This window comes from Streptomyces typhae (genome assembly GCF_009755605.1).
Classification (GTDB): domain Bacteria; phylum Actinomycetota; class Actinomycetes; order Streptomycetales; family Streptomycetaceae; genus Streptomyces; species Streptomyces typhae.
In genome coordinates this window covers 168572-226242 of sequence record NZ_WPNZ01000012.1, presented here as the reverse complement: position 1 = coordinate 226242, position 57671 = coordinate 168572, and the positions used below count along the sequence as shown (strand labels likewise).

Annotated in this window: 49 protein-coding genes (2 of these 49 running past the window's edge); 39 read left to right on the top strand and 10 right to left on the bottom strand. The window is 71.8% G+C overall.

Going from position 1 to position 57671, the window contains the following annotated elements; translation table 11 throughout:
• Positions 1 to 2356: the 3' portion of a RelA/SpoT family protein gene (locus GPA10_RS22865; protein WP_157167123.1), read on the top strand. 254 nt of this gene lie to the left of the window's left edge; the window shows 2356 of its 2610 coding nt (coding positions 255-2610); its start codon lies beyond the left edge, outside the window; its stop codon occupies positions 2354 to 2356.
• Between the two features lie 81 nt (positions 2357 to 2437).
• On the opposite strand, the gene GPA10_RS22860 is transcribed toward GPA10_RS22865, so the two are convergent.
• Positions 2438 to 3667 carry a DUF349 domain-containing protein gene (locus tag GPA10_RS22860; RefSeq protein ID WP_058851873.1) on the bottom strand — a complete coding sequence of 410 codons (1230 nt, stop codon included), beginning with the start codon at positions 3665 to 3667 and terminating at the stop codon, positions 2438 to 2440.
• Positions 3668 to 3800: 133 nt separating this feature from the next.
• A complete protein-coding gene (locus GPA10_RS22855) occupies positions 3801 to 4631 on the bottom strand; it encodes a peptidylprolyl isomerase (RefSeq protein ID WP_343041228.1) in 831 nt (276 codons plus the stop codon).
• 165 nt (positions 4632 to 4796) lie between these two features.
• Here GPA10_RS22855 and GPA10_RS22850 point away from each other — a divergent pair, with 165 nt between their 5' ends.
• Both GPA10_RS22850 and hisS read left to right on the top strand, forming a co-directional pair.
• On the top strand, positions 4797 to 5510 hold the full coding sequence (locus GPA10_RS22850) for an MBL fold metallo-hydrolase (protein ID WP_058851875.1): 714 nt from the start codon (positions 4797 to 4799) through the stop codon (positions 5508 to 5510).
• Between the two features lie 14 nt (positions 5511 to 5524).
• Positions 5525 to 6790 (top strand): histidine--tRNA ligase, encoded by a 1266-nt coding sequence (hisS, locus tag GPA10_RS22845; RefSeq protein WP_343041227.1) that lies wholly within the window; start codon positions 5525 to 5527, stop codon positions 6788 to 6790.
• 113 nt (positions 6791 to 6903) lie between these two features.
• On the opposite strand, the gene GPA10_RS22840 is transcribed toward hisS, so the two are convergent.
• From GPA10_RS22840 to GPA10_RS22825, 4 genes are read right to left on the bottom strand one after another with little or no spacing between them, the layout of a single operon-like run.
• On the bottom strand, positions 6904 to 7527 hold the full coding sequence (locus GPA10_RS22840; protein WP_157167120.1) for a response regulator: 624 nt from the start codon (positions 7525 to 7527) through the stop codon (positions 6904 to 6906).
• The gene (locus GPA10_RS22835; protein WP_079086983.1) at positions 7524 to 8903 is read right to left on the bottom strand and encodes a sensor histidine kinase; all 1380 of its coding nucleotides are present in this window, start codon (positions 8901 to 8903) and stop codon (positions 7524 to 7526) included. Before GPA10_RS22835 ends, GPA10_RS22840 begins: the two co-directional genes overlap by 4 nt.
• Positions 8861 to 9709 (bottom strand): ABC transporter permease, encoded by an 849-nt coding sequence (locus tag GPA10_RS22830; RefSeq protein WP_157167119.1) that lies wholly within the window; start codon positions 9707 to 9709, stop codon positions 8861 to 8863. The genes GPA10_RS22835 and GPA10_RS22830 overlap by 43 nt, the downstream gene beginning before the upstream one ends.
• Complete coding sequence (locus tag GPA10_RS22825; RefSeq protein WP_157167118.1) at positions 9706 to 10584, bottom strand: ABC transporter ATP-binding protein; 879 nt, start codon at positions 10582 to 10584, stop codon at positions 9706 to 9708. Before GPA10_RS22825 ends, GPA10_RS22830 begins: the two co-directional genes overlap by 4 nt.
• 150 nt (positions 10585 to 10734) lie before the next feature.
• On the opposite strand from GPA10_RS22825, the gene GPA10_RS22820 reads away from it, so the two are divergent.
• The 3 genes from GPA10_RS22820 to rpsD all read left to right on the top strand — a co-directional run bounded on the left by GPA10_RS22820 (position 10735) and on the right by rpsD (position 13747).
• Positions 10735 to 11364, top strand: coding sequence for a vitamin K epoxide reductase family protein (locus tag GPA10_RS22820; protein WP_246259570.1), 630 nt, complete (start codon positions 10735 to 10737; stop codon positions 11362 to 11364).
• Positions 11365 to 11428: 64 nt separating this feature from the next.
• Positions 11429 to 12784: a replication-associated recombination protein A gene (locus GPA10_RS22815; protein WP_058851881.1), complete on the top strand. Its 1356-nt coding sequence runs from the start codon at positions 11429 to 11431 to the stop codon at positions 12782 to 12784.
• A 348-nt stretch (positions 12785 to 13132) separates the two neighbouring features.
• Positions 13133 to 13747, top strand: coding sequence for a 30S ribosomal protein S4 (gene rpsD, locus GPA10_RS22810; protein WP_058851882.1), 615 nt, complete (start codon positions 13133 to 13135; stop codon positions 13745 to 13747).
• Between the two features lie 22 nt (positions 13748 to 13769).
• On the opposite strand, the gene GPA10_RS22805 is transcribed toward rpsD, so the two are convergent.
• Complete coding sequence (locus GPA10_RS22805) at positions 13770 to 16004, bottom strand: ATP-binding protein (RefSeq protein ID WP_246259568.1); 2235 nt, start codon at positions 16002 to 16004, stop codon at positions 13770 to 13772.
• Between the two features lie 195 nt (positions 16005 to 16199).
• Between GPA10_RS22805 and GPA10_RS22800 the strand changes: the two genes are divergently transcribed.
• From GPA10_RS22800 to nusB, 12 genes are all read left to right on the top strand, one after another.
• Complete coding sequence (locus tag GPA10_RS22800; RefSeq protein ID WP_030560468.1) at positions 16200 to 16628, top strand: DUF948 domain-containing protein; 429 nt, start codon at positions 16200 to 16202, stop codon at positions 16626 to 16628.
• Between the two features lie 7 nt (positions 16629 to 16635).
• Positions 16636 to 17004, top strand: coding sequence for a DUF6167 family protein (locus tag GPA10_RS22795; RefSeq protein ID WP_157167115.1), 369 nt, complete (start codon positions 16636 to 16638; stop codon positions 17002 to 17004).
• On the top strand, positions 17004 to 19673 hold the full coding sequence (alaS, locus tag GPA10_RS22790; protein ID WP_157167114.1) for an alanine--tRNA ligase: 2670 nt from the start codon (positions 17004 to 17006) through the stop codon (positions 19671 to 19673). Before GPA10_RS22795 ends, alaS begins: the two co-directional genes overlap by 1 nt.
• Positions 19674 to 19696: 23 nt before the next feature.
• On the top strand, positions 19697 to 20161 hold the full coding sequence (gene ruvX, locus GPA10_RS22785) for a Holliday junction resolvase RuvX (protein ID WP_058852048.1): 465 nt from the start codon (positions 19697 to 19699) through the stop codon (positions 20159 to 20161).
• A 125-nt stretch (positions 20162 to 20286) separates the two neighbouring features.
• Positions 20287 to 22167 (top strand): endolytic transglycosylase MltG, encoded by a 1881-nt coding sequence (mltG, locus tag GPA10_RS22780; protein WP_157167112.1) that lies wholly within the window; start codon positions 20287 to 20289, stop codon positions 22165 to 22167.
• Positions 22164 to 22994, top strand: coding sequence for a shikimate dehydrogenase (locus GPA10_RS22775; protein WP_157167111.1), 831 nt, complete (start codon positions 22164 to 22166; stop codon positions 22992 to 22994). Before mltG ends, GPA10_RS22775 begins: the two co-directional genes overlap by 4 nt.
• Before the next feature lie 240 nt (positions 22995 to 23234).
• Complete coding sequence (gene aroC / locus GPA10_RS22770; protein WP_058851889.1) at positions 23235 to 24419, top strand: chorismate synthase; 1185 nt, start codon at positions 23235 to 23237, stop codon at positions 24417 to 24419.
• Positions 24420 to 24478: 59 nt separating this feature from the next.
• Positions 24479 to 26089 (top strand): 3-dehydroquinate synthase, encoded by a 1611-nt coding sequence (gene aroB / locus GPA10_RS22765; RefSeq protein WP_157167180.1) that lies wholly within the window; start codon positions 24479 to 24481, stop codon positions 26087 to 26089.
• Positions 26090 to 26260: 171 nt separating this feature from the next.
• Positions 26261 to 27193 carry a Pro-rich N-terminal domain-containing protein gene (locus tag GPA10_RS22760; protein WP_157167110.1) on the top strand — a complete coding sequence of 311 codons (933 nt, stop codon included), beginning with the start codon at positions 26261 to 26263 and terminating at the stop codon, positions 27191 to 27193.
• Between the two features lie 66 nt (positions 27194 to 27259).
• A complete protein-coding gene (locus GPA10_RS22755; protein WP_157167109.1) occupies positions 27260 to 28366 on the top strand; it encodes an aminopeptidase P family protein in 1107 nt (368 codons plus the stop codon).
• A gap of 51 nt (positions 28367 to 28417) precedes the next feature.
• Positions 28418 to 28984, top strand: a complete 567-nt coding sequence (efp, locus tag GPA10_RS22750; protein ID WP_058851893.1) for an elongation factor P — start codon at positions 28418 to 28420, stop codon at positions 28982 to 28984.
• 2 nt (positions 28985 to 28986) lie between these two features.
• Positions 28987 to 29418, top strand: coding sequence for a transcription antitermination factor NusB (gene nusB, locus GPA10_RS22745; protein ID WP_343041226.1), 432 nt, complete (start codon positions 28987 to 28989; stop codon positions 29416 to 29418).
• A 206-nt stretch (positions 29419 to 29624) separates the two neighbouring features.
• On the opposite strand, the gene bldD is transcribed toward nusB, so the two are convergent.
• Positions 29625 to 30125, bottom strand: a complete 501-nt coding sequence (gene bldD, locus GPA10_RS22740; protein ID WP_016638847.1) for a transcriptional regulator BldD — start codon at positions 30123 to 30125, stop codon at positions 29625 to 29627.
• Between the two features lie 232 nt (positions 30126 to 30357).
• Between bldD and pyrR the strand changes: the two genes are divergently transcribed.
• The 14 genes from pyrR (at position 30358) to GPA10_RS22670 (ending at position 47623) form a co-directional block, all read left to right on the top strand.
• Complete coding sequence (pyrR, locus tag GPA10_RS22735) at positions 30358 to 30978, top strand: bifunctional pyr operon transcriptional regulator/uracil phosphoribosyltransferase PyrR (RefSeq protein WP_157167108.1); 621 nt, start codon at positions 30358 to 30360, stop codon at positions 30976 to 30978.
• 133 nt (positions 30979 to 31111) lie between these two features.
• Complete coding sequence (locus GPA10_RS22730) at positions 31112 to 32098, top strand: aspartate carbamoyltransferase catalytic subunit (protein WP_157167107.1); 987 nt, start codon at positions 31112 to 31114, stop codon at positions 32096 to 32098.
• A gap of 4 nt (positions 32099 to 32102) precedes the next feature.
• Complete coding sequence (locus GPA10_RS22725; RefSeq protein WP_157167106.1) at positions 32103 to 33389, top strand: dihydroorotase; 1287 nt, start codon at positions 32103 to 32105, stop codon at positions 33387 to 33389.
• A gap of 5 nt (positions 33390 to 33394) precedes the next feature.
• Positions 33395 to 34039: a PH-like domain-containing protein gene (locus tag GPA10_RS22720; RefSeq protein WP_246259565.1), complete on the top strand. Its 645-nt coding sequence runs from the start codon at positions 33395 to 33397 to the stop codon at positions 34037 to 34039.
• The gene (gene carA / locus GPA10_RS22715; protein ID WP_157167105.1) at positions 34036 to 35220 is read left to right on the top strand and encodes a glutamine-hydrolyzing carbamoyl-phosphate synthase small subunit; all 1185 of its coding nucleotides are present in this window, start codon (positions 34036 to 34038) and stop codon (positions 35218 to 35220) included. Before GPA10_RS22720 ends, carA begins: the two co-directional genes overlap by 4 nt.
• Positions 35213 to 38521 (top strand): carbamoyl-phosphate synthase large subunit, encoded by a 3309-nt coding sequence (gene carB, locus GPA10_RS22710; RefSeq protein WP_343041225.1) that lies wholly within the window; start codon positions 35213 to 35215, stop codon positions 38519 to 38521. Before carA ends, carB begins: the two co-directional genes overlap by 8 nt.
• A gap of 108 nt (positions 38522 to 38629) precedes the next feature.
• Positions 38630 to 39733, top strand: a complete 1104-nt coding sequence (locus GPA10_RS22705; RefSeq protein WP_157167104.1) for a quinone-dependent dihydroorotate dehydrogenase — start codon at positions 38630 to 38632, stop codon at positions 39731 to 39733.
• A 5-nt stretch (positions 39734 to 39738) separates the two neighbouring features.
• On the top strand, positions 39739 to 40584 hold the full coding sequence (gene pyrF / locus GPA10_RS22700) for an orotidine-5'-phosphate decarboxylase (RefSeq protein WP_058851901.1): 846 nt from the start codon (positions 39739 to 39741) through the stop codon (positions 40582 to 40584).
• A 482-nt stretch (positions 40585 to 41066) separates the two neighbouring features.
• Positions 41067 to 41390 (top strand): integration host factor, encoded by a 324-nt coding sequence (locus GPA10_RS22695; RefSeq protein WP_030560492.1) that lies wholly within the window; start codon positions 41067 to 41069, stop codon positions 41388 to 41390.
• A gap of 38 nt (positions 41391 to 41428) precedes the next feature.
• A complete protein-coding gene (gene gmk / locus GPA10_RS22690; protein WP_058851902.1) occupies positions 41429 to 42022 on the top strand; it encodes a guanylate kinase in 594 nt (197 codons plus the stop codon).
• Between the two features lie 26 nt (positions 42023 to 42048).
• Positions 42049 to 42321: a DNA-directed RNA polymerase subunit omega gene (gene rpoZ, locus GPA10_RS22685; protein WP_003982715.1), complete on the top strand. Its 273-nt coding sequence runs from the start codon at positions 42049 to 42051 to the stop codon at positions 42319 to 42321.
• A 210-nt stretch (positions 42322 to 42531) separates the two neighbouring features.
• Positions 42532 to 43737, top strand: a complete 1206-nt coding sequence (gene coaBC / locus GPA10_RS22680; RefSeq protein WP_343041224.1) for a bifunctional phosphopantothenoylcysteine decarboxylase/phosphopantothenate--cysteine ligase CoaBC — start codon at positions 42532 to 42534, stop codon at positions 43735 to 43737.
• A gap of 342 nt (positions 43738 to 44079) precedes the next feature.
• Complete coding sequence (metK, locus tag GPA10_RS22675; RefSeq protein ID WP_058851904.1) at positions 44080 to 45288, top strand: methionine adenosyltransferase; 1209 nt, start codon at positions 44080 to 44082, stop codon at positions 45286 to 45288.
• A gap of 181 nt (positions 45289 to 45469) precedes the next feature.
• Positions 45470 to 47623 (top strand): primosomal protein N', encoded by a 2154-nt coding sequence (locus GPA10_RS22670; protein WP_343041223.1) that lies wholly within the window; start codon positions 45470 to 45472, stop codon positions 47621 to 47623.
• A gap of 207 nt (positions 47624 to 47830) precedes the next feature.
• Here the strand turns inward: GPA10_RS22670 and GPA10_RS22665 are convergent, their stop codons facing one another.
• Positions 47831 to 48373 carry a hypothetical protein gene (locus tag GPA10_RS22665; protein WP_157167101.1) on the bottom strand — a complete coding sequence of 181 codons (543 nt, stop codon included), beginning with the start codon at positions 48371 to 48373 and terminating at the stop codon, positions 47831 to 47833.
• A 463-nt stretch (positions 48374 to 48836) separates the two neighbouring features.
• Here GPA10_RS22665 and fmt point away from each other — a divergent pair, with 463 nt between their 5' ends.
• Positions 48837 to 49769, top strand: a complete 933-nt coding sequence (gene fmt, locus GPA10_RS22660) for a methionyl-tRNA formyltransferase (RefSeq protein ID WP_058851907.1) — start codon at positions 48837 to 48839, stop codon at positions 49767 to 49769.
• Between the two features lie 104 nt (positions 49770 to 49873).
• Positions 49874 to 51427 (top strand): RsmB/NOP family class I SAM-dependent RNA methyltransferase, encoded by a 1554-nt coding sequence (locus tag GPA10_RS22655; protein ID WP_157167100.1) that lies wholly within the window; start codon positions 49874 to 49876, stop codon positions 51425 to 51427.
• 317 nt (positions 51428 to 51744) lie between these two features.
• Here the strand turns inward: GPA10_RS22655 and GPA10_RS22650 are convergent, their stop codons facing one another.
• On the bottom strand, positions 51745 to 53952 hold the full coding sequence (locus GPA10_RS22650) for an MMPL family transporter (RefSeq protein ID WP_157167099.1): 2208 nt from the start codon (positions 53950 to 53952) through the stop codon (positions 51745 to 51747).
• Positions 53953 to 54107: 155 nt separating this feature from the next.
• Between GPA10_RS22650 and rpe the strand changes: the two genes are divergently transcribed.
• The 5 genes from rpe to GPA10_RS22625 all read left to right on the top strand — a co-directional run.
• Positions 54108 to 54794: a ribulose-phosphate 3-epimerase gene (rpe, locus tag GPA10_RS22645; protein WP_157167098.1), complete on the top strand. Its 687-nt coding sequence runs from the start codon at positions 54108 to 54110 to the stop codon at positions 54792 to 54794.
• A 133-nt stretch (positions 54795 to 54927) separates the two neighbouring features.
• Positions 54928 to 55980, top strand: coding sequence for a sugar-binding transcriptional regulator (locus GPA10_RS22640; protein ID WP_058851911.1), 1053 nt, complete (start codon positions 54928 to 54930; stop codon positions 55978 to 55980).
• Positions 55981 to 56043: 63 nt separating this feature from the next.
• The gene (locus GPA10_RS22635) at positions 56044 to 56481 is read left to right on the top strand and encodes a guanyl-specific ribonuclease (protein ID WP_157167096.1); all 438 of its coding nucleotides are present in this window, start codon (positions 56044 to 56046) and stop codon (positions 56479 to 56481) included.
• Between the two features lie 30 nt (positions 56482 to 56511).
• The gene (locus GPA10_RS22630; protein ID WP_157167095.1) at positions 56512 to 56916 is read left to right on the top strand and encodes a barstar family protein; all 405 of its coding nucleotides are present in this window, start codon (positions 56512 to 56514) and stop codon (positions 56914 to 56916) included.
• Between the two features lie 358 nt (positions 56917 to 57274).
• On the top strand, positions 57275 to 57671 hold the 5' portion of the coding sequence (locus GPA10_RS22625; RefSeq protein WP_343041222.1) for a GuaB1 family IMP dehydrogenase-related protein. Its footprint extends 1046 nt past the window's final position; the window shows 397 of its 1443 coding nt (coding positions 1-397); the start codon lies at positions 57275 to 57277; the stop codon falls past the right edge of the window.

Here is a 57671-nt window from a genome sequence, read left to right as displayed (position 1 = left end):
CCAGACGCCACCCGTGCGCCCGGCCCCCGCCAAGGCCCCCGGCACCGGCAAGCCGGAGCGCTCCGGCTCCTCGAACCGGGTGCGGGCCCGCCTCGCCCGCCTCGGCGTCCAGCGCTCCAACCCGTACAACCCGGTCCTGGAGCCGCTCCTTCGCATAGTGCGCAGCAACGACCCGAAGATCGAGACGGCAACCCTCCGCCAGATCGAGCGTGCCTACCAGGTCGCCGAGCGCTGGCACCGCGGCCAGAAGCGCAAGAGCGGCGACCCGTACATCACGCACCCGCTCGCCGTGACCACGATCCTCGCCGAGCTGGGCATGGACCCCGCGACGCTGATGGCGGGCCTGCTGCACGACACCGTCGAGGACACCGAGTACGGATTGGACACCCTGCGCCGCGACTTCGGTGACCAGGTCGCCCTGCTCGTCGACGGCGTCACCAAGCTGGACAAGGTCAAGTTCGGCGAGGCCGCGCAGGCCGAGACCGTGCGCAAGATGGTCGTCGCCATGGCCAAGGACCCCCGCGTCCTGGTCATCAAGCTCGCCGACCGCCTGCACAACATGCGCACGATGCGCTATCTCAAGCGCGAGAAGCAGGAGAAGAAGGCCCGCGAGACCCTGGAGATCTACGCTCCGCTGGCGCACCGCCTGGGCATGAACACCATCAAGTGGGAGCTGGAGGACCTCGCCTTCGCGATCCTCTATCCCAAGATGTACGACGAGATCGTGCGTCTGGTGGCCGAGCGCGCGCCCAAGCGCGACGAGTATCTGGCGATAGTGACCGACGAGGTCCAGGCCGACCTGCGCGCCGCCCGCATCAAGGCCACCGTCACCGGCCGACCGAAGCACTACTACAGCGTCTACCAGAAGATGATCGTCCGCGGCCGTGACTTCGCGGAGATCTACGACCTGGTGGGCATCCGCGTCCTCGTGGACACCGTCCGCGACTGCTACGCGGCCCTCGGCACCGTGCACGCGCGCTGGAACCCGGTCCCCGGCCGGTTCAAGGACTACATCGCGATGCCGAAGTTCAACATGTACCAGTCGCTGCACACGACGGTCATCGGCCCCAACGGCAAGCCCGTCGAACTCCAGATCCGCACGTTCGACATGCACCGCCGTGCCGAGTACGGCATCGCCGCGCACTGGAAGTACAAGCAGGAGGCCGTCGCCGGTGCCTCCAAGGTCCGCACCGACGTGCCGAAGAAGTCCGGCAAGGACGACCACCTCAACGACATGGCGTGGCTGCGCCAGCTCCTGGACTGGCAGAAGGAGACCGAGGACCCCAGCGAGTTCCTGGAGTCCCTGCGCTTCGACCTCTCGCGCAACGAGGTCTTCGTCTTCACCCCGAAGGGCGACGTCATCGCGCTGCCCGCGGGCGCGACCCCGGTCGACTTCTCGTACGCGGTGCACACCGAGGTCGGCCACCGCACCATAGGAGCCCGGGTCAACGGCCGGCTCGTGCCGCTGGAATCCACCCTGGACAACGGCGACCTGGTGGAGGTCTTCACCTCCAAGGCCGCGGGCGCGGGCCCCTCGCGCGACTGGCTGGGCTTCGTCAAGTCGCCGCGGGCCCGCAACAAGATCCGCGCGTGGTTCTCCAAGGAGCGCCGCGAGGAGGCGATCGAGCAGGGCAAGGACGCCATCGCGCGCGCCATGCGCAAGCAGAACCTGCCGATCCAGCGCATCCTCACCGGCGACTCCCTCGTCACCCTGGCGCACGAGATGCGCTACCCCGACATCTCGTCGCTGTACGCGGCGATCGGCGAGGGCCATGTCACCGCGCAGAGCGTCGTGCAGAAGCTCGTGCAGGCCCTCGGCGGCGAGGAGGCCGCCAACGAGGACATCGCCGAGTCCGCACCGCCCTCGCGCAGCCGCTCCAAGCGCCGCTCCAGCGCCGACCCCGGAGTCGTTGTCAAGGGCGTCGAGGACGTGTGGGTCAAGCTCGCCCGCTGCTGTACGCCGGTGCCGGGCGACCCCATCATCGGCTTCGTCACGCGCGGCAGCGGCGTGTCGGTGCACCGCAGCGACTGCGTGAACGTGGACTCGCTCTCCCGTGAGCCGGAGCGCATCCTGGAGGTCGAGTGGGCGCCCACGCAGTCCTCGGTGTTCCTCGTCGCCATCCAGGTGGAGGCCCTGGACCGCTCGCGGCTGCTCTCCGACGTCACGCGCATCCTCTCGGACCAGCACGTGAACATCCTGTCGGCGGCCGTCCAGACCTCCCGCGACCGCGTGGCCACCTCCCGCTTCACCTTCGAGATGGGCGACCCCAAGCACCTGGGGCACGTACTCAAGGCGGTCAGGGGAGTGGAGGGCGTCTACGACGTGTACCGCGTGACGTCGGCGCGCAGGCCGTAGCACCGACGACCGGCGCTCTGCGCAGAGGGGCTCCCGTACATCGTGTACGGGAGCCCCTCTGCGCAGACCACGGAGAACCGCTCAGCCGCCGAACTCCTGAAGGCCCTTGAGCGCCTGGTCGAGCAGCGCCTGACGGCCGTCGAGCTCCTTCTGGAGCTTGTCCGCCTTCGAGTTGTTGCCCGCGGCACGGGCCGTCTCGATCTGGCCCCTGAGCTTGTCGACGGCGGCCTGGAGCTGGCCCGTGAGGCCCTCGGCCCGCGCCCGCGCCTCCGGGTTCGTCCGGCGCCACTCGGCCTCCTCGGAGTCCTGAAGCGCCCGCTCCACCGCGTGCATCCGGCCCTCGACCTTCGGGCGCGCGTCGCGCGGGACGTGGCCGATGGCCTCCCAGCGTTCGTTGAGGGCCCTGAAGGCCGCACGGGCCGCCTTGAGATCCGTCACCGGGACGAGCTTCTCGGCCTCCTCGGCCAGCTCCTCCTTCAGCTTAAGGTTCTCCGACTGCTCGGCGTCGCGCTCCGCGAACACCGCGCTGCGGGCGGCGAAGAAGACGTCCTGGGCGCCGCGGAAGCGGTTCCACAGGTCGTCCTCGTGCTCGCGCTGGGCGCGGCCGGCGGCCTTCCAGTCGGACATCAGCTCGCGGTACCGCGCGGCCGTGGGGCCCCAGTCCGTCGAGCCCGACAGCGCCTCGGCCTCCGCGACCAGCTTCTCCTTGGCCTTGCGGGCGTCCTCGCGCTGCGCGTCCAGCGAGGCGAAGTGGGCCTTGCGGCGCTTGGAGAACGCCGAGCGGGCGTGCGAGAAGCGGTGCCAGAGTTCGTCGTCGGACTTCCGGTCGAGGCGGGGCAGGCCCTTCCAGGTGTCCACCAGGGCCCGCAGCCGCTCGCCGGCCGCGCGCCACTGCTCGCTCTGCGCCAGCTCCTCGGCCTCGGCGACCAGGGCCTCCTTGGAGTGCCGTGCCTCGTCCGACTGCTTGGCCTTCTGCGCCTTGCGCTCCTCACGGCGCGCGTCGACGGTCTCGACCAGCTTGTCGAGCCGCTTGCCGAGGGCGTCCAGGTCGCCGACGGCGTGCGCCTCGTCGACCTGCTGGCGCAGATGGTCGATGGCGGTCGTCGCGTCCTTGGCCGACAGGTCGGTCGTCTTCACCCGGCGCTCGAGAAGTCCGATCTCGACGACCAGACCGTCGTACTTGCGCTCGAAATAGGCCAGGGCCTCGTCGGGAGATCCTGCCTGCCACGAACCGACCACTCGCTCGCCGTCGGCCGTACGCACGTACACGGTCCCCGTCTCGTCGACGCGGCCCCACGGGTCGCTGCTCACAGCGCCTCCTCCACATGATGCCTGCGCAGGGCCACGGGCCCCCGGCATCGTCCACAGTTTCGTCACCGCCAACATAGGCGACCGGCGGGGATGCTGTCCGCATCCAGCGCGAGCGAAATTCACCCGCCGGGGGTCAGGACTTGCGGACGGTGGCCTTGTCGATGACGACCGTCGCGTTCGGGGTGCCGTCGCCCTGCCCACTGCTCTCACCTGCGGCGGCGATCTTCTTGAGCACCTTCATGCCACCCGCGGAGATCGTTCCGAACGGTGTGTAGTCGGGCGGGAGCTGGCTGTCCTGGTAGACGAGGAAGAACTGGCTGCCGCCGGTGTCACGGCCCTGCTTCTTCTGCGCGTTGTACCGGTTGGCCATGGCGACCGTGCCCGCGGGATAGACGTTGCCGCGCAGCCGCTCGTCCTTCAGATTCTCGTCCGGAAGGGAGTACCCGGGATCGCCCTCGCCGGTGCCCTTGGGGTCGCCGCACTGCAGGACGTTGACGGTGCCCGAGGTGAGCCGGTGGCACGCGGTGTGGTCCAGGTAGCCCTTGTTGACCAGGAAGTCGAACGAGTTGACGGTGTGCGGGGCCTTCGCCGCGTCCAGATCGATGCCGATGTCGCCGCACGTGGTGCTCAGCTTCATCGCGTACGAAGCCGACTTGTCGACGGTGAGCGCCGGCTCCTTCTTGAAGCTCAGCGGCTTGACCTCGCCCGGCGCCGCCTTGCGGCAGGGGTCGTCGGGCTTCTTGCTGGGCGTCGCCTCGGGAGCCGCGTCGTCCTTCTTCGAGCCGCCGTCGTCGAAGGCGCCGGCGGCGTACGAGACCGCACCGCCCGCCACGACCACCGCGAGCGCGCCCGCGACCACCGCGTTGCGCATCCGCCGCCGGCGCTGCGCGGCCTCCCGCCGCTCCTGCTGCCGCAAGAACTTCTCCCGCGCGAGCTGCTTGCGCCGCTGTTCCTGGCTGACCACCGGGGCACTCCTTGTACGTCTCGGTACGGCTGGGTTAGCCCCGTACCGTATACGGGTTGGCTGTGGAATCGGCAGCGCCGGTAGGCTCTGATCTGCCGCAATCTCCGCTGCCACCTCCGCCGGACGACACAGCCACCTCCACCGGACGACAAACGAAGGACGATCGTGCTCATTGCCGGGTTTCCCGCCGGGGCCTGGGGCACCAACTGCTACCTGGTCGCCCCCGCCGCAGGCGAGGAGTGCGTGATCATCGACCCGGGGCATCAGGCCACCGAGGGAGTCGAGGAAGCGCTCAGGAAGCATCGGCTCAAGCCCGTCGCCGTGATCCTCACGCACGGCCACATCGACCACGTCGCCTCGGTCGTGCCGGTCTGCGGGGCGCACGACGTCCCCGCCTGGATCCACCCCGAGGACCGGTACATGATGAGCGACCCGGAGAAGGCCCTCGGCCGCTCCATCGGGATGCCGCTCATGGGCGAGCTGACCATCGGGGAGCCCGACGACGTGCAGGAACTCACCGACGGCTGCCGCCTGGAGCTGGCCGGACTCGACTTCTCCGTCGCGCACGCGCCGGGGCATACGAAGGGGTCGGTGACGTTCAGGATGCCCGAGGCCGCCGACATCCCGTCGGTCTTCTTCTCGGGCGACCTGCTGTTCGCCGGCTCCATCGGACGCACCGATCTGCCCGGCGGATCGCACCCCGAGATCCTCGAGTCGCTCGGCCGCGTGTGCCTGCCGCTCGACGACTCGACCGTGGTGCTGTCGGGCCACGGCCCCCAGACGACCATCGGCCAGGAGCGCGCCACCAACCCGTATCTGCGGCAGGTGGCCGCCGGCCTGGGCGCGGACGGCACGTCCGCCCCTCGACGAGGAATGTGACGAGAGAACCCCCAGTGAGCACCTTCAAGGCCCCCAAGGGCACCTACGACCTGCTGCCGCCGGACTCCGCGACCTATCTCGCGGTGCGCGACGCCATCGCGGCGCCGCTGCGCAACTCCGGCTACGGCTACGTCGAGACGCCGGGCTTCGAGAACGTCGAGCTGTTCGCGCGCGGTGTCGGCGAGTCGACGGACATCGTGACCAAGGAGATGTACGCCTTCGAGACCAAGGGCGGCGACAGGCTCGCCCTGCGCCCCGAAGGCACCGCCTCCGTGCTGCGCGCCGCTCTGGAGGGCAGCCTGCACAAGGCAGGCAACCTCCCGGTCAAGCTCTGGTACTCGGGCTCGTACTACCGCTACGAGCGCCCGCAGAAGGGGCGCTACCGCCACTTCTCGCAGGTCGGCGCGGAGGCGATCGGCGCCGAGGACCCGGCGCTCGACGCCGAGCTGATCATCCTCGCCGACCAGGCGTACCGCTCCCTCGGCCTGAAGGAGTTCCGCATCCTGCTGAACTCCCTCGGCGACAAGGAGTGCCGTCCCGTCTACCGCGCCGCCCTCCAGGACTTCCTGCGCGGCCTCGACCTGGACGAGGACACCCGACGGCGGATCGACATCAACCCGCTGCGCGTCCTGGACGACAAGCGCGCCGAGGTGCAGAAGCAGCTCGTGGGCGCGCCCATGCTGCGCGACTACCTGTGCGACGCCTGCAAGGAGTACCACGAGCAGGTGCGTGCGATCCTGACCGCGGCGGGCGTCGCCTACGAGGACGACCCGAAGCTGGTCCGCGGCCTCGACTACTACACGCGCACCACCTTCGAGTTCGTCCACGACGGCCTCGGCTCGCAGTCCGCGGTCGGCGGCGGCGGACGCTACGACGGCCTCTCCGAGATGATCGGCGGCCCCGCGCTGCCGTCCGTGGGGTGGGCGCTCGGCGTCGACCGCACGGTGCTCGCCCTGGAGGCGGAAGGCATCACGCTCGACCTGCCCGCGGCCACCAGCGTCTTCGCGGTGCCGCTCGGCGAGGAGGCGCGACGGGTCCTGTTCGCCAAGGTGACGGAGTTGCGCCGGGCCGGGATCGCCGCGGACTTCTCCTACGGCGGCAAGGGGCTCAAGGGAGCCATGAAGAACGCGAACCGCAGCGGCGCGCGGTACACCGTCGTCGCCGGTGAGCGGGACCTCGCCGAGGGTGTCGTCCAGCTCAAGGACATGGAGTCCGGGGAGCAGGAGGCGCTGGCGGTGGACGAGGTCGTGACTGTTCTGAAGGGCAGGCTCGCCGAGTAGGGCTGCGGCTGGTTACCGCAACGTGGGGGCGGGCCCCGGTGCCCCGCCCCCACGGCGTGTGTGTCCCGCCCTACGGCGTGTGCGTTGTGCGTCCCGCCCCTCGCCGTGTGCGCTCAGTCCAGGACGCCCAGGCGCAGCGCATGCGTCACCGCCGCCGTTCTGTCGGTGACCTCCAGCTTCGCGAAGGCGCGCAGCAGATGTGTCTTCACCGTCGACTCCCCGATGTGCAGCCGGCGGCCGATCTCGGCGTTCGTGCAGCCTTCCGCGACGAGCCGCAGCACGGCCGTCTCCCGTTCCGAGAGGCGCGGTCGCTCCGGCCTGGCGCGCAGTTGGTCCACCAGGCGGGCCGCCACCGACGGGGCGAGGACGGTCTCGCCGCGGGCCGCCGCGCGCACCGCATCGGCCAGCTCGCCGCGGGCCAAGTCCTTGAGGAGATAGCCCGCCGCGCCCGCCTCCACCGCCCGCAGGATGTCGCGGTCCGTCTCGTACGTGGTCAGGACGATGATCCGGCACGGCAGCCCCGCCGCCGTCATCCTGACGATCGCGTCCGCTCCGTCGCCGCCGGGCATCCGCAGGTCCATCAGGACGATGTCGGGACGCAGTCGGGCGGCGAGCGCCTCGGCCTGCGGCCCGTTCGCGGCCTCGGCGACGACGTCCAGGTCGGCTTCTGCACTGAGCATGGCGCGCAGGCCTTCCCTGACGACGGGGTGGTCGTCGGCGAGCAGGACACGGATCATGACGCGGTCCTTTCGGGGGCCGGGGGAGGGGCGGGCGCTCCGCGGGGGTGCGGGGGCCGCGGGGCGTGGCCCGGGTCCGGGTGATGGTCCGGGTGGTGCGGCAGCGGCAGCCGTACGGTGACCGTCGTGCCGTCCGGGCCGCTGGTCACGTCGGCCGTGCCGCCGACCTCGGCGGCGCGTGTGCGCAGGCCCGGCAGCCCGAACCCGGCGTGGCGCGCCCCGGCGTCGAAGCCGTGGCCGGAGTCGTGGACCGCCAGTGTGAGGGCGCCGGGACGGAAACCGAGGGCGACCCGCACCCCGGCGCCGGGGCCCGCGTGCTTCGCCGCGTTGGCCAGCGCTTCCTGGCAGGCACGCAAGGCCACGACCTCCAGGGCGGGAGGGAGCGGCCGCACCGTTCCGGTGAGCGTGACGGCTGCTCCGTGGCGCGCGGCCACCCGGCGCAGGGCGTCCGGGAGCGAGCCGCCGTCCAGGTCGGCAGGGGCGCGCCCGGCGACCAGGGAGCGGGCCTCCGCGAGGTTCTGGCGGGCGGTGGCCCGCATCAGCTCAAGGTGACCGCGGGCGGCGCCCACGTCGTGCTCCAGCTCGGCCTCCACGGCCTGGCCCAGCATGAGCAGGCTGGTGAAGCCCTGGGCGAGGGTGTCGTGGATCTCGCGGGACATGCGCTCCCGCTCGGCGAGGGCGCCGCGCTCTGCGGACAGCCGGGCCACCTCCTCCCGGCGCGCGTCGAGCTCCGCGATCAGATCGGCCCGCTCCTGGCTCTGCGCGATGATCCGGATGATCCAGGAGCCTAGGGCCCAGCCGAAGACCAGGGACACCGCGGCGCCCACGGAGTTCAGGAAGACGTCCTGGGCGTCCGGCCGCCACAGCAGGGCCCAGCCGGCCACCGGCGTCGCGTTGATCACAGCGATCGCCACGACGGCGCGCCGCAGCCGCAGCGCGATGAAACACTGCGGCACCAGCGCGAACGTCAGCAGGCGTGTCTCGGTGACGAGCGTGCCCGCCGCCACGAACAGGGTCGTGGCAAGGGCCAGACGGCGAACGGCCCGGCGCTCGTCGGCGCCCTCGGAGACCAGGACCTGGCGGCCGCCGCCCACGTACCAGACGAGGAGCAGGACGATCAGCGTCGCGGACGCCGAGCGCGTCGCCGTGCCGGGGCCCGCGACGGTGAGCGCCAGGACGAGGGTGCCGACCCACACCACGGCGAAGTAGCAGTCCCAGAACAGAAAACCGCGGTCCCACAGGTTCTGACCACGCGGTCCGGACGCGGGGTCGGTTTGTCCGCGCGGTTCGGACTTGGTGCCGGTCCGCGCATGTCCCTCGCGCTCCCCGTTGCTCACCCGTCGCGCCGGCTCTTCCAGCGAAAGGTCCCCAGACATAGCACCAATCCTCCGACGCACCAGGCGGCGAGCACCAGGGCGACACGTCCGTACTCCCAGCTCCCCGCCTGTTCCAGAGCCTGGGCCGACTCGGGCAGGAACACCCCGCGAAAGCCCTGGCACATCCACTTCAGCGGGAACAGGGCACCGAGCGTCAGCATCCAGTCCGGCACCGTGTCGATGGCTATATAGACACCGGAGACGAACTGCAGCACCAGGAAGGGCAGGACCACGACGGACGAGGCGCTGCGGCCGGACCTCGGCACGCTGCTGATCGCGACGCCGAGCAGCGCGCAGCCGGTCAGACCGAGTACGAAGACCCAGGCGAAGGTGAGCCACTTCCCCGGGGACGTCGGCAGCTCCAGGTCGAACACCGTCGCGCCCACGGCGAGCAGCACCGCGGTCTCCAGGAGGCCGGTGACCAGGACCAGCCAGACCTTTCCGAGGAAGTACGCGCTCGGCGGCATCGGGGTGCCCCGCAGCCGCCGCAGCACGTGCTCGTCGCGCTCCATGGCGATGGCGATGCCGAGCGACTGGAAGCTGACGGACATGATGCCCGCGCCGATCATCGCGGCGACATACAGCTGGGAGGCGGTGATGCCCGCACCCTCCACGTCGTCCTTGAAGATCGACGCGAACAGGAAGAGCAGCACCACCGGGAACGCGAACGTGAACACGCCCTGCTCGCGCTGCCGGAAGAACTGCTTCACCTCGAGGGCGCCCTGCCGCCACCCCACCGACCAGGCCCCGGGCAGCCGCTCGGCTGGGGGAGCGGACCGGCGGGTGCCGCCCGTCGTCGTGGTCATCGCTCGTCCTCCTGTCCGGTCAGGCGGAGGTAGACATCCTCCAGGCTGGGGCGGCCGACCTTGAGGCCGGGGATCTCACTGCCGGAACGGCTGCCGAAGCGGCTCATGAGTTCCGCGACCGTCCGCGTCGGGGCCGTCGTCCGGACCGTGCGCCGTGTGCCGTCGGGGTCGGTCCACTCCACCGTCGCCTCGGAACCGTAGCGCTGCCGCAGTTCCGCCGGGTCGCCCTCCGCCACCACCCGGCCCGCGGCGATCACCACCAGGCGGTCGGCGAGCGCCTCGGCCTCCTGGAGGTAGTGCGTGGTGAGGACGACCGTGGTGCCCTCGTCCGCGAGGCGCCGGACCACGCTCCAGAACTGGCGCCGTGCGGCCGGGTCGAAGCCTGTCGTCGGCTCGTCGAGCAGCAGCAGACGCGGCCCGCCGACGATGCCGAGCGCCACGTCCAAGCGGCGCCGCTGCCCACCGGAGAGCGCCTTGATCCGGCTGTCCGCCTTCTCCTGGAGACCGACGAGGCCGATCACTTCCCGCACCGGGCGCGGCCGTGGGTAGAAGCGTGCGAAGTGGCTCACCGTCTCGCGGACGGTGAGCTCGGCGGGCGCCGACTCGTCCTGCCAGACGATGCCGACACGGGCCCGCCAGGCGCGGTCCGCCGTCGCCGGGTCGGCGCCCAGGACGGACACCTCGCCCTCGTCCCGGGTGCGGTGGCCCTGGAGGATCTCCACGGTCGTGGACTTGCCCGCGCCGTTCGGCCCGAGGATGCCGAAGACCTCGCCGTGCCGCACCGCCAGATCTATGCCGTCCACCGCCGGTACGCGCCCATACCTCTTGCGCAGCCCCCGGACGTCGACGGCGAGTCCGCTCGCCTGTGTCGTCATGGCATCGAGCGTCCCGCCCCGGCGAACACCTCGGTACCTCCGTCCGTACCTTCTTCTGTCCACCGAACGGTGGACACACAGGTACGTGCGGCACAATGACCCTGCCCACAGGCCACCCACGAGCCCCGGAACGGCGTGATGACCAAAACGATGTCAGTGAAGGACGGCGCCGCGGCGGACACGGACCGGGCCGACGCGCCGGGAGCCGTCGGCGGCAGCCGGGGACTCGCGCTGCTTCTCGTGATCACCGGCGCGGCCGGTCTTCTCGCCTCCTGGATCATCACGCTCGACAAGTTCGAGCTCCTGAAGGACCCGAACTTCCAGCCGGGATGCAGCATCAACCCGGTCGTCGCCTGCGGCAGCATCATGAAGAGCGACCAGGCGGAGGCGTTCGGCTTCCCGAACCCGATGCTGGGCCTCGCGGCCTACGCCGTCGTCATCGGCGTCGGCATGAGCCTGCTCGGCCGGGCCCGCTTCTCGCGCTGGTACTGGCTGACGCTCAACGCGGGCACGCTGTTCGGCGTGGGTTTCTGCACCTGGCTCCAGTTCCAGTCGCTGTACCGCATCAACGCCCTGTGCCTGTGGTGCTGCCTGGCGTGGGTCGCCACGATCCTGATGTTCTGGTACGTCACGTCGTTCAATGTCCGCCACGGCTTCCTGCCCGCGCCGGGCTGGCTGAAGACCTTCTTCGAGGACTTCACGTGGGCCCTCCCGGTCATGCACGTCGGTGTCATCGCTGTGCTGATCTTCACGCGCTGGGGCTCCGACCTCTGGATCTGAGGCGGCGCCGCCCGTCCCCACCGCCCGGAGCCGGTTGTCAGTGGGGTGGCATAGGGTTTTCGACGTGGAGCCCGACCTGTTCACCGCCGCAGCAGAGGACCGCCAGGAGAAGGACCCGTCCGCGAGTCCGCTGGCCGTCCGGATGCGTCCGCGCACGCTCGAAGAAGTAGTCGGCCAGCAGCATCTGCTGCGGCCGGGATCACCGCTGCGCCGCCTCGTCGGCGAGGGCGGCGGGGGCCCCGCCGGGCCGTCGTCGGTGTTCCTGTGGGGCCCGCCCGGCATCGGCAAGACCACGTTGGCGTACGTCGTCTCCAAGGCGACGAACAAGCGCTTCGTGGAGCTCTCCGCGATCACCGCGGGCGTCAAGGAGGTCCGCGCGGTCATCGACGGCGCCCGCCGCGCCATGGGCGGCCACGGCAAGGAGACCGTCCTCTTCCTCGACGAGATCCACCGCTTCAGCAAGGCCCAGCAGGACTCCCTGCTGCCCGCCGTCGAGAACCGCTGGGTGACCCTGATCGCGGCGACCACGGAGAACCCGTACTTCTCGGTGATCTCCCCGCTCCTGTCCCGCTCCCTGCTGCTCACGCTCGAACCGCTGACGGACGACGACCTGCGGGGCCTCCTGGAGCGCGCCCTCACCGAGGAGCGCGGCCTCGGCGGCGCGGTCACGCTGCCCGACGAGTCGCGGGAGCACCTCCTGCGGATCGCGGGCGGCGACGCCCGCCGCGCGCTCACCGCCCTGGAGGCGGGCGCGGGCTCCGCCCTCGCCAAGGGCGAGAAGGAGATCACCCTCCAGACCCTGGAGGAGTCGGTCGACCGGGCCGCCGTGAAGTACGACCGCGCAGGGGACCAGCACTACGACGTCGCGAGCGCCCTGATCAAGTCCATCCGCGGCTCGGACGTCGACGCGGCCCTGCACTATCTGGCCCGCATGATCGAGGCGGGCGAGGACCCCCGGTTCATCGCCCGCCGCCTGATGATCTCCGCGAGCGAGGACATCGGCCTCGCCGACCCCACGGCCCTGCCCACCGCCGTCGCCGCCGCCCAGGCCGTCGCCATGATCGGCTTCCCCGAGGCCGCCCTGACCCTCAGCCACGCCACGATCGCCCTCGCCCTGGCCCCGAAGTCGAACGCGGCGACGACGGCCATCGGCGCCGCCCTCGAAGACGTCCGCAAGGGCCACGCGGGCCCCGTCCCGCCCCACCTGCGCGACGGCCACTACAAGGGCGCGGCCAAGCTGGGCCACGCCCAGGGCTATGTGTACCCGCACGACCTGCCCGAGGGCATCGCCGCCCAGGAGTACGCCCCGGAGGCACTCAAGGACCGCGAGTACTACACCCCCACCCGGCACGGCGCCGAAGCGCGGTACGCCGACGCCGTCGAGTGGACCAGGAAGCACCTCGGTCGCAAGCGGTCCTGAGCGCCCTGTAGAATCCATCGGAGCGCTGCGTCCCGTGTCCGGTCCCGTACCGGCACCACCAGAACGGGACATCCAGCCGGAGCCCCGGCCCCCGGGCGGGGAACTCCAGGAGCGTCGCGCACCGTCGAAGGTGTCGCGGGCAGCCCACCACCCTTCCGGATCCTGGGAAACCTCCTGGATCGCGGGAAACGGTCGGTGGGCCACTCGCGTGCTGCACATAGTGCCCAGACCAGGGAGCGGCTGCCGGACCCGTCCGCAGGGACGAGTCGGGTTTCCCAGGCTGCGGATGCGACCTCCCCTAACCCTGGTGAAGCCGATTTCGTACAGAGAAGCAGAGGTGTTTGGTTCATGCCGAACCAGTCCCGCCCCAAGGTCAAGAAGTCGCGTGCGCTCGGCATCGCGCTGACCCCGAAGGCCGTCAAGTACTTCGAGGCCCGCCCCTACCCGCCGGGCGAGCACGGCCGCGGCCGCAAGCAGAGCTCGGACTACAAGGTCCGTCTGCTCGAGAAGCAGCGGCTGCGCGCGCAGTACGACGTGTCCGAGCGTCAGCTCGTCCGCGCCTACGAGCGTGCCGCCAAGACCCAGGGCAAGACCGGTGAGGCCCTGGTGATCGAGCTGGAGCGTCGTCTCGACGCCCTGGTCCTGCGTTCGGGCATCGCCCGCACCATCTACCAGGCCCGCCAGATGGTCGTCCACGGCCACATCGAGGTCAACGGCCAGAAGGTCGACAAGCCGTCCTTCCGCGTCAAGCCGGACGACGTCGTCATGGTCCGCGAGCGCAGCCGCCAGAAGCCGCTGTTCGAGGTCGCCCGCGAGGGTGGCTTCGCCGCCGACGGCGAGACCCCGCGCTACCTCCAGGTGAACCTCAAGGCCCTGGCCTTCCGCCTGGACCGCGAGCCGAACCGCAAGGAGATCCCCGTGATCTGCGACGAGCAGCTCGTCGTCGAGTACTACGCCCGCTGATCCGGACGTAGCCTCACCTGCTTCAGCCCGCCGTCTCCCCGCCCCGCGTGGTCGGGGAGACGGCGGGTTCGCGCGTTTCCGGGGCCTCGGCGGTCTCCGGAGCCCCGGCGGGGGCGGACGCCTCGCCGCGGCCGGGACGGCGCCCGCCCGGCGTCCGCCCGTGCCGGTGCCGCAGCGCCCGCGCCACCCCCGCGCCGGGGGCCAGCTCGGCGCCGACCCGCACCTGCGACTCGTACCGCTCGTCGCCGAGCCGCTCCCGGGCCTGCGCCTCGCACAGCGCGTGCGGCCCGCCGAAGTACTCCGAACCGAACAGCGGAAGCCCCACCGACGCCCACAGCCGCGCCGCCACCCCCTGGAGCACCGCCGCCTCCGCCGCGTCGCCCTCCGCCACCGTGAACAGGGCGAGCAACTCCACGGCGAGGACCGCGCCGAGGAGGTCGTGGAAGGTGTGGTCCAGGTCCAGGCAGCGCACGACCAGATCCCGGGCCAGGGCACGCTCGCCCCGCGTCCAGGCCGCGTACCCGAGGACGTACAGCGCATAGGCGAGCGTCCAGCGCTCCCCGTGGTCCTCGCAGACCCGGCGCACGTCCTCGCACAGCTCCACCGCGGCCCCCAGCGAGCCCTGGAAGGCGAGCGCCATCGCCAGCTCGACCTGCCCCATCAGGACGTTGCTGTTCAGCTCCCCGATCCGCCGGTACTCGTCGAGCGCCGTCCGCAGCAGCCGCTCCGCGCGCGGCATGTCGTCCGTGACCAGGGCCAGGCAGCCCAGACGGTGCACCGCGTACGCGGCGGCGACGGCGCTGCCCGTGCGCTCCGCCTCGTCCTGGCACTCCTGGAGCGCGCACAGCGCGGGCACCGTGTCGCCCTGAAGGATCGCCACATAGCCGAGCACGTACAGCGCCTTCAGGCGCGCGTCCCCGTGCGCGCCGTCCAGTTCGACGGCCCGGTCCAGCCAGTGCCTGCCCTCCGCGAGGCGCCCGCAGCCGACCCAGCAGAACCACAGCGTGCCCGCCAGATACTGGCCGAGGTGCGTCTCGTCCGGATCGGTCAGACAGAACTCGAGCGCCGCCCGCAGATTGGGCAGCTCGCACTCGACGAGCGTGGCGACCTCCGCCTGCCGGGGCGAGAACCAGTCCAGCTCGCACCAGGTCGCGAGGCCCATGTACCAGTCGCGGTGCCGGCGCCGCATCCGCGCCGCGTCACCGGCGCCCTCCAGCCACTCCGCGCCATAGGCCCGCACCGTGTCGAGCATGCGGTAGCGCACCCCCGTCGGGCTCTCCTCACGGGCCACCACGGACTGCGCGAGCAACTCCTCCAGGACGTCCAGGACGTCGTCGGCGTGCAGTCCGTCGCCGCTGCACACGTACTCGACGGCCTCCAGGTCGAAGGGCCCCGAGAAGACCGAGAGCCGCGCCCAGAGCAGCCGCTCCCGGGGGCTGCACAGCTCATGGCTCCAGCCGATCGCCGTACGCAGCGTCTGATGGCGCGGCAGGACGTCCCGGCGCGCCCCCGAGAGCAGCCGGAAGCGGTCGTCGAGGCGGGCGAGGAGCTGGCCGGGGGACAGGGCGCGCAGCCGGCCCGCCGCCAGTTCGAGGGCCAGGGGGATCCCGTCGAGCCGCCGGCACAGCTCCAGGACGGCGGCACGGTCGTGGCCGCTGGGCGCGAAGCCGGGCAGACAGGCCGCCGCGCGGTCGGTGAACAGCGCGGCGGCGTCCGCCTCCGGCATCGGCGCCAGCGGGAGCACCCGCTCACCCGCGGTGCCGAGCGGTCTGCGCCCGGCGGCGAGCACCCGCAGCCCGGGGCAGCGCCGCAGCAGTTCGTGCACCAGCGAGGCGGTCGTGTCCACGAGGTGCTCGAAGCCGTCGACGACGAGCAGCAGCTCCCGCCCACCGAGCCGGTCCAGGAGCACCTGCCGGGGCGCGCGGCTCGTGTGGTCCGTCAGGTCGAGCGCGCTCGCCACCGCGTGCTCCACGAGATCCGGATCCCGCACCGGTGCCAGCTCCACCAGCCAGGCACCGTCCCGCGGCGCGATCGCCGCGGCCGCCCGCACGGCGAGCCGCGACTTGCCCACGCCGCCGACGCCCGTCACGGTGACCAGGCGGGCGGTCGCCAGCGCCGAGGCCAGCGCCGCCTGTTCGCTGTGGCGCCCGAAGAAGGCGGTCAGCTCCGCGGGGAGGTTCCCGGACACGGGCGGGCAGCCGGGGGAGCGGGTGGTGGCATCGTTCCGACGGTCGTCGGGCCGCTGAGGATGTCGCATGGGGTACGGAGCGTACTCAAGCGTAAGCATTCCGTACAATCACTCCGTGCGCGGGCGGGAACGCCCTCGCGTCCCCTGGTGCGCGTGCGGTAATGCGGTACGGAGCCGGGGCCCCGGCGCGATAGGGTCGGAGGACGACTTTTCGACGTCCGGCGACCCTGGAACCCAGGGCGATGTCTCAGGGAGCGGTGCGCAGTGTCCGGTGGAGAGGTGGCCGGGATCCTGGTGGCCGTCTTCTGGGCGATTCTGGTTTCCTTCCTGGCCGTGGCGCTGGCGAGGCTGGCACAGACGCTCAGGGCGACCACCAAGCTCGTGGCGGACGTGACCGAACAGGCGGTGCCGTTGCTCGCCGACGCCTCCACGGCCGTGCGCTCCGCCCAGACCCAGATCGACCGCGTGGACGCCATCGCGACGGACGTCCAGGAGGTCACGTCGAACGCGTCGGCGCTGTCCACGACCGTGGCGTCCACCTTCGGCGGCCCGCTGGTCAAGGTCGCGGCCTTCGGCTACGGCGTGCGCCGGGCCCTCGGTCGCAAGGAAGAGCCCGCCAAGCCGTCCCGTCGGACGGTGGTCGTGGGCCGCACCCTCCCGTCCGCACGGCGGGGCAAGCGGAAGAAGGACTGACGCAGCGATGTTCCGCCGTACGTTCTGGTTCACCGCGGGCGCAGCCGCCGGCGTATGGGCCACCACCAAGGTCAACCGCAAGCTGAAGCAGCTGACCCCCGAGAGTCTCGCCGCGCGGGCCACCGACAGGGCGATCGAGGCCGGCCACCGGCTCAAGGACTTCGCGCTCGACGTCCGCGACGGCATGGCGCAGCGGGAGGCGGAGCTCGGCGACGCCCTCGGCCTGAACGCCCCGGTCGAGCCCGAACTGCCCGGCCGCCGCTTCGCCGTGGTAGAGCACCACACCGAGAAGAAACCGAAGTACCTGGAGAGCGCGACCTACCCGAGGGACGCCGCGAACCCGACGTACTCGAACAACCGGAATGAGGACCACTGATGGAGTCGGCTGAAATCCGCCGCCGCTGGCTGAGCTTCTTCGAGGAGCGCGGGCACACCGTCGTCCCTTCGGCGTCGCTCATCGCGGACGACCCGACTCTGCTTCTGGTCCCCGCGGGCATGGTCCCCTTCAAGCCCTACTTCCTGGGTGAGGTCAGGCCGCCCGCCCCGCGCGTCACCAGCGTGCAGAAGTGCGTGCGCACGCCCGACATCGAAGAGGTCGGCAAGACCACGCGCCACGGCACGTTCTTTCAGATGTGCGGCAACTTCTCCTTCGGGGACTACTTCAAGGAAGGCGCCATCAAGCTGGCCTGGGAGCTGCTCACCAGCTCCGTGGCCGACGGCGGCTACGGGCTCGACCCGGAGCGCCTCTGGATCACCGTCTACCTCGACGACGACGAGGCCGAGCGGATCTGGCACGAGATCGTCGGCGTCCCCAAGGAGCGCATCCAGCGCCTGGGCAAGAAGGACAACTTCTGGTCCATGGGCGTCCCCGGCCCCTGCGGCCCGTGCTCCGAGATCAACTACGACCGCGGTCCGGAGTTCGGCGCCGAGGGCGGCCCGGCCGTCAACGACGAGCGCTACGTGGAGATCTGGAACCTGGTCTTCATGCAGTACGAGCGCGGCGCGGGCGACGGCAAGGAGGACTTCCCGATCCTCGGCGAGCTGCCGTCGAAGAACATCGACACCGGCCTGGGTCTCGAGCGTCTCGCCATGATCCTGCAGGACGTGCGGAACATGTACGAGACCGACACCCTGCGCGTCGTCATGGACAAGGCCACCGAGCTGACCGGCGTGCGCTACGGCGCCGACCACGGCTCGGACGTCTCCCTGCGCGTGGTCGCCGACCACATCCGCACGTCCACCATGCTCATCGGCGACGGCGTCACGCCCGGCAACGAGGGCCGCGGGTACGTCCTGCGCCGCATCATGCGCCGCGCCATCCGCAACATGCGTCTGCTCGGCGCCACGGGCCCGGTCGTCAAGGACCTCATCGGCGTCGTCGTCGACACGATGGGTTTGCAGTACCCGGAGCTCCTCACCGAGAGCAAGCGCATCGAGACCGTCGCGCTCGCCGAGGAGGCCGCCTTCCTGAAGGCCCTCAAGGGCGGCACGAACATCCTCGACACCGCCGTCACGGAGACCAAGGCCGCGGGCGGCAAGGTCCTCTCCGGCGACCAGGCGTTCCTGCTGCACGACACGTGGGGCTTCCCCATCGACCTCACCCTGGAGATGGCCGCCGAGCAGGGCCTTTCCGTGGACGAGGACGGCTTCCGGCGCCTGATGAAGGAGCAGCGGGAGCGCGCCAAGGCCGACGCCCGCGCCAAGAAGACCGGCCACGCCGACCTCGGCGCCTACCGGGAGATCGCCGACAGCGCCGGAGCCACCGACTTCACGGGCTACTCGGCCACCGAGAACGAGGCCGTGATCGTCGGCCTGCTCGTCGACGGCGTGTCCTCCCCGGCCGCCACCGAGGGCGACGAGGTCGAGATCGTCCTGGACCGCACACCCTTCTACGCCGAGGGCGGCGGCCAGATCGGCGACACCGGCCGCATCCGTCTCGACAGCGGCGCCGTCGTCGAGATCCGCGACGTCCAGAAGCCGGTGCCCGGTGTGCACGTCCACAAGGGCGTCGTGCAGGTCGGTGAGATCACCGTCGGCGCCCCGGTGTGGGCCTCGATCGATGCCCACCGCCGCCGCGCCATCGCCCGCGCCCACTCCGCCACGCACCTCACGCACCAGGCGCTGCGCGACGCGCTCGGCCCGACGGCCGCCCAGGCCGGTTCCGAGAACCAGCCCGGCCGCTTCCGGTTCGACTTCGGCTCGCCGTCGGCCGTGCCCACGGCCGTCATGACGGACGTCGAGCAGAAGATCAACGACGTGCTCACCCGGGAGCTGGACGTCCAGGCCGAGGTCATGTCGATCGACGAGGCCAAGAAGCAGGGCGCCATCGCCGAGTTCGGCGAGAAGTACGGCGAGCGCGTGCGCGTCGTGACCATCGGCGACTTCTCCAAGGAGCTGTGCGGCGGCACGCATGTGCACAACACCTCCCAGCTCGGCCTGGTGAAGCTCCTCGGCGAGTCCTCCATCGGCTCCGGCGTGCGGCGCATCGAGGCCCTGGTCGGCGTCGACGCGTACAACTTCCTGGCCAAGGAGCACACGGTCGTCGCCCAGCTCCAGGAGCTGGTCAAGGGCCGCCCGGAGGAGCTGCCCGAGAAGATCTCCGGCATGCTCGCCAAGCTGAAGGACGCCGAGAAGGAGATCGAGAAGTTCCGCGCGGAGAAGGTCCTGCAGGCCGCCGCCGGTCTCGCCCAGGGCGCCAAGGACGTGCGCGGCGTCGCGCTCGCCACCGGCCAGGTCCCGGACGGCACCGGCGCCGACGACCTGCGCAAGCTGGTCCTCGACGTGCGCGGGCGGATCCAGGGGGACCGGCCGGTGGTCGTGGCCCTGTTCAGCTCCGCGAACGGCCGTCCGCTCACGGTCATCGCCACCAACGAGAGCGCCCGCGAGCGCGGTCTGAAGGCCGGCGACCTGGTCCGCACCGCCGCCAAGACCCTCGGTGGCGGTGGCGGCGGCAAGCCGGACGTCGCCCAGGGCGGCGGTCAGAACGTGGCCGCCATCGGTGACGCCATCGCCGCCGTCGAGCGTCTCGTCGCCGAGACGGCCTGAGGCACGCACCGATGACCGAAGGCATCCGGCGCGGGCGCAGGCTCGCGATCGACGTCGGGGACGCCCGGATCGGGGTCGCCTCGTGCGACCCCGACGGGATCCTCGCCACGCCGGTGGAGACCGTGCCGGGACGCGACGTCCCGGCCGCCCATCGGCGGCTGCGGCAACTCGTCGAGGAGTACGAGCCGATCGAGGTCGTCGTCGGGCTCCCGCGCTCCCTCAAGGGGGGCGAGGGCCCGGCCGCCGTCAAGGTCCGTGGCTTCGCGGGGGAGCTCGCCGCGGGCATTGCGCCCGTTCCGGTGAGGCTCGTGGACGAGAGGATGACCACAGTGACGGCCAGTCAAGGCCTGCGCGCCTCCGGCGTGAAGTCCAAAAAGGGCAGGTCTGTCATCGATCAAGCGGCCGCCGTGGTGATCCTGCAGCAGGCACTGGAGTCCGAACGGGCGTCAGGCAGGGCCCCTGGCGAGGGCGTCGAAGTGGTCATCTGATCGCGATACGGTAACGTTCCGCGCGATGCGGCGGCGTTCGAACAGCTGCCGCACAGCATCAAGAGGCGGAACGGTTGCCCTGACCTCCGGCAGGCGGCCCCCGCCTCGCGGCTCGTAGGGGATCGATGACTGAGTATGGCCGGGGCCCAGGCTCCGAACCGTGGCATCCCGAGGACCCGTTGTACGGGGACGGCGGATGGGGAGGACAGCAGGCCGCAGGCCAGTCCCCCTACGGCGGCCAGGGGCAGTACGACCCGCAGCACCCTCAGCATCCGCAGCACGCGCAGCACCCGCACCAGCCCCACCCCCAGCAGCCGCACCAGGACCAGCCCCACCCCCAGCAGCCGCACCAGGACCAGCCCCACCCCCAGCAGCAAGCACAGCAGCACCAGCCCCACCAGCAGCAGACACAGCACCAGCAGCAGGCTCCGTACGCTGATTGGGCCACCGGACAGCAGCCGGGGCAGAGCCAGGGCTACGCTCAGCAGGGTTACGACCAGCAGCAGTACAACGAATCGCCGTACGAATCGGGCGCCCACGCACAGGCGCAGGCCGCCCAGTACGGCGGAGGCGGCCAGGCGCAGGACGGCGGTTGGGACGGTGGACAGCCCGGGCAGGTCCCCTACGGCGGTGACCCGGCCGACCCCTACGGCGGGCAGCCCTCGGGCGGCTACTCCGAAGAGCGCCCCGACTACTACGGCACCTCGGACGCCTACCCGCCGCCTGAGCCTCCGGGCCGCCGCCGTCCCACGCCCGAGCCGGATCCGGAGACCGACTGGGACCCCGGGCCCGATCAGGGGGAGCACGCCTTCTTCAGCGGCGACGACGATGACGACGCCGACGACCCCGACGAGCCGGGGCGCGGCGGTGGCCGCGGTGACCGGCGCGGGCGCGGCGGCAAGAAACAGAGGAAGCAGCGCAACGGCTGCGCCTGCCTGGTGGTGGCGGTGGTCTTCGCCGGTGGACTCGGCGGCATCGGCTATTTCGGCTACCAGTTCTACCAGGATCGTTTTGGCACGGCGCCGGACTTCTCCGGTGACGGCAGCGGCACGGCCACGGTGGCCATCGACAAGGGCTCCGGCGGCTATGTCATCGGCCAGAAACTCAAGGAGGCCGGGGTCGTCAAGAGCGTCGACGCCTTCGTCTCCGCGCAGGGCAAGAACCCGGACGGACAGAAGATCCAGGCGGGCGTCTACACCCTGAAGAAAGAGATGTCCGCGGCCTCCGCACTCGAATTGATGCTCAGCCCGAAGAGCCGTAACAACCTCATCATTCCGGAAGGCAAACGGAATATCTGGGTGTACGAGCAGATCGACGAGCGGCTGAAACTCAAAAAGGGCGCCACCAAGGACATCGCGCACAAGCAGTGGCGGAACCTGGGGCTGCCCAAGTGGGCATCGGACAACATCAGCAGCGAGGCCAAGGACCCCCTCGAGGGCTTCCTCTACCCCTCCAGCTACCCCGTCGCCAAGGGCCAGAAGCCCGAGGAAGTCCTGCGCAAGATGGTGGCCGAGGCCACCACCAGGTACGACGCGATGGGCGTCGAGGAGCAGGCCGCGCAGCTGAACCTGAAGAACCCGCTCCAGGTCGTCACGGTCGCCAGCCTCGTGCAGGCCGAAGGCAAGTACAAGCACGACTTCGAGAAGGTCGCGACGGTCGTCTACAACCGTCTCAAGCCCGGCAACACCGAGACCTACGGCCTCCTGGACTTCGACTCGACGGTCAACTACCTGAAGGGCCAGTCCAAGCTCGCCATCGGCTCCGTCGACCAGCTCCGCCAGCTCAAGGACCCGTACAACACGTACAAGATCAAGGGGCTGCCGCCCGGACCGATCGGCAATCCGGGCGCGGTCGCGATCAAGTCCGCCCTGAATCCGGAGAAGGGCAACTGGTACTACTTCGTGTCGGTCAGCGAGGACGAGACGCTCTTCGCGGAGACGAACGAGGAACAGAACCGGAACCGCAAGAAGTACGAGGAAAACCTCCAGGAACAGAAGGGCCAATGAGCGCGCAGCAGCGCCGAGCGGCCGTGCTCGGCTCTCCCATCGCCCACTCCCTCTCGCCGGTCCTGCACCGCGCCGCGTACGAGGCACTGGGCCTTGCCGATTGGTCGTACGACCGATTCGAGATCGACGAGGCGGGGCTGCCCGAATTCTTCGGGCGGCTCGGTCCCGAATGGGCCGGTCTCTCCCTGACCATGCCGCTCAAGCGGGCGGTGATTCCACTCCTCGACGAGATCAGCGAGACCGCGGCTGCCGTCGAGGCCGTGAATACCGTCGTGTGCACGGCGGACGGCCGACGCGTCGGCGACAACACCGATATTCCCGGCATGGTCGCGGCCCTGCGGGAACGCGGAATCGAACAGGTCGAGTCCGCGGCGATCCTCGGGGCGGGCGCCACGGCGTCCTCCGCACTCGCCGCGCTCGCCCGGATCTGCACCGGCGAGGTCGTCGCCTACGTCCGCAGCGAGGCCCGCGCCGCCGAGATGCGGCAGTGGGGCGAGCGGCTCGACATCGAGGTGCGCGTCGCCGACTGGGCGGACGCCGCGCGGGCACTGCACGCCCCGCTGGTCGTCGCCACCACCCCGGCAGGCGCCACGGACGCCCTGTCCCACGTGGTGCCGGAGCGTCCCGCCACCCTCTTCGACGTCCTCTACGACCCGTGGCCCACCGAACTCGCCGCCCGCTGGTCGGCGTACGGCGGCGCCGTCGTCAGCGGGCTCGATCTGCTCGTCCACCAGGCCGTGCTGCAAGTCGAGCAGATGACGGGCCGGGAGCCGGGCCCGCTCGACGCGATGCGGAAGGCCGGGGAGCGGGCGCTGGCGGAGCGCTGAGCAGGCGGCACGGTCGGCACCGGAGCGCACGGCGGAATGTCCCGGGCGGTTTCGGGCGGCCGGTCCCGGTCCGCGCCGGGCCCGCCGCAACCCGTGCCGTCTGCGCTTTTGCCCGTCCGTCAGGTGGACCGGGCTCCTGACCGGGCCCCCGGGCATGGGAGGATCAGAGGGCGGCCGGCCGGGGCCACACCTCCCGGTTGCGCCGAAAGCAGTCCCAGGCGCGAGCATCGAGGAGCACCGTTGAGCAGGTTGCGTTGGCTGACCGCGGGGGAGTCGCACGGACCCGCACTGGTGGCGACGCTGGAGGGCCTTCCGGCCGGCGTCCCGATCACCACGGACATGGTGGCGGACCACCTCGCCCGCCGCAGGCTCGGCTACGGGCGCGGCGCCCGGATGAAGTTCGAGCGCGACGAGGTCACCTTCCTCGGCGGCGTGCGCCACGGCCTCACCATGGGCTCGCCCGTCGCGGTCATGGTGGGCAACACCGAGTGGCCCAAGTGGGAACAGGTCATGGCCGCCGACCCGGTCGACCCCGACGAGCTCGCCGCGCAGGCGCGCAACGCGCCGCTGACCCGCCCCCGGCCCGGCCACGCCGACCTCGCCGGCATGCAGAAGTACGGCTTCGAGGAGGCCCGGCCCGTCCTGGAGCGCGCCTCCGCACGCGAGACCGCGGCCCGGGTCGCGCTCGGCGCGGTGGCCCGCTCCTACCTGAAGGAGACGGCCGGGATCGAGATCGTCTCGCACGTGGTGGAGCTGGCCGCGGCCAAGGCCCCCTACGGCGTGTACCCGACCCCCGCCGACGTCGAGAAGCTGGACGCGGACCCGGTGCGCTGCCTGGACGCCGACGCCTCGAAGGCGATGGTCGCGGAGATCGACCAGGCCCACAAGGACGGCGACACCCTCGGCGGCGTCGTCGAGGTGCTCGCGTACGGCGTCCCGGTGGGCCTCGGCTCGCACGTGCACTGGGACCGCCGCCTGGACGCGCGGCTCGCCGCCGCCCTCATGGGCATCCAGGCGATCAAGGGGGTCGAGCTCGGCGACGGCTTCGAACTCGCCCGCGTGCCCGGCTCCAAGGCGCACGACGAGATCGTCGCCACCGACGACGGCGTCCGCCGCGCCACCGGCCGCTCCGGTGGCACCGAGGGCGGCCTGACCACCGGTGAGCTGCTGCGCGTACGGGCCGCGATGAAGCCCATCGCGACGGTGCCGCGCGCCCTCGCCACCATCGACGTGACCACCGGCGAAGCGGCCAAGGCGCACCACCAGCGCTCCGACGTGTGCGCCGTCCCGGCGGCCGGGATCGTGGCCGAGGCCATGACGGCGCTGGTGCTCGCGGACGCGGTGGCGGAGAAGTTCGGCGGCGACAGCGTGCCGGAGACCCGCCGCAACGTGCGGTCGTACCTCGACAACCTGCAGATCCGGTGACCGGCGGCCCGACGGGGCCGGTCGTCGCGGGCGGGCCGAAGGTCGTGCTCGTCGGTCCGATGGGCTCGGGCAAGTCCACGGTGGGCGCGCTGCTCGCCGAGCGGCTCGGCGTGGCCTACCGGGACACCGACGCGGACATCGTGGCGGCCGAGGGTCGCGAGATCGCCGACATCTTCGTCGACGAGGGCGAGCCCTACTTCCGGGAGCGGGAGCGGGCCGCCGTGCGCGCCGCCGTCGCCGCCCACCCCGGAGTGCTCGCCCTCGGTGGCGGCGCGATCCTCGACGAGGGCACCCGGGCGCTGCTGCGGGACCTGCCCGTCGTCTATCTGTCGATGGACGTCGAGGAGGCCGTGCGGCGGGTCGGCCTGAACACCGCCCGCCCGCTGCTCGCCGTCAACCCGCGCAAGCAGTGGCGCGAGCTGATGGAGGCGCGCCGCCATCTGTACGAAGAAGTCGCCCGTGCCGTCGTCGCCACGGACGACCGCACCCCCGAAGAGGTCGCGGAAGCGATCCTCGACGCCCTGGAGTTGGCTGCGATTCCCGGGGGACGACCCCTGGGCGCCCGGCCGGAGGACCCGATGTCAAGCCAAGTAACAAGAATCCACGTCGGCGGCACGGCGGGCACCGAGCCGTACGAGGTGCTCGTCGGGCGGCAACTGCTCGGTGAGCTCGGCGGACTGATCGGCGACGCGGCCAAGCGGGTCGCCGTCATCCACCCCGAGGCGCTCGCCGAGACCGGTGAGGCGCTGCGCCAGGACCTGGCCGACCAGGGGTACGAGGCCGTGGCCGTACAGGTGCCCAACGCGGAGGAGGCCAAGACCGCCGAGGTCGCCGCGTACTGCTGGAAGGCGCTCGGCCAGTCCGGTTTCACCCGCACCGACGTGATCGTGGGAGTGGGGGGCGGCGCCACCACCGACCTGGCCGGATTCGTCGCGGCGAGCTGGCTGCGCGGGGTGCGCTGGGTCGCCGTGCCGACGACGGTGCTCGGCATGGTGGACGCGGCGGTCGGCGGCAAGACCGGCATCAACACCGCCGAGGGCAAGAACCTGGTGGGCGCCTTCCACCCGCCCGCGGGCGTCCTGTGCGACCTGGCAGCCCTGGACTCGCTGCCGGTGCACGACTACGTCTCCGGGCTCGCGGAGATCATCAAGGCGGGGTTCATCGCCGATCCGGCCATCCTCGACCTGATCGAGGCCGACCCGGAGGCGGCGCGCACGCCCGCAGGACCGCACACTGCCGAGCTGGTAGAACGCTCTATCAAGGTGAAGGCGGAGGTCGTCTCCGGTGACTTGAAGGAGTCCGGTCTCCGGGAGATCCTCAACTACGGGCACACGCTGGCGCACGCCATCGAGAAGAACGAGCGCTACAAGTGGCGGCACGGCGCGGCCGTCGCCGTGGGCATGCACTTCGCGGCCGAACTCGGCCGCCTGGCCGGCCGGTTGGACGACGCGACCGCCGACCGGCACCGCGCCGTCCTGGAGTCCGTCGGACTGCCGCTGAGCTACCGCTACGACCAGTGGCCCAAGCTCCTGGAGACCATGAAGGTCGACAAGAAGTCCCGCGGTGACCTGCTGCGCTTCATCGTCCTGGACGGTCTGGCCAAGCCGACCGTCCTGGAGGGCCCGGACCCGGCGGTGCTGCTCGCCGCGTACGGGGAAGTCGCCGACTGACCGTCCGGTCCGCCCCGTTACGGGCGGACTCGGGTGCGGAACGAACAAGCCACGGGCACTCCGTGACCGCCCCGGCCGTTCACACAACGTCGGCCGGGGACGGTACCGTTCGGTAAGGGTGGCCCCGGCTGCCGCCCCCACCAGCAGTCGTACGAGACGGAGTGGCACCGGATGCAGCACGCAGTGGGGTCTCCGCTGCCGCCGCCCCCTCAGCCGGGGCACGGACCGGCCACCGGCTGGTCCCAGGCCGCACATCACCCGGGCGCCCCAGCGACCCCGCCCGCACCGGGCGTCCCCCAGGGCCGCGCGGCGCCGCATGCCCCCGCGGCACAGCACGCTCCTGCGGCGGCACCCCACTCTCCCGCGGCGGCACCGCACGCTCCTGCGGCACAGCACGCCCAGGCGGGTCCGCACGGCCATCCGGTGGCGCCACCCGCCCCGCCGGTTCCCCCGGTCCGCGAGACCACGGGCCACATCCAGCTTCCGCCCGGCGGCCCCGTGGCCATGCCGAGCCCGCCGCCCGGCGCCGCCCCTGCCGACACCGGCTCCACGACGCTCGCCGTGCTCCTGATCGGACCCGCGGGCGCGGGCAAGACCAGCGTGGCGAAGTTCTGGGCCGAGCACCGGCGCGTGCCGACGGCCCACATCAGCCTCGACGACGTGCGCGAGTGGGTCCGCTCGGGCTTCGCCGACCCCCAGTCGGGCTGGAACGACCACTCCGAGGCGCAGTACCGCCTGGCCCGCCGCACCTGCGGCTTCGCCGCGCGCAACTTCCTGGCCAACGGCATCTCCTGCGTCCTCGACGACGCCGTCTTCCCGGACCGCCCGGTCGTCGGCCTCGGCGGCTGGAAACGGCACGTGGGCCCGGGTCTGCTGCCGGTGGTCCTGCTCCCGGGCCTGGAAGTCGTCCTGGAGCGCAACTCCCAGCGCAGCGGCAACCGCCGCCTCACCGACGAGGAGGTGGCCCGCATCCACGGCCGCATGGCCGGCTGGTACGGCTCGGGCCTCCCGATCATCGACAACTCCCAACTCGACGTGCCCGCCACGGCCCGAGTCCTGGACGACGTCCTGGCCCGCGCCATCACGAGCCCGCCGAAGTGGTGACGGCCGACCACCCCGTCCGGACGCGCTGAAACGGCCGGTCCGTCCGCGCGCTCATAGGCTCGCCCCATGTCAGAGGTGTACGCCGCGCGCAGGGAGCGGCTCAGGGAGCGCTGTGCGGGGAGCGGGAGTGCCGCGGCGGTGGTGTCGCGGCCCGCGAACGTGCGGTATCTCGCGGGGGCCGCGCCCAGTGGTGCGGTGCTGCTGCTCGGCAGGACCGAGGACGTGCTGGTGTGCGGGCGCCCGCCGGGGGAGGAACCCGGTGCGGAGCGGCCGGACGCGGGCTTGCGGACGCATGTCCTGGAGTCGCGCGGCGGTGACCCGGTCGTCGCCGCGGCCGGGCAGGCGGCGGCGCAGGGCGCCGAGACGCTGGCCGTGGAGGAGCACCATCTGACCGTGGCCCGCCACCACGCGCTGACGTCGGTGGCACCGGCCCTGCGCCTGGCCGACCTGGCGTGCGGCGTGGAGCAGCTCCGCCTCGTCAAGGACGAGGAGGAGATCTCCTGTCTGCGGATCGCCGCCGAGATCGCCGACCAGGCCCTGGGAGAGCTTCTCGAATCGATCCTGGTCGGGCGTACGGAACGGCATCTCGCCCTGGAGCTGGAGCGCCGCCTCGTGGACCACGGCGCCGACGGCCCCGCCTTCCCGACCTCCGTGGCCACCGGGCCGAACTCGGGGCGCGGCGGCCACCGCCCCACCGACCGCAGGGTCGAGGAGGGCGACTTCCTCTCCGTCTGCCTGGGCTCGTGCTACCGCGGCTACCGCAGCGAGATCGGCCGCACCTTCGTCATCGGCACCTCGCCCGCGGACTGGCAGATCGAGCTGTACGACCTCGTCTTCGCCGCTCAGCGAGCCGGCCGGGAGGCCCTCGTGCCCGGTGCCGCGTACCGTGACGTGGACCGCGCGGCCCGCCATGTGCTGGACGCCGCGGGGCATGCGGACGGACTTCCTCCACGCACCGGGCACGGGGTCGGACTCGAAATCGACGAGGACCCGCAGTTGGCCCCCGCGGCCATGGGTAAACTGGACGCTTGCGTGCCGGTCACCGTCGAACCGGGGGTCCATCTCCCGGGCCGGGGCGGGGTCCGGATCGATGACACGCTCGTCGTCCGCTGCGAAGCGGACGGCGGACCCGAGCTACTCACCATCACGACCAAGGAGCTGCTCGCGCTCTAGCGCGTGCACGTGCCCGGGGTCGTCCACGTCAGTCCAGGAGATTCCGCAACCGTGGCTTCCACGAACGACCTCAAGAACGGCATGGTGCTCAAGCTCGAAGGCGGCCAGCTCTGGTCCGTCGTCGAGTTCCAGCACGTCAAGCCCGGCAAGGGCCCGGCCTTCGTGCGCACCAAGCTCAAGAACGTGCTCTCCGGCAAGGTCGTCGACAAGACCTTCAACGCCGGCGTCAAGGTCGAAACGGCCACTGTCGACAAGCGCGACATGCAGTTCTCGTACATGGACGGCGAGTACTTCGTCTTCATGGACATGGAGACGTACGACCAGCTGCACATCGACAAGAAGGCCGTCGGCGACGCCGCGAACTTCCTGATCGAGGGCTTCGAGGCCACCGTCGCGCAGCACGAGGGCGAGGTCCTCTTCGTCGAGCTGCCCGCCGCCGTCGAGCTCGTCATCCAGGAGACCGAGCCGGGCGTCCAGGGCGACCGCTCCACCGGTGGCACCAAGCCCGCCATCCTGGAGACCGGCCACCAGATCAACGTGCCGCTCTTCATCACCACCGGCGAGAAGATCAAGGTCGACACCCGCGACAGCAGCTACCTCGGCCGGGTGAACAGCTAACCGTGGCCGCCCGTAACACGGCCCGCAAGCGCGCCTTCCAGATCCTCTTCGAGGCCGACCAGCGCGGCGTCGACGTCCTGACCGTCCTGGCGGACTGGGTGCGGCACTCGCGGACCGACACCAGGCAGCCCCCGGTGAGCGAGTACACGATGGAGCTGGTCGAGGGGTACGAGAAGCACGCTTCCCGTATCGACGAGCTGATCTCGCAGTACGCCGTCGGGTGGACGCTCGACCGGATGCCGGTCGTCGACCGCAACATCCTGCGGCTCGGCGCCTATGAGCTCGTCTGGGTCGACGGTACGCCCGACGCGGTGGTCCTGGACGAAGCCGTCCAGCTAGCCAAGGAATTCTCCACGGACGAGTCGCCGGCCTTCATCAACGGCCTGCTCGGCCGGTTCAAGGACCTGAAGCCGAGCCTTCGCCGCGGCGAGTAGGCGAGAAGGCGAGAAGGCGTACAAGCGTGTAGGCATCCGCCGCTTTCCCGGTTCCTGGAGGGCCCGCAGCCATTCGGCCGCGGGCCCTCCAGGTTTTGCCGCGGCGCCCCTCAAGAGGCCGCGAAAAAGCCGCCGGGGTGGCCGGAAACCAATGGTTTCCGGCCACCCCGGCGGCACGTTTCTGCTCAATGCTCCCTTGGGAGAATTCAGACCTCTTCGTGGGCCACGGCGCGGCGCGCGTCCGCGTCGAGCACGCCCCAGCTGATCAGCTGCTCGGTGAGCACCGAGGGCGACTGGTCGTAGATCACGGCGAGGGTGCGCAGATCGTCCTGGCGGATGGAGAGCACCTTGCCGTTGTAGTCGCCACGCTGGGACTGGATCGTGGCGGCATAACGCTGAAGCGGGCCCGCCTTCTCGGCCGGGACGTGGGCGAGCCGCTCCAGGTCCAGGACCAGCTTGGGCGGGGGCTCGGCGGCACCGCCGGGCGGGGTGCCCGGAAGGAGTTCCTGCACCGGAACGCCGTAGAAGTCCGCCAGCTCGGCAAGGCGCTGCACGGTCACGGCACGGTCGCCGCGCTCGTACGACCCGACCACGACCGCCTTCCAGCGACCCTGGGACTTCTCCTCGACGCCGTGGAGGGAAAGGCCCTGCTGGGTGCGGATGGCGCGGAGCTTGGCCCCGAGCTGTTTGGCGTATTCGCTGGACATATAGCTCCCCGGACGCTGTGACAACGTGCGGCTCCGCCGCGCGGCTTGGTAACTCACTGTGAGGTTACGCAGCGTTACCTGCTTGCGTCAAGCCGAAAGAGTCCTGGGGCCCCTTCCGAGGGGGTGGTGACGGCGCGGGTTGCCGTTGCTGGTACCGTTGACCACGCAGTTGGCGCAATTTAGACGTCCTTTAAGGTCCGTCCCGTGAGGCGGAGAAGGAGGTCCGTTTTCCATGGACACGCATGATTCCGGTGTCGCCCGGCCCGTTCTCGAAGGCCCCGACATCGCGCGGGTGTTGACCCGTATCGCACACGAAATCGTCGAACGCGCCAAGGGCGCGGAGGACGTGGTCCTCCTCGGCATTCCGACCCGCGGCGTCTTCCTCGCCCAGCGGCTCGCCGCGAAGCTGGAAGAGATCGTCGACGCCGTTGGCGGCTCCGGCCGCAAGATCCCGGCCGGCGGCCCCGGCCGCAAGATCCCGGTCGGCTCCCTCGACATCACGATGTACCGCGACGACCTGCGCATGCACCCCCCGCGCGCGCTCGCCCGCACCGACATCCCCTCCGAGGGCATCGACGGCCGCCTGGTCGTCCTCGTCGACGACGTGCTCTTCTCGGGCCGCACCATCCGTGCCGCCCTCGACGCCCTGAACGACATCGGCCGCCCGCGCGCCGTGCAGCTCGCCGTCCTCGTGGACCGCGGCCACCGAGAACTGCCCATCCGCGCCGACTACGTCGGCAAGAACCTCCCGACGTCGTTGCGGGAGACGGTCAAGGTCCAGCTCGCCGAGGAGGACGGCCGCGACGCCGTGCTGCTCGGTGCCAAGCCGACTGCTCCGGCAGGCGAGCGCTAGCTCCTTCCCGTACGGCCGGACGCTCGGGCCCTCCTGGTCCGTGCCCGGGCCGACGCGCCCGCATGCCCGCCGTGCCCCGGGGACACCCCGTCCGGGCCCCCGCACACCTGAATTTTCCTACGGAGCCCACCAGATGATGCGACACCTCATCTCGGCCGCCGACCTCACCCGCGACGACGCCGTGCTCATCCTCGACACCGCGGAGGAGATGGCCCGCGTCGCGGACCGGCCGATCAAGAAGCTGCCCGCGCTGCGCGGCCGCACGGTCTGCAACCTCTTCTTCGAGGACTCCACCCGCACCCGGATCTCCTTCGAAGCCGCCGAGAAGCGACTCTCCGCGGACGTCATCAACTTCGCCGCCAAGGGGTCGAGCGTCTCCAAGGGCGAGTCCCTGAAGGACACCGCCCAGACCCTGGAGGCGATGGGCGTGGACGCCGTCGTCATCCGGCACAGCGCCTCCGGCGCCCCGTACCGCCTCGCCACCTCCGGCTGGATCGACGCCCCCGTGATCAACGCGGGCGACGGCACCCACCAGCACCCCACCCAGGCGCTCCTGGACGCGTTCACCATGCGCCGCCGCCTGACCGGCCCGGACGCCGGGCTCGGCCAGGGCCTCGACGGCAAGCGGATCACGCTCGTCGGCGACGTCCTGCACAGCCGTGTCGCCCGCTCCAACGTCGACCTGCTGCACACCCTGGGCGCCGAGGTCACGCTGGTCGCGCCGCCCACCCTGATCCCCGTCGGCGTCGAGACCTGGCCGTGCGAGGTCAGCTACGACCTCGACTCCACGCTCCCCAAGTCCGACGCCGTGATGATGCTGCGCGTCCAGCGCGAGCGGATGAACGCCGCGTTCTTCCCGACCGAGCGCGAGTACTCCCGCCGCTACGGCCTGGACGGCGACCGCATGGCCCGGATGCCGGGACACGCCATCGTGATGCACCCGGGCCCGATGGTCCGCGGCATGGAGATCACCGCCGAGGTCGCCGACTCCGACCGCTGCACGGTGATCGAGCAGGTCGCCAACGGCGTCTCCATCCGCATGGCCGTCCTGTACCTGCTGCTCGGCGGCAACGAACCCGCCGTCACCCACACCCGCCCCACCGCCTCCGAGGAGAAGTAGAACGATGAGCAAGATCCTGATCCGCGGTGCGCAGGTGCTCGGCGGCGAACCGCAGGACGTCCTGATCGACGGCTCCGAGATCGCCGGGGTCGGCCAGGGGCTCTCCGCCGAGGGCGCCGACGTCGTCGAGGCCGACGGCAAGATCCTGCTGCCGGGCCTGGTCGACCTGCACACCCATCTGCGCGAGCCCGGCCGTGAGGACTCCGAGACGGTCCTGACCGGTACGCGCGCCGCCGCCAGCGGCGGCTACACCTCCGTGTTCGCCATGGCCAACACCTTCCCCGTCGCCGACACCGCGGGCGTCGTCGAGCAGGTCTACCGGCTCGGCAAGGAGTCCGGCTACTGCGACGTGCAGCCCATCGGTGCCGTCACCGTCGGCCTGGAGGGCAGGAAGCTCGCCGAGCTGGGTGCCATGCACGAGTCCGCGGCCGGTGTCACCGTCTTCTCCGACGACGGCAAGTGCGTCGACGACGCTGTGATCATGCGGCGCGCCCTGGAGTACGTGAAGGCGTTCGGCGGCGTCGTCGCGCAGCACGCGCAGGAGCCGCGGCTCACCGAGGGCGCCCAGATGAACGAGGGCGTCGTCTCGGCGGAGCTCGGTCTCGGCGGCTGGCCCGCCGTCGCCGAGGAGTCGATCATCGCCCGCGACGTGCTGCTGGCCGAGCACGTCGGTTCGCGCGTGCACATCTGCCACCTGTCGACCGCGGGCTCCGTGGAGATCGTGCGCTGGGCCAAGTCGCGCGGCATCGACGTCACGGCCGAGGTCACCCCGCACCACCTGCTCCTCACCGACGAGCTCGTGCGGTCCTACAACCCGGTCTACAAGGTCAACCCGCCGCTGCGCACCGAGCGCGACGTCATGGCGCTGCGCGAGGCCCTCGCCGACGGCACCATCGACATCGTCGCCACCGACCACGCCCCGCACCCGCACGAGGACAAGGACTGCGAGTGGGCCGCGGCCGCCATGGGCATGGTCGGCCTGGAGACCGCGCTTTCGGTCGTGCAGCACACCATGGTCGACACCGGCCTGCTCACCTGGGAAGGCGTCGCGGAGCGGATGTCGTGGGCGCCCGCGCGGATCGGCCGGGCCGCGGGACACGGCCGCCCCGTCTCAGCGGGCGAGCCCGCGAACCTCACGCTGCTCGATCCGGCATACCGTGGATCCGTGGACCCCGCGGGATTCGCCTCCCGCAGCCGCAACACCCCTTACGAGGGCCGTGAGCTGCCGGGACGCGTCACACACACGTGGCTGCGGGGCCGGGCCACGCTCGTCGACGGGAAGCTCCAGTGACCGCCATGCACCTTCTTGCCAGCCCGCACCTGACCTCCCTGGCCGCCGAGGAGAAGTCGGCCGAGGTCACCGACTGGGCCGCCCGCCTCGGCTGGGTCGTCGGCCTGCTGCTCTTCGTCGCCCTCGTCTACTGGCTGATGCGCGAGGGCTGGAAGTGGCGCGGCACCCTCCAGTCCGACCTGCCGGACCTCCCCGGCGCGCCGTCCGACCCCGGACCGGTGAGACTTGAGCTGACCGGCCGCTACCACGGCTCGACCACCGCGGGGCAGTGGCTCGACCGCATCGTGGCGCACGGCCTGGGCACCCGCAGCCGGGTGGAGCTGTCCCTCACCGACGCGGGGCTCGACGTCGTACGCCCCGGGGCCAGGGACTTCTTCATCCCGAGGGCGGCGCTGCGCGAGGCCCGGCTCGACAAGGGCATCGCGGGCAAGGTCCTCGCCGAGGGCGGCCTGCTGATCGTCACCTGGGCGCACGGCGACAAGCTCCTCGACTCCGGGTTCCGCTCCGACCGCGCCGCCGAGCAGGCGGACTGGGTCGAGGCCCTCAACAACATGATCGACAACACCGGTACAACGACCAGCACCGGTCCCAGCGGCGCCGAGCCCGGCACCGGGGCCGACAGCACGACGGAAACGGAAGGCGCACGATGACGACCTCCACTCGGGGAGCCGTGAAGACTCCCGCCGTACTCGTCCTGGAGGACGGCCGCATCTTCCGCGGGCGTGCCTACGGGGCGGTGGGGGAGACCTTCGGCGAGGCCGTGTTCTCCACCGGCATGACCGGCTACCAGGAGACCCTCACCGACCCGTCGTACCACCGCCAGGTCGTCGTGATGACCGCCCCGCACGTCGGCAACACCGGCGTGAACGACGAGGACCCCGAGTCCCAGCGGATCTGGGTCTCCGGCTACGTCGTGCGCGACCCCGCGCGCGTGCCCTCGAACTGGCGCTCCCGGCGCTCCCTGGACGAGGAGCTGGAGCGCCAGGGCGTCGTCGGCATCAGCGGCGTCGACACCCGCGCGCTCACCCGCCACCTGCGCGAGCGCGGCGCCATGCGCGTCGGCATCTTCTCCGGGGACGCCGTCGCCGCGGACGCCGAACTGCTCGCCAAGGTGCAGGACGCCCCGCAGATGAAGGGCGCGAACCTGTCCGCGGAGGTCGCCACCAAGGAGACGTACGTCGTCCCCGCGATCGGGCCCGACGGCGAAGCCCTTCCCCTGGGCACCGCGCGGTTCACGGTCGCCGCGGTCGACCTCGGCATCAAGGGCATGACCCCGCGGCGCATGGCCGAGCGCGGCATCGAGGTGCACGTCCTGCCGGCCACCGCGACCGCCGAGGACGTCTACGCCGTCAACCCCGACGGCGTGTTCTTCTCCAACGGCCCCGGCGACCCCGCCACCGCCGACGGCCCCGTCGCCCTCATGCAGGCCGTCCTGGAGCGCGGCACGCCGCTGTTCGGCATCTGCTTCGGCAACCAGATCCTCGGCCGCGCCCTCGGCTTCGGCACGTACAAGCTGAAGTACGGCCACCGCGGCATCAACCAGCCCGTGCAGGACCGCACCACGGGCAAGGTCGAGGTCACCGCGCACAACCACGGCTTCGCCGTGGACGCGCCGCTCGACCGGGTCTCCGACACCCCCTACGGCCGCGCGGAGGTCTCCCACGTGTGCCTCAACGACCAGGTCGTCGAGGGGCTCCAGCTCCTCGACCGGCCCGCGTTCAGCGTCCAGTACCACCCCGAGGCGGCCGCGGGCCCGCACGACGCGGCGTACCTCTTCGACCGCTTCACGTCTTTGATGAACACCGTTTCGATGGAGGGCCAGCGTGCCTAAGCGCACCGATATCCAGTCCGTCCTGGTCATCGGCTCCGGCCCGATCGTCATCGGTCAGGCCGCGGAGTTCGACTACTCCGGGACCCAGGCGTGCCGCGTCCTGAAGGCCGAGGGCCTGCGCGTCATCCTCGTCAACTCCAACCCCGCGACGATCATGACCGACCCGGAGATCGCCGACGCCACGTACGTCGAGCCGATCACCCCGGAGTTCGTCGAGAAGATCATCGCCAAGGAGCGCCCCGACGCGCTCCTGCCCACCCTCGGCGGCCAGACCGCGCTCAACACCGCGATCTCCCTGCACGGCAACGGCGTCCTGGAGAAGTACGGCGTCGAGCTGATCGGCGCGAACGTCGAGGCCATCAACAAGGGCGAGGACCGCGACCTCTTCAAGGAGGTCGTCGAGGCCGTCCGCGCGAAGATCGGCCACGGCGAGTCCGCGCGCTCGGTGATCTGCCACTCCATGGACGACGTCCTCAAGGGTGTCGACGAGCTCGGCGGCTACCCCGTGGTCGTGCGCCCCTCCTTCACCATGGGCGGCGCGGGCTCCGGCTTCGCGCACAACGAGGACGAGCTGCGCCGCATCGCGGGCCAGGGCCTCACGCTCTCGCCGACCACCGAGGTGCTCCTGGAGGAGTCCATCCTCGGCTGGAAGGAGTACGAGCTGGAGCTGATGCGCGACAAGAACGACAACGTCGTGGTCGTCTGCTCCATCGAGAACTTCGACCCGATGGGCGTGCACACCGGCGACTCGATCACGGTGGCGCCCGCGATGACGCTCACCGACCGCGAGTACCAGATCCTGCGGGACGTCGGCATCGCGATCATCCGCGAGGTCGGCGTCGACACCGGCGGCTGCAACATCCAGTTCGCCGTCGACCCCGAGGACGGCCGGGTCATCGTCATCGAGATGAACCCGCGCGTCTCCCGGTCCTCGGCACTCGCGTCGAAGGCCACCGGCTTCCCCATCGCGAAGATCGCCGCGAAGCTGGCCGTCGGCTACACCCTCGACGAGATCCCCAACGACATCACCGAGAAGACCCCGGCCTCCTTCGAGCCGACCCTCGACTACGTCGTCGTCAAGGCCCCCCGCTTCGCCTTCGAGAAGTTCCCGCAGGCCGACTCCACGCTGACCACGACCATGAAGTCCGTCGGCGAGGCCATGGCCATCGGCCGCAACTTCACCGAGGCTCTGCAGAAGGCGCTGCGCTCCCTGGAGAAGAAGGGCAGCCAGTTCACCTTCACCGGGAAGCCCGGCGACAAGTACACGCTGCTGCGCGCCGCCGTGCGCCCCACCGACGGCCGCATCAACACCGTCATGCAGGCCATCCGCGCGGGCGCCACGCCCCAGGAGGTCTTCGACGCCACGAAGATCGACCCCTGGTTCGTCGACCAGCTCTTCCTCATCAAGGAGATCGCCGACGAGCTGACGGCCGCCGAGAAGCTGGAGCCCGAGCTGCTCGCCGAGGCCAAGCGGCACGGCTTCTCCGACGCCCAGATCGCCGGGATCCGCGGCCTGCGCGAGGACGTCGTCCGCGAGGTCCGGCACGCCCTCGGCGTCCGTCCCGTCTACAAGACGGTCGACACCTGCGCCGCCGAGTTCGCCGCGAAGACGCCGTACTTCTACTCCTCCTACGACGAGGAGACCGAGGTCGCGCCGCGCGAGAAGCCCGCCGTGATCATCCTCGGCTCCGGCCCGAACCGCATCGGCCAGGGCATCGAGTTCGACTACTCCTGCGTGCACGCCTCCTTCGCGCTGAGCGACGCGGGCTACGAGACCGTCATGGTCAACTGCAACCCGGAGACCGTCTCCACCGACTACGACACCTCCGACCGGCTCTACTTCGAGCCGCTCACCCTGGAGGACGTCCTGGAGATCGTGCACGCGGAGTCCCTCGCGGGCCCGATCGCGGGCGTCGTCGTCCAGCTCGGCGGCCAGACCCCGCTCGGCCTCTCCCAGGCCCTGAAGGACAACGGCGTCCCGGTCGTCGGCACCTCGCCCGAGGCCATCCACGCCGCCGAGGACCGCGGCGCCTTCGGCCGCGTCCTCGCCGAGGCGGGCCTGCCCGCCCCCAAGCACGGCACCGCGACCACCTTCGCCGAGGCCAAGGCCATCGCCGACGAGATCGGCTACCCCGTCCTCGTCCGCCCCTCCTACGTGCTCGGCGGGCGCGGCATGGAGATCGTGTACGACGAGATCCGGCTCTCCGCGTACATCGAGGAGTCCACGGAGATCAGCCCGTCCCGGCCGGTCCTCGTCGACCGCTTCCTGGACGACGCCATCGAGATCGACGTGGACGCCCTCTACGACGGCCACGAGCTGTACCTCGGCGGCGTCATGGAGCACATCGAGGAGGCCGGCATCCACTCCGGCGACTCGGCGTGCGCCCTGCCCCCCATCACGCTCGGCGGCCACGACATCAAGCGCCTGCGCGCCTCCACGGAGGGCATCGCCAAGGGCGTCGGCGTACGCGGTCTGATCAACATCCAGTTCGCGATGGCCGGGGACATCCTGTACGTCCTGGAGGCCAACCCGCGCGCCTCGCGCACCGTCCCCTTCACCTCCAAGGCGACCGCGGTGCCGCTGGCCAAGGCCGCCGCCCGCATCTCGCTCGGCGCGACCATCGCCGAGCTGCGCGCCGAGGGCCTGCTCCCGGCGGTCGGTGACGGTGGCGAGCTGCCGCTCGACGCGCCGATCTCCGTCAAGGAGGCCGTGATGCCCTGGTCGCGCTTCCGCGACATCCAGGGCCGCGGCGTCGACACCGTCCTCGGCCCGGAGATGCGCTCCACCGGCGAGGTCATGGGCATCGACTCCGTCTTCGGCACGGCGTACGCCAAGTCGCAGGCCGGAGCGTACGGCCCGCTGCCCACCAAGGGCCGCGCCTTCATCTCCGTCGCCAACCGCGACAAGCGCTCGATGATCTTCCCTGCGCGGGAGCTGGTCGCCCACGGCTTCGAGCTGCTCGCCACCTCCGGCACGGCCGAGGTACTCAAGCGCAACGGCATCAACGCCACCGTCGTGCGCAAGCAGTCCGAGGGCGAGGGCCCGAACGGCGAGCGGACCATCGTCCAGCTCATCCACGACGGCGAGGTCGACCTCATCGTCAACACCCCGTACGGCACCGGCGGCCGCCTCGACGGGTACGACATCCGCACCGCCGCGGTGGCACGCTCCGTGCCGTGCCTGACGACCGTCCAGGGCCTGGCCGCGGCGGTCCAGGGGATCGACGCCCTCCACCACGGAGGAGTGGGCGTGCGCTCGCTCCAGGAGCACGCGGAACATCTGACCGCGGCCCGCGACTAGCAGCCCACGAGGGGGACACCGGATGCGGTGTCCCCCTCCTCATGAGGCCCTGGTCCCAGGGCCGTACAAGGACGCCTGGCACCCAGGGGCCCCTACAAGGACACCGACATGTACCCGTTCTTCTTCCGGCTCGTCTTCCGGCGCATGGACCCCGAACGCGCCCACCACCTCGCCTTCCGCTGGATCCGGCTCGCCGCCCGCGTCCCCGTCCTGCGCACGTTCGCCGCCGCCGCCCTCGCCCCGCGCCACAAGGAGCTGCGCACCGAGGCCTTCGGGCTGCGCATGCACGGCCCGTTCGGGCTCGCCGCCGGGTTCGACAAGAACGCCGTCGCCATCGACGGCATGGCGATGCTCGGCTTCGACCACGTCGAGATCGGCACGGTCACGGGCGAGCCGCAGCCCGGCAACCCCAAGAAGCGTCTGTTCCGCCTCGTGGCGGACCGCGCGCTGATCAACCGCATGGGCTTCAACAACGAGGGCTCCGCGGCCGTCGCCGCCCGCCTGGCGGCCCGGACGCCGGTCCTCAAGACCGTCGTCGGGGTCAACATCGGCAAGACGAAGGTCGTGCCCGAGGCCGACGCCGCCGCCGACTACGTGAAGTCCACCGAGCGCCTCGCCCGCCACGCCGACTACCTGGTCGTCAACGTCTCCTCGCCGAACACGCCGGGACTGCGCAACCTCCAGGCCACCGAGTCGCTGCGCCCGCTGCTCGGCGCCGTGCGCGAGGCCGCCGACCGCAGTGTCGACGGCCGCCGCGTCCCGCTGCTCGTGAAGATCGCGCCGGACCTCGCCGACGAGGACGTCGACGCCGTCGCCGACCTCGCCGTGGAGCTCGGCCTGGACGGCATCATCGCCACCAACACCACCATCGCGCGCGAGAGCCTCGGGCTCGCCTCCGACCCCGACCTCGTCGCGGAGACCGGCGGCCTCTCCGGCGCGCCCCTGAAGGAGCGCTCCCTGGAGGTCCTGCGGCGCCTCTACGCGCGCGTGGGCGACCGGATCACCCTCGTGGGCGTCGGCGGCATCGAGAACGCCGAGGACGCCTGGCAGCGCATCCTCGCCGGCGCCACGCTGGTGCAGGGCTACAGCGCCTTCATCTACGAAGGCCCCTTCTGGCAGCGCGCCGTCCACAAGGGCCTCGCCGCCCGCCTCGCCGCGTCCCCGTACGCCACCCTCGCCGAAGCCGTCGGCGCCGACACCCGAAAGGCCTGAGCCGCATGAGCACCCCGGAACCCTTCGGCGCCCGGCTGCGCCACGCCATGGACACCCGCGGCCCGCTGTGCGTGGGCATCGACCCGCACGCCTCGCTGCTCGGCGCCTGGGGCCTCGGCGACGACGTCCAGGGCCTGGAGACGTTCACCCGCACCGTCGTCGAGGCCCTGGCCGAGCAGGTCGCCGTCTTCAAGCCGCAGTCGGCGTTCTTCGAGCGCTTCGGCTCGCGGGGCGTCGCGGTCCTGGAGCGGGCGGTCGCCGACCTGCGGGCGGCGGGCGGCCTGGTCGTCATGGACGCCAAGCGCGGCGACATCGGCTCCACCATGGCCGCGTACGCGGAGACCTACCTGCGCAAGGACGCCCCGCTGTTCTCGGACGCGCTGACCGTCTCGCCGTACCTGGGCTACGGCTCCCTGGCCCCCGCGGTCGAGCTGGCCCGGGAGAACGGCGCCGGTCTGTTCGTGCTTGCCCTCACCTCCAACCCGGAGGGCGCCGAGGTGCAGCGCGCCGTGCGCGAGGACGGCCGGAGCGTCGGCGCGACCATGCTGGCCCACCTGGCCGCGGAGAACGCCTCGGCGGCGCCCATGGGGTCCTGCGGAGCCGTCGTCGGGGCCACGCTCGGCGATCTGTCGACGTTCGACCTCGACATCAACGGGCCGCTCCTCGCCCCCGGCATCGGGGCGCAGGGCGCGACGCCCGCCGACCTTCCCCGCGTCTTCGGCGCGGCGGTGCGCGACGTCGTGCCGAACGTCAGCAGGGGCGTCCTCAGGGCGGGACCGGACGCGGGTGCGCTGCGCGGCGCCGCGGCACGGTTCGCGGACGAGGTGCGGGCGGCCGTGGCCGCCGCGTAGCCCTTCGGACTTCTTCCGGCGGGGGCGCATGTCCGGTTGCCACGGTTGCCACGGGAGCGAACGGCCGGTTCCTGCGGGAGCGAATGTCCGTTGCCGGCCGGAGCCCGAGTCAGGTTTCGACGAGAGCGCACGTCGGGGGGACAGAAAGGCGTTTCCGGATGCGGATTCCGTGTTTCGGGCGGACGTCCGCGGCGACGCACACGAGCCGTTCTGACGCGTTGCTTACGCGACACCCGGCCAAAACCGGGGTGAAATGACCGATATGCCGGGCTCGGCGCAGGCTGACCAGGACTTTTCGTCTGTTCTCGCTGACTCCGGCGGCCATGGCCGCTAGTCTCCGACGAGTGGGGGACACCCCCACACCCTTTCAAGGTAGTGGGGGGACGACGGGCAAGCGCGTTGCGCGTTGCTCCCCTGGTGTGGGGCGACTAGGTTCCTCACCGGTCCGTATCCGACAGTTCGACATCCGAGGTGACGTAGGCGTGGCTCTTCCGCCCCTTACCCCTGAACAGCGCGCAGCCGCGCTCGAAAAGGCCGCCGCGGCTCGCCGGGAGCGGGCCGAGGTCAAGAATCGACTCAAGCACTCCGGCGCCTCCCTTCACGAGGTCATCAAGCAGGGCCAGGAGAACGACGTCATCGGCAAGATGAAGGTCTCCGCCCTGCTGGAGTCGCTGCCGGGCGTGGGCAAGGTCCGCGCCAAGCAGATCATGGAGCGTCTTGGCATCTCCGAAAGCCGCCGCGTGCGCGGGCTCGGCTCCAATCAGATCGCGTCGCTCGAGCGTGAGTTCGGCAGCGCCGCTGGCTGATGTTCTCAGGCACTCCTGAGAACCTGGATAATCGCTGCATGGCTGCAACACCCCGGGGGACGTCCCCCGTACCCCCGGACGTACGTCCGCGGCTGACCGTGCTCTCCGGCCCCTCCGGGGTCGGCAAGAGCACGGTCGTCGCCCATATGCGCAAGGAACACCCCGAGGTCTGGCTCTCGGTGTCGGCGACGACCCGCAAGCCGCGCCCCGGTGAGCGGCACGGTGTCCACTACTTCTTCGTCTCCGACGACGAAATGGACAAGCTGATCGCCAACGGCGAGCTCCTGGAGTGGGCCGAATTCGCCGGCAACCGCTACGGCACACCGCGCCAGGCGGTCATGGAGCACCTGGAGTCGGGCGTACCCGTCCTGCTCGAGATCGACCTCCAGGGCGCCCGCCTGGTGCGCGAGTCGATGCCCGAGGCCCAGCTGGTCTTCCTCGCCCCGCCGAGCTGGGAGGAGCTGGTCCGCCGGCTCACCGGCCGGGGGACCGAGCAGCCCGAGGTCATCGAGCGCCGCCTCGCCGCCGCCCGCGTCGAACTGGCCGCCGAGGCCGAGTTCGACACCACCCTGGTCAACACCTCCGTCGAGGATGTAGCGCGCGAGCTGCTAGCCTTGATGAAAGTTGTTTGATCTTCACCCCCTTCGGAAGGCAGAGAGTGTCCTCTTCCATCACCGCGCCCGAGGGCATCATCAACCCGCCGATTGATGAGCTGCTTGAGGCCACCGACTCGAAGTACAGCCTCGTGATCTACGCCGCCAAGCGCGCGCGCCAGATCAACGCGTACTACTCGCAGCTCGGCGAGGGCCTTCTCGAGTACGTCGGCCCCCTGGTGGACACCCACGTCCACGAGAAGCCCCTCTCGATCGCGCTCCGCGAGATCAACGCGGGCCTGCTGACGTCCGAGGCCGTAGAGGGCCCGGCGCAGTAACGAGCCGTAGCAAGCAGTAACGAGCTGCGTCGACCTGCATCGACGCAGCAGCAGCAGTACGTACGTACACCACGGGCCCGGCAGCGGGTGCCTCCCAGGTTCGGTTCAGCCAGGGGGAGCACCTCCCGGGCCTTTGGTGTGTCATGTGGGTCATGGGCGCCAGCAGGCGTCAGTGGGCGTCGACAGGCGCCACGGAGTCGGGGAGGCACGGTGGACAAGCCGAAGGTCGTTCTGGGGGTCAGCGGCGGTATCGCCGCCTACAAGGCGTGCGAGCTGCTGCGCAGGCTCACCGAGTCCGGCCACGACGTGCGCGTCGTCCCCACCGAGTCCGCGCTGCACTTCGTCGGCGCCGCCACCTGGTCGGCCCTGTCCGGGCACCCGGTCTCCACGGGGGTCTGGTCGGACGTCCACGAGGTCCCGCACGTCCGCATCGGCCAGGGCGCCGACCTCGTGATCGTCGCGCCCGCCACCGCCGACATGCTGGCCAAGGCCGCCCACGGCCTGGCCGACGACCTGCTCACGAACACGCTCCTCACCGCCCGCTGCCCGGTCGTCTTCGCCCCGGCCATGCACACGGAGATGTGGGAGCACCCCGCCACCCAGGAGAACGTGGCCACCCTGCGGCGCCGCGGCGCCCTCGTCGTCGAGCCCGCGGTCGGCCGCCTGACCGGTGTCGACACCGGCAAGGGCCGCTTCCCCGACCCCGCCGAGCTCTTCGAGGTCGCACGCCGGGTCCTGGCCCGCGGCGACCGGCCCGCCCAGGACCTCGCGGGACGCCATGTCGTGGTCAGCGCGGGCGGCACCCGCGAGCCCCTGGACCCCGTGCGCTTCCTCGGCAACCGCTCCTCCGGGAAGCAGGGCTACGCCCTCGCCCGCAGCGCCGCGGCCCGCGGCGCCCGCGTCACCCTGCTGGCCGCGAACACCGCGCTGCCCGACCCCGCGGGCGTCGACATCGTGCCCGTCGGCACCGCCGTGCAGCTGCGCGAGGCCGTCCTCAAGGCCGCCGCCGACGCCGACGCGGTGGTGATGGCCGCCGCCGTGGCCGACTTCCGCCCCGGGACGTACGCCACCGGCAAGATCAAGAAGAGGGACGGCGAGGAGCCCGCCCCGATCGCCCTCGTCCGCAACCCGGACATCCTGGTCGAGATCGCGGGCGACCGCCCCCGCGCGGGCCAGGTCGTCGTCGGCTTCGCCGCCGAGACGGACGACGTCCTGGCCAACGGACGCGCGAAGCTCGCCCGCAAGGGCTGCGACCTCCTCGTCGTGAACGAGGTCGGCGAGCGCAAGACGTTCGGCTCCGAGGAGAACGAGGCAGTGGTGCTCGGCGCCGACGGCAGCGAGACGCCCGTGCCGTACGGGCCGAAGGAAGACCTCGCGGACACGGTCTGGGATCTGGTCGTGCAGCGACTGGTGTGACGCGGGAGGACACCGGGGCCGCGCCCCGGACCCCGGAGTGTTGCGGGAGTGTGTCGGGATGCGCGCCCGTTCGTGTGCCCGCCGGTCTGCCGGAAGTGCGGTGAAGATCACCTTCCTCCTTTCGGCAGGCTCAAAGCCGACGAAACAGGGCGAGAGGCCCTCTGGTGGAGACGGATCCCCGTGTCGCACAATGCAGTGCCGCAGGTCACAGGGCTCAGCTGACGAGACAAGTGACCACACGGCGGAGTGTGACCGATAAACTGGTCGTGGACGACGTCGAGCGCAGCTCTCGGCCCGTCCACCAATGATCAGCCAGCAGCCGCTGCAACCACAGGGAGCGATGTGTCCCGCCGTCTCTTCACCTCGGAGTCTGTGACCGAAGGTCACCCCGACAAGATCGCTGACCAGATCAGCGACACGATCCTCGACGCGCTCCTGCGCGAGGACCCGACCTCCAGGGTCGCCGTCGAAACGCTCATCACCACCGGCCTCGTGCACGTCGCCGGCGAGGTCACCACCAAGGCGTACGCGCCGATCGCGCAGCTGGTGCGCGACAAGATCCTCGAGATCGGTTACGACTCGTCGAAGAAGGGCTTCGACGGCGCCTCCTGCGGCGTCTCGGTGTCCATCGGCGCCCAGTCGCCCGACATCGCCCAGGGCGTCGACACGGCGTACGAGAAGCGTGTCGAGGGCGATGAGGACGAGCTCGACAAGCAGGGCGCGGGCGACCAGGGCCTGATGTTCGGCTACGCCTGCGACGAGACCCCGGAGCTCATGCCGCTCCCGATCCACCTCGCGCACCGCCTCTCCCGGCGGCTGTCCGAGGTCCGCAAGAACGGGACCATCCCGTATCTGCGCCCCGACGGAAAGACCCAGGTCACCATCGAGTACGACGGCGACAAGGCCGTCCGCCTCGACACCGTCGTCGTCTCCTCGCAGCACGCGAGCGACATCGACCTGGACTCGCTGCTCGCCCCCGACGTCCGCGAGTTCGTCGTCGAGGCCGAGCTGAAGGCGCTCCTCGACGACGGCATCAAGCTGGAGACCGAGGGCTACCGCCTCCTGGTGAACCCCACCGGCCGCTTCGAGATCGGCGGCCCGATGGGTGACGCCGGCCTCACCGGCCGCAAGATCATCATCGACACGTACGGCGGCATGGCCCGCCACGGCGGCGGCGCCTTCTCCGGCAAGGACCCGTCCAAGGTCGACCGCTCCGCCGCCTACGCCATGCGCTGGGTCGCCAAGAACGTCGTCGCGGCGGGCCTCGCCTCCCGCTGCGAGGTCCAGGTCGCGTACGCGATCGGCAAGGCCGAGCCGGTCGGCCTCTTCGTCGAGACCTTCGGCACCGCCAAGGTCGACACGGACCGTATCGAGACCGCCATCAGCGAGGTCTTCGACCTCCGCCCGGCCGCGATCATCCGCGACCTCGACCTGCTGCGCCCCATCTACTCCCAGACCGCCGCGTACGGCCACTTCGGCCGCTCGGCGCCGGAGTTCACGTGGGAGCGCACGGATCGCGTGGAGGCGCTGCGGAAGGCTGTCGGCCTCTAGGCGCGACACGCACGGCCAAGGGTCCGAGGCCCGGCACTCCTTCGACAGAGGGAGGGCCGGGCCTCGGCCTTTTCCGGCGCCGAGCGGGAGTCGGACGCTCACGCGTGTCCTGGCCGACCGGACGAAGGGCCGGGGGCGGCCCCGGTCGGCTGTGTCAGTGCCGTCTGGTAGGAATTTGGCTGTGAGCAGCGAGAACGGTCGGTCGGGTGGTGCGGAGGGTGCCGTGCCCGAGCAGCTTGCGCTCATTCGGGAGACGGTGCGGCAGGCCAGGACGCCCAAGGCCAAGCCGCGTACGTGGCGGGGGGCCGCGCTCGCCGAGGGGCTGCCGGTGGCGCGGGTCGTCGTCGACAAGGGCGTGCTGCATCTCGACCGGTACTTCGACTACGCCGTGCCGAAGGAGCTGGACGAGGCCGCGCAGCCCGGTGTGCGGGTGCGCGTGCGCTTCGGGGCCGGGGCGCGGAACGTGCGCGGGGGACGCCGCGAGGGCGGCGGGCTCATCGACGGGTTCATCGTGGAGCGGTGCGCCGAGTCGGACTACGCCGGGCCGCTCGCCGCCCTCGCCCAGGTCGTCTCGCCCGAGCCCGTCCTCGACGAGGAGCTGCTCGGTCTCGCCCGTGCCGTCGCCGACCGGTATGCCGGGAGCCTCGCCGACGTGCTGCAACTCGCCGTCCCGCCCCGGCACGCCCGCGCCGAGTCCCGGCCCTCGCCCGACCCCGCCCCGCCGCCGCCCGCCCCCGACCCCGCCACGTGGCAGCGGTACCGACGCGGTGCGGAGTTCGTGGCGTCCCTCGCCGCGGGCGGCGCCCCCCGCGCCGTCTGGACCGCGCTGCCCGGACCGCAGTGGGCCGACGAGATCGCCCTCGCCGTGCAGGCCACCCTCGCCTCGGGCCGCGGCGCCCTCGTCGTCGTCCCCGCCGGGAGGCCGGCCGCGCGTGTGGACGCCGCCCTGCGCGAGCGGCTCGGGGCGGGGCGGCACGCCCTCCTCACGGCCGACGCCGGACAGGAGCGGCGCTACCGCGAGTGGCTCGCCGTGCGGCGCGGCGCCGTGCACGCGGTCGTCGGCACCCGCGCGGCCATGTTCGCCCCGGTGCGCGACCTCGGCCTCGTCGTCGTCTGGGACGACGGCGACTCGAGCCATGCGGACGACAATGCTCCGTTTCCGCAGGTGCGCGAGGTGCTCGAACTGCGCGCCGCGCGCGACAAGTGCGCCTTCCTGCTGGGCAGTTGGAGCTGCACCGTCGAGGCCGCCCAGTTGGTGGAGAGCGGGTGGGCGGCCCCCTTGGTCGCCGATCGCGAGCAGGTGCGGGGTGCCGCTCCGCTCGTACGGACCGTCGGCGACGGCGATCTCGCGCGCGACGGTGCCGCGCGCGCGGCCCGGCTGCCCACGCTCGCCTGGCAGGCCGCCCGCGAGGGCCTCAAGCACGGTCCCGTCCTGGTGCAGGTGCCCCGGCGGGGGTACGTACCGCGGCTCGCCTGCGAGCGCTGCCGGGAGCCCGCGCGGTGCCGCCACTGCGCCGGGCCGCTGGAAGCCCGCGACGACGGCGGGCTGAGCTGCGCCTGGTGCGGGCGGGGCGAGGCGTCCTGGCACTGCCAGGAGTGCGGCGGCTTCCGGCTGCGCGCCCAGGTCGTGGGGGCCCGGCGCACCGCCGAGGAGCTGGGCCGGGCCTTTCCCGCGGTGCCGGTGCGCACGTCCGGGCGTGAGCAGGTCCTCGACACGGTGGGTGCCGCGCCCGCCCTGGTGGTGAGCACGCCCGGCGCGGAGCCGGTGGCCGAGGGCGGGTACGCGGCGGCGCTGCTGCTCGACGGCTGGGCGATGCTCGGCCGCCCCGATCTGCGCGCGGGCGAGGACGCGCTGCGGCGCTGGATCGGCGCTGCCGCGCTGGTGCGGGACCAGGGCGCGGGCGGCACGGTCGTGGTCGTCGCCGAGCCGACGCTGCGGCCCGTCCAGGCCCTCGTACGGTGGGATCCGGTGGGGCACGCGGTCCGGGAACTCGCCGAGCGGGCGGAGCTTGGGTTCCCGCCGGTCTCCCGGATGGCCGCGGTGACCGGGCCCCGGGACGCCCTGACGGAGTTCCTGCGCGGTGTCGAACTGCCCCCGGACGCCGAGATCCTCGGCCCGGTCCCGACCGCCGTCACCGAGCCGGGCAGGCCCCGCAGACCCGGGGACGCGCCGCCCGGGGGCGAGCACGCCGAGCGGGCTCTGGTGCGGGTGCCGCCGGGCAGTGGCGCGGCCCTGGCCCGCGCCCTGAAGACGGCGCAGGCCGCGCGGATGGCGCGGGGGGCGGGGCAGCAGGCGGTGGTCCGGGTGCGGATCGATCCGGCTGATATCGGCTGACGACAGCTGGTATCGGCTGACGGCCTGTTGGCGTCCGGCTGAGGTCCCTGACGTCCCTTGCCGTCGGCGGGCGGCTCCCGGATCTCGGCCTCCTTCACCTGGCAGGGGCCCACCCCTGAAGGGGTTCGGGGCGCGGGCATACGGCTGCCCCCTGCCCTTTGTCGACAAAGGGCAGGGGGCGGTGGCGGCGGTGCGGGCCGCCGGGGGTCAGCCGTTGCGGGGGCCGGGGAAGGCCCCGGGCCGCAGGTCGTCGCGGAGGCCGGGGCTGCCCGCTGTCGGCTGGGTCGGCATGGTGCGGGCCGCGGGGACGGACGGCAGCGGTGTGCCCACGGGGACCGTGCGGGTGGTCGGGGCGGGGGTCGGTTCGGCGGTGTGCTCGGGTTCGGGGGTGGCCGGGGTGGCGGCCCGGCGTGCGCCGTAGCGGCGGTGGACGGCTTGTTTGGTGACGCCGAGCGCGGAGCCCACGGCGTCCCACGAGAAGCCGAGTGAGCGGTCGAAGTCGACTGCCGCGGTCACCAGCGTCTCGACGCTGTCCCGGAGTTCCTGGGCGAGGCGGACGGTCGGGGCGGGGGCGCGTCCGTACACGACGAAGCCCGCGGAGGGGCTGGAGCGGCGCGGGCGGTACACGTTGCCGAGCTGGGCGGTGAGGGTGCGCAGTGCGTCCACCTGTCGGCGGACCCGCTCGATGTCCCGCACCAGCAGATGCAGGCTGGCCCGAGCCTGGGCGTCGTGGGTTGCGTGGTCGGCCATGAACAAGCCTCTCGAACCGGCGTTGGGGGGTCGGGGTCGGGGTCGGGATCTGAATTCGGGTGTTCGGGTATTCAGGTATTTGGGTGTAAATGTGGAGGAAAAGCGAGAGAAGGTGGGCGGGGAGGAGTGAAGTGCGGAATGTGGGGGAGCCGTGCGGCTGGCGTGAGGTGCGGGCGAAGGGGGCGAGGGGCGGGGCGAATCGGGGCGGGACAGCGGGTGGGCGGTGGTCGTGCGGTGGTGTGCGCGGTTGTGTGCAATGAGGAGCGGGCCGCGTGCGCGGCCCGTCGTGGTCAACTCTTTCTTGACCAACGCGTCACGCCGTGAGGGGTCACGGTCCCGGGGCGTATGCGCATATGCACAGGGCGCACGCCTCTCCGTACGCCCCCGGCAATCCTCTGGGCAGGGCCCATAGACTGGTGCGTCGCCGACTCCCAGAGAAACCAGAGAACCGAGGTATCACCCAGTGAAGCTGGTCTTCGCCGGCACCCCCGAGGTCGCCGTACCCGCCCTGGACGCCCTGATCGCCTCCGGCAGGCACGAGGTGGCAGCCGTCGTCACCCGCCCTGACGCGCCCGCGGGCCGCGGCCGCAGGCTGGTCGCGAGCCCGGTGGCCGAGCGCGCGGAGGAGGCCGGGATCGAGGTGCTCAAGCCCGCGAAGCCGCGGGACGAGGAGTTCCAGGCCCGGCTGCGGGAGATCGCCCCGGACTGCTGCCCGGTGGTGGCCTACGGCGCGCTGCTGCCGAAGTCGGCCCTGGACATCCCGGCCCGAGGCTGGGTCAACCTGCACTTCTCGCTGCTGCCCGCGTGGCGCGGCGCCGCCCCCGTACAGCACTCGATCATGGCGGGCGACGAGATCACCGGCGCGTCCACGTTCCTCATCGAGGAGGGGCTGGACTCCGGTCCTGTGTACGGCACGGTCACCGAGGAGATCCGGCACACGGACACCAGCGGAGACCTCCTGACCCGTCTCGCGTTCGCGGGTGCCGGGCTGCTCGCCGCCACGATGGACGGGATCGAGGACGGCTCGCTGTCCGCCGTGCCGCAGCCCGCCGACGGCGTCAGCGTCGCGCCGAAGATCACCGTGGAGGACGCGCACATCGACTGGTCGGCGCCCGGTCTCCGGGTCGACCGGGTCGTGCGCGGCTGCACGCCCGCGCCCGGCGCGTGGACGGTGTTCCGGGGCGAGCGCCTCAAGCTGATCCAGGCCGTGCCCGTGCCGGACCGCACCGACCTCGCCCCCGGTGAGATCGCCGCGGGCAAGAAGAACCTGTACGTGGGCACGGGCTCGTACGCGGTGGAGCTGCTCTGGGTGCAGGCGCAGGGCAAGAAGCCGATGGCCGCCGCGGACTGGGCGCGCGGGGTGCGGATCGCTTCCGGGGAGCGGCTCGGCGCGTAGGCGCGGGCCGGGGGCTCGGCTACGCGGGCGGGAGCCGGGTGGGGGGTCGCGCGCGGGCGTCGTACGCTGACAGGGTCAGCCCCACCACCAGCAGCGGAGCACCTTTGAACGACCAGCCGAGCCGGCGTCCCCGTACCCAGGGCAAGTCCGGCGGCCAGGGCACATCGCGATCCCAGGGCACGTCGGGATCCCAGGGCGGGTCCGGAAGGCCCCAGGGCGGATCCGGGAGGACTCAGGGCAGGTCCGGCAGGCCCCACAAGCCCTACCGCCGACCACAGAAGGACCCCGTCCGCTTTCTCGCCTTCGAGGCGCTGCGGGCCGTCGACGAGCGGGACGCGTACGCGAACCTCGTGCTGCCGCCGCTGCTGCGCAAGGCCCGCGAGAAAGAGGGGCCTGACAAGTTCGACGCCCGGGACGCGGCGTTCGCCACCGAGCTGGTGTACGGGACGCTGCGCCGCCAGGGGACGTACGACGCGATCGTCGCCGCCTGCATCGACCGGCCGCTGCGCGAGGTCGACCCGCCGGTCCTCGACGTCCTGAACCTCGGCGTCCACCAGCTGCTCGGCACCCGGATTCCCTCGCACGCCGCCGTGTCCGCGTCCGTGGAGCTGGCGCGGGTCGTCGTCGGCGACGGGCGGGCCAAGTTCGTCAACGCCGTGCTGCGCAAGGTGGCGGCGGACGACCTCGACGGCTGGCTCGCGAAGGTCGCACCGCCCTACGACGAGGACCCCGAGGACCACCTCGCCGTCGTCCACTCGCATCCGCGGTGGGTGGTGTCGGCGCTGTGGGACTCCCTCGGGGGTGGCCGCGCGGGCATCGAGGACCTGCTCGAAGCCGACAACGAGCGGCCCGAGGTGACGCTGGTGGCGCGCCCCGGCCGGACCACCGCCGGTGAACTGCTCGATTCGTTCGACGCGGAGTCGGTGCTTCCGGGGCGCTGGTCCCCGTACGCGGTACGGCTCAGCGAGGGCGGTGAACCGGGCTCGGTCCCGCTGGTGCGCGAGGGCGGGGCCGGAGTGCAGGACGAGGGCAGCCAGCTGGTCGCCCTCGCACTCGCGAACGCCCCGGTCGAGGGGCGCGACGAGAAGTGGCTGGACGGCTGCGCGGGCCCCGGCGGCAAGGCCGCGCTGCTCGCCGGGCTCGCCGCCGAGCGCGGGGCCGTGCTCCTCGCCGCCGAGAAGCAGCCGCACCGGGCCCGGCTCGTGGGCCGGGCCCTGGCCGGAAACCCCGGCCCCTATCAGGTGATCGCCGCCGACGGGACCCGGCCGCCGTGGCTTCCCGGTACCTTCGACCGGGTTCTGATGGACGTGCCCTGCACGGGACTCGGCGCCCTGCGGCGGCGCCCCGAGGCGCGCTGGCGGCGGCGGCCCGAGGACCTGGAGGGCTTTGCTCCGTTGCAACGTGCGCTGTTGCGGTCCGCGTTGGAGTCCGTGCGGGTCGGCGGGGTCGTCGGGTACGCCACGTGCTCGCCGCACCTCGCGGAGACGCGGGCCGTCGTGGACGACGTCCTCAAGCAGTGGGGTGGCGCCGAGCTGCTCGACGCGCGGGAGTTGCTGCCGGGGGTGCCGGCGCTCGGGGACGGGCCGGATGTGCAGTTGTGGCCGCATCTGCATGGCACCGATGCGATGTATCTGGCGGTCATTCGGCGGACTGGGTGAGGCTTGGGCAGTGCGGGGGGGGGCTCGGGCAGGGTGGGGCTCGGGGCTTCGCCCCGTCGGGGCCCCTCATCGGCGCTCCGCGCCTCGTCCTCAAACGCCGGACGGGCTGGAACGCTGCCGCTCCTCGTCGGTCTTCAGTCCAAACGTCGGATGGGCTGGAACGCTGCCGTTCCTCGTCGGTCTTCAGTCCAAACGTCGGACGGGCTGGAACGCTGCCGCTCCTCGTCGGTCTTCAGTCCAAACGTCGGATGGGCTGGAACGCTGCCGTTCCTCGTCGGTCGGTCTTCAGTCCGCGGGTGGGGCGGAACTGTTTGTTCTCAAACGTCGGACGGGCTTGATGGGCCGGGTGGGCCGGGAGTGGCGGGAGGTTGGTTCTCGTGTGCCAAGCTGTTCGGCCACCACACCTTTGGGCCCACGTCCAGGAACAGTGACGTCACCAGGATCGAGCGGACGATGAAGGTGTCCAGGAGGACCCCGAGGGCGACCGCGAAGCCTATTTCCACGAAGCCGACCATGGGGATCGTGGCGAGGACGGCGAAGGTGCCCGCGAGTACCAGGCCCGCCGACGTGATGACCGCCCCGGTGGCGGCGAGGCCGGTGAGCACGCCCTGACGGGTGCCCTGGCGGGCCGCCTCCTCGCGGATGCGGGTCGTCAGGAAGATGTTGTAGTCGATGCCGAGCGCCACGAGGAACACGAACACGAACAGCGGGAAGTCCGTGGACTCGCCGGGGAAGTCGAAGAGGTGCCGGAAGACGAGCGCGCTGATGCCGAGGGCCGCCGAGAACGACACGATGACCGTGCCGATCAGGAGCAGCGGGGCCACGACGGCACGCAGCAGGACGCCGAGGATCAGCAGGACGACCAGCAGGACCAGCGGAATGATCAGCTTGTCGTCGTGGACGGTGGCCTCGTCCATGTCGAGGAGCGTGGCCGTGCCGCCGCCCACCTGGGCGTCCGCGTCCGGCACCGCGTGCACGGCGTCCCGTACCCGCTCCACGGTGTCCTTCGCCGCCTGGCTGTCGGACGGGTCGGTGAGAGTGGCCTCGAACAGCACCTGGCCCTCGTGTGCGGCCTTGGTGCCGGGCGGTGTGCCGACGCTGCCGCGCTCGACGCCGCCGGTGCCCGCCACCACCCGGCGGATGTCGGCGGCCTTCGCCTCGTCCGCCACGACGACCAGCGGGTCGCCGCTGCCCGCCGGGAAGTACTCGGCTTTGACCTCCTGACCCGTGACCGAGTCGGGCTTGTCGATGAAGGCGTCGTCGTTGCTGACCCCCGCCGCCCGCAGCTGGATCAGGCCGAGGGCGAGCACCGCGAGCGCCAGTGAGGTGGCGACCCAGGTCACCCGGGGGCGCCCGGCGATCCGGCGGCCCATCCGCGCCCACACGCCGTGCTCGGCGGGGTCGGACGAGCCGACGTGCGGGATCACCGGCCAGAACAGCCAGCGGCCGCAGATCACCAGGAGAGCCGGGAACAGCGACAGCATGGCGATGAGCCCCACCGCGACCCCGATCGCCGCCACCGGGCCGAGCCCGCGCGTGGAGTTCATCTCGGCGGCGAGCAGCACCAGCATGCTCAGGACGACGGTCGCGCCCGACGCGAGCACGGCGGGGCCCGCGCGGTGCAGGGCGAGGGCCATCGCCTCGTGCCGGTCCTCGTGCCTGCGCAGCTCCTCGCGGTACCGGGCGACGAGGAGCAGCGCGTAGTCCGTGCCCGCGCCGAAGACGAGGACGGTGAGGATGCCCGCGCTCTGGCCGTTGACGGTCAGGCCCGCGTGCTCGGCGAGGAGATAGATCAGCGCCTGGGCCCCGTACAGCGACACGAAGGCCGCGATCAGCGGCACGAACAGGAGGACCGGGCTGCGGTAGGTGATCAGGAGGGCCACCACGACGACCGCGCCCGCCGCGAGCAGCAGCGTCGAGTCGATGTCGGCGAAGGCCTCGGCGAAGTCGGCCGAGACGCCCGCCGGCCCCGTGACGTACACGTCCAGGCCGTCCGTGCTCCGGCCGCCGTCCTCCACCTGCTCCTCGACGTCCTCGACCGCGTCCGGCAGGTCGTTCCAGGTGTCGTTGTTCATGGTGAGCGGCACGTACACCTGCGCCGCCTGCGCCTGGCCCGCCGCGCCGCCGGTCCGGTCGAAGACGGGGCCGCGGGTCTCGTCGCCGCGGATCCAGTGCGAGCGGAGCTGCTTGATCTCGCTGACACCGTCCGCGATCCGGGCCCGGTCGGCGCCGGTCAGCGGGCCGTTCTCGCGGGCGTACACGACGACCATGGGCAGCGTCTCGGGCCTGAACCCGTCGGAGGTGTCGAGGACCTGCGTGGACTCGGCGGAGCGCGGCACCCAGGACGAGGTGGTGTTGTCCTGCACGTCGCCGAGCTTCTGGGCGAGGGGCGCGGCGAGCACCAGGACTATCAGCCACAGCGCGAGCACCAGCCACTTGGTGCGGGGTCCGCAGACCAGCCGGGCCACGCCCTGCCGGGTCTGCCGCTTCTCGTCCGACCTGGTCCGTGACCGAGTCTCAGACATGGCTCTCCCCTGCCGCCCCACGAGCTGCCGGTGGACCGACAGCATGGCACGGGGGAGCGGGGCCGGGGGAGGTCGCTCGCGCACCCCGCGCGCCCCTGTGAGGGCCCCCGGGGTCCGGGGCGGGCAACGGCTGCCGGGCATGGCAGGCTTGGGGCATGGCCGCGCAGATCAACCCCAGCATCCTCTCCGCCGACTTCGCCCGCCTCGCCGATGAGGCGCGGGCCGTTCAGGGCGCGGATTGGCTCCATGTCGATGTCATGGACAACCACTTCGTCCCGAATCTGACCCTGGGGGTGCCGGTCGTAGAGTCCCTGGCACGGGCGACGGACACGCCTCTGGACTGCCACCTGATGATGGAGGACCCCGATCGCTGGGCGCCGCAGTACGTCGAAGCGGGCGCCGGGTCGGTCACGTTCCACGCCGAGGCCGCCGCGGCGCCGGTGCGGCTCGCCCGCGAGATCCGCGCGAAGGGCGCCCGTGCCTCCATGGCCCTGAAGCCGGCGACGCCCGTCGAGCCGTACGAGGACCTGCTGCCGGAGCTCGACATGATCCTGATCATGACCGTCGAGCCAGGCTTCGGCGGCCAGGCCTTCCTCGACATCATGCTGCCCAAGATCCGCCGTACCCGCGAGCTCATCAGCAAGCACGGCCTCGACCTGTGGCTCCAGGTCGACGGCGGGGTCTCGGCCGGCACCATCGAGCGCTGCGCCGAGGCCGGTGCCGACGTCTTCGTCGCGGGCTCCGCCGTGTACGGCGCGGACGACCCCGCCGAGGCGGTACGTGCCCTGCGCACCCAGGCCGAGTCGGCCACCGCGGGTGCCGCCTGGGCGTGCGCCCACTGAGGCGTCGCGCGGGCACTGGGGGAACGTGCCGCGGCCGACGGCTTGGCCACGGGAACGTGAACGCAGCCCATCAGGGCTGATCAAGTACGCCGGATCTGCAAGGATGAACAGCGAATCCAGGTGTACGTGTGTGGTGAACAGCAGTGAGGAGAGCGCCGTGTCGGCCATGTCGGCGGGTCGGTCAGCCATGCGGATGGGTCCCGCGGAGCTGGTGCAGGCGGCGGCCATGGCCCGCCGCTTCTACCTCGAGGGCAAGTCCAAGATCCAGATCGCCGAGGAGTTCGGCGTGAGCCGCTTCAAGGTGGCGCGGGTCCTGGAGACCGCTCTCGAGCGTGACCTTGTACGGATCGAGATCCGGGTGCCCGCCGAGCTGGACGCGGAGCGCTCGGACGCGCTGCGCGCCCGCTACGGCCTGCGGCACGCAGTCGTCGTGGAGTCCCCGGCTCCCACGGACGACGCCGACGATTCGCCCGATCCGGAGAACCTCGGCGAGGTCGCCGCGGGTCTCCTCGGCGAACTCGTCAACGAGGGCGATGTGCTCGGCCTCGCCTGGGGGCGTTCGACCATCCACATGGCGGCGGCGCTCGACGTGCTGCCGCCGTGCACGGTCGTGCAGCTCACGGGCGTGTACGACGCGGGGACCGCGGAACGCGGCTCGGTGGAGGCGGTGCGCCGTGCCGCGCAGGTCTCCGGCGGCGACGCGCACCCGATCTACGCGCCGATGCTGCTGCCCGACGCGGCGACCGCGGGCGCGCTGCGGCACCAGACCGGGATCGCGCGCGCCTTCGAGTACTTCGACAAGGTCACCGTCGCCGCGGTGTCCATCGGCTCCTGGGAGCCCGGCATCTCCACGGTCCACGACATGCTCAGCGACGAGGAGCGCGCGCACTACGCCTCGCTCGGCGTCGCGGCGGAGATGTCGGCGCACCTCTTCGACGGCGAGGGCCGCAGGGTCGGGCGGGACCTGGGCGAGCGCTGCATCACCGTCGAGGCGGACCGGCTGCGCCGCATCCCCGAGGTCGTCGCCATCGCCGGGGGGCAGCGCAAGGCCGCCGCGATCGACGCCGTGCTGCGCTCCGGGCTCGTGACGAGCCTGGTCACCGACACGGCGGCGGCGGATCTGCTTCTGGTGGCGGGTTCGGCGCCGCGGCCCGCGCTCGACCGGGCGGATCCGGACGGGGACTGAGCCGGCAGGCGGGGCGGGCCCTGGCGCGCGCCGGGGCGCGGAAGCTGTGGCAGCATCGGGCGCATGATCTTCCGGTCCTCCGGTCGGCTGCCCGTCTCCTCGGGGCGGCTGCTCGGCGCCCTCCTCGTCTGCCTCGCCGTCCTGCTGACGGGCTGCGGCACGGAGCGGCAGGGCGGCACCGGTGACACCGTTGCCGCGGTGTCGACGCCCGCGTGGGCGCGCGGCATGGACACCGTCCCGGCGGCCCGGCTGCCCGCCGAGGCCCGGCAGACGCTGCGGCTCATCGACCGGGGCGGGCCCTTCCCCTACGCCAAGGACGGCACCGTCTTCGGCAACTTCGAGGGGGAGCTGCCGCGCGAGGCACGCGGCTACTACCGCGAGTACACCGTCCGCACGCCCGGGGAACGCGACCGCGGGGCCCGCCGCCTCGTCACCGGCCGCGAGGACGAGACGTACTACACGGAGGATCACTACGCGTCCTTCAGGGCGGTGCTGCGATGACGGCGGTACGAGGACGAGGGAGGCGCGGACATGACGGCTGACGAAGCGGGCGGCCCCGGCGGCCCTGGTGGACCGCTCGCGTCCGTGTTCGCCGCCGTGCGCGGCACCGGCTGGGCCACGCGCACGCTCGATCTGGACGGCGTGCGCGACAAGCCCGCGTTCATGGACCGGTGTGCCCGCGCCCTGGACCTGCCCGCCTGGTTCGGGCGCAACTGGGACGCGCTCGCCGACTGCCTCAAAGACCCGGCGTGGGTACCGGGCGGGCGTGGGCTGCTGCTCGTCGTCACCGGCTGGCGGGGGTACGCCGACGCGGCGCCGGACGACTGGGCGGTCGCGCAGGAGGTGTTCGCCGACGCGGTCGCGTACGGGCGGGAGCAGGAGCGGGAGCGCGGCCTGGAGGTCCTGCTCGCGGTGGGACCGACGCGGACGGACTGAGCGGTCTGAGCGGACGGTCTGAGCGGACGGTCTGAGCGGACGGTCTGAGCGGACGGCCTGAGCGGACGGGCTGAGCGGACGGGCTGAGCGGACGGTCTGAGCGGACTGTCTGAGCGGACGGCCTGAGCGGACGGACTGGCGGGCGGACCGAACGGGCCGAGGGGCCCGTTCCCGCACGCAGCGCAGCGCCGCGGAAGCGGAGCGTGGCCGCCTTGGAGGATCCGACCAGCGCGTTCACCGGTCGCCTGGGGGATCGTCCCAGGCAGTGTGCGCCCTTGGCCATGGGACAATGAAGTACGTGCTTTTCCCCCGGCTGTCCTGTCGGGGGCCACCTCTGATCGACTGGGATGAGCAGCACGTGCGCTTCCTCAACGACATCCAGCCCGCGTACGACCTGACGTACGACGACGTCTTCATGGTGCCGCGGCGCTCCGCCGTGGGTTCGCGCCAGGGCGTCGACCTCGCGTCGCCGGACGGCACGGGCACGACGATCCCGCTGGTCGTCGCCAACATGACCGCGATCGCGGGCCGCCGCATGGCCGAGACCGTCGCCCGCCGCGGCGGCCTGGTCGTTCTTCCGCAGGACATCCCGATCGAGGTCGTCACCGAGGTCATCTCCTGGGTGAAGACACGCCACCACGTGCTCGACACCCCGATCGTCCTCGACCCCACGCAGACCGTTGCCGACGCCCTCGCGCTGCTGCCCAAGCGCTCCCACAACGCGGGCGTCGTCGTGGACGGCGACCGCAGGCCGG

Coding starts and splice junctions, on each gene's coding strand:
- pyrR (WP_157167108.1), top strand. CDS start 30,358: ATGGACACGCATGATTCCGGTGTCGCCCGGCCCGTTCTCGAAGGCCCC.
- GPA10_RS22650 (WP_157167099.1), bottom strand. CDS start 53,952: ATGTCTGAGACTCGGTCACGGACCAGGTCGGACGAGAAGCGGCAGACC.
- GPA10_RS22820 (WP_246259570.1), top strand. CDS start 10,735: ATGTCAGTGAAGGACGGCGCCGCGGCGGACACGGACCGGGCCGACGCG.
- GPA10_RS22730 (WP_157167107.1), top strand. CDS start 31,112: ATGATGCGACACCTCATCTCGGCCGCCGACCTCACCCGCGACGACGCC.
- aroB (WP_157167180.1), top strand. CDS start 24,479: ATGGGCTCGGGCAAGTCCACGGTGGGCGCGCTGCTCGCCGAGCGGCTC.
- GPA10_RS22830 (WP_157167119.1), bottom strand. CDS start 9,709: ATGACCACGACGACGGGCGGCACCCGCCGGTCCGCTCCCCCAGCCGAG.
- pyrF (WP_058851901.1), top strand. CDS start 39,739: ATGAGCACCCCGGAACCCTTCGGCGCCCGGCTGCGCCACGCCATGGAC.
- mltG (WP_157167112.1), top strand. CDS start 20,287: ATGACTGAGTATGGCCGGGGCCCAGGCTCCGAACCGTGGCATCCCGAG.
- GPA10_RS22795 (WP_157167115.1), top strand. CDS start 16,636: ATGTTCCGCCGTACGTTCTGGTTCACCGCGGGCGCAGCCGCCGGCGTA.
- GPA10_RS22635 (WP_157167096.1), top strand. CDS start 56,044: ATGATCTTCCGGTCCTCCGGTCGGCTGCCCGTCTCCTCGGGGCGGCTG.
- rpe (WP_157167098.1), top strand. CDS start 54,108: ATGGCCGCGCAGATCAACCCCAGCATCCTCTCCGCCGACTTCGCCCGC.
- GPA10_RS22760 (WP_157167110.1), top strand. CDS start 26,261: ATGCAGCACGCAGTGGGGTCTCCGCTGCCGCCGCCCCCTCAGCCGGGG.
- GPA10_RS22705 (WP_157167104.1), top strand. CDS start 38,630: ATGTACCCGTTCTTCTTCCGGCTCGTCTTCCGGCGCATGGACCCCGAA.
- GPA10_RS22840 (WP_157167120.1), bottom strand. CDS start 7,527: ATGATCCGTGTCCTGCTCGCCGACGACCACCCCGTCGTCAGGGAAGGC.
- bldD (WP_016638847.1), bottom strand. CDS start 30,125: ATGTCCAGCGAATACGCCAAACAGCTCGGGGCCAAGCTCCGCGCCATC.
- GPA10_RS22805 (WP_246259568.1), bottom strand. CDS start 16,004: ATGCGACATCCTCAGCGGCCCGACGACCGTCGGAACGATGCCACCACC.
- rpsD (WP_058851882.1), top strand. CDS start 13,133: ATGCCGAACCAGTCCCGCCCCAAGGTCAAGAAGTCGCGTGCGCTCGGC.
- GPA10_RS22835 (WP_079086983.1), bottom strand. CDS start 8,903: ATGTCTGGGGACCTTTCGCTGGAAGAGCCGGCGCGACGGGTGAGCAAC.
- GPA10_RS22720 (WP_246259565.1), top strand. CDS start 33,395: ATGCACCTTCTTGCCAGCCCGCACCTGACCTCCCTGGCCGCCGAGGAG.
- GPA10_RS22665 (WP_157167101.1), bottom strand. CDS start 48,373: ATGGCCGACCACGCAACCCACGACGCCCAGGCTCGGGCCAGCCTGCAT.
- GPA10_RS22755 (WP_157167109.1), top strand. CDS start 27,260: ATGTCAGAGGTGTACGCCGCGCGCAGGGAGCGGCTCAGGGAGCGCTGT.
- GPA10_RS22775 (WP_157167111.1), top strand. CDS start 22,164: ATGAGCGCGCAGCAGCGCCGAGCGGCCGTGCTCGGCTCTCCCATCGCC.
- carA (WP_157167105.1), top strand. CDS start 34,036: ATGACGACCTCCACTCGGGGAGCCGTGAAGACTCCCGCCGTACTCGTC.
- GPA10_RS22630 (WP_157167095.1), top strand. CDS start 56,512: ATGACGGCTGACGAAGCGGGCGGCCCCGGCGGCCCTGGTGGACCGCTC.
- GPA10_RS22825 (WP_157167118.1), bottom strand. CDS start 10,584: ATGACGACACAGGCGAGCGGACTCGCCGTCGACGTCCGGGGGCTGCGC.
- GPA10_RS22725 (WP_157167106.1), top strand. CDS start 32,103: ATGAGCAAGATCCTGATCCGCGGTGCGCAGGTGCTCGGCGGCGAACCG.
- alaS (WP_157167114.1), top strand. CDS start 17,004: ATGGAGTCGGCTGAAATCCGCCGCCGCTGGCTGAGCTTCTTCGAGGAG.
- gmk (WP_058851902.1), top strand. CDS start 41,429: ATGGCTGCAACACCCCGGGGGACGTCCCCCGTACCCCCGGACGTACGT.